Origin of the sequence: Promicromonospora sp. NPDC057138 (assembly GCF_042670845.1) — a bacterium.
In the GTDB taxonomy this organism is placed as follows: Bacteria; Actinomycetota; Actinomycetes; order Actinomycetales; family Cellulomonadaceae; genus Promicromonospora.
This window is the reverse complement of the sequence record NZ_JBHUUX010000016.1, coordinates 1-57,335: the sequence shown is the minus strand read 5'-3', so window position 1 is coordinate 57,335 and position 57,335 is coordinate 1. Positions and strand designations below refer to the sequence as shown.

Below are 57,335 nucleotides of genomic sequence, written 5' to 3'. Positions count from 1 at the left end.
GATCCTTCGGCACGATCGGCGGCTCACGGCGCCGACCCCCGTCGCGACGACCGCGGGAACCGCCCTCGTGGAAACCGCCCTGGACGACGCGGGCGATCAGCATGCCGGCGCGGCGAGGGGCGGTGTGACGGCTGGTGCAGACGGCGGTGTGAGCGATGCCTCATGGCTCGGACCTGTACCGCGCCAGCTACCTGGGTTCCGGGATCACGCGGCTGTCCATTCGCGGGAACGCGCTCGGGCTCTGAGCCTGTTGTCCGCCTCGGACCGCTCGTCGCCGACCGTCGTCGCCCTGAACGGTTCCGGCGGGATCGGCAAGTCCGCGTTGGCCATCGATCTTGCCCACAGCGTGAAGGACCGCTACCCAGACGGCCAGCTGTTCGCCGATCTTCGCGGCAACGTTCCAGGGCACGAGCCGCTCGACACAGGTCGGGTGGTCAGGCATTTCCTGCGCTCGCTCGGCTACCGCGAAGAGCCGCAGCAGGACACCGAATCCGACGCCGCCCACTTCCGCTCGGTCACGGCGGACCTGCGAGTCCTCATCGTCCTGGACGATGCCCGTGACGCCGCCCAGGTGCGCCCGCTCCTTCCCAACGGCCCTGGCTGCGCCGTCATTGTCACCAGCCGCCAGGCGCTTTCCTCGATGCAGGGAGCCGAGCACCTGGAGCTGCCCCTACTGGACCCTTCTGCTGCCCGCGCCCTGTTCCGGTCCGGCGTCGACCACCCGTTCGCACCGCAGGACGAGCAGGTCCTCGACGGTGTGCTGGACCGCTGCGGCGGACTGCCCCTGGCGCTGTGCATCGCGGCGGCCCGCTTCAACGCGGCCGAGCCCGGTTCATTGCCGGAAATCCTCGAGAGCCTGTCCGATGAGGCGCTCAGTCTCGTCGGCTTCGACGACGGGGAGAACTCCCTGGCCGCCTCGCTCACGGGAAGTCTCCAGGCACTCTCCGCCACTCCACTCGGCAGCGAGGCGGTGGAGCTGTTCACCTTGATGGCCCTGCATCCGGGGCCCTCCGTGTCTGTCGAGATCGCCGCCGCCTTGCTCGACAAACCCGTACCCGTCGTCCGGCACTTGGGCGAGCTGCTGCGACGCTACCGACTGGTCGAACAGCATCGCACCGGCCGTTTGACCATGCACGACCTCGTGCGGTCCTTCGCGATCGGAGAGGCAGCGAAGCTGGACCGAGCCGTGACCACCGAGGCCACGAGGCGGATGCGGCTGGCATACCTCGCCGCCGCGGCACAGGCCTACCAGCAGTTTCGGGACAATTTCCACAAGCCCGTGGGTCGTAACCGCTTGGACTTCGTCCCCGACCTTCCCGCCACTCCCGTCCACTTCGCATCACCCCGGGAGGCCGACGAGTGGGTCATCGATCATCTCTCCATCCTCGACGAGCTGGTGCGCACCACGGACGAGGCCGACAAGTGGTTCCCAGGGCTCCTCTTCATCCTCCTTCGTCCTCCGGTGAGCACTCGTGCGGGACTGATCTCTGAGCTGACGTTGATCGCGTTGTCTGCGGCGGCCTTGCTCGAGACCGCTGATGAACCATGGGCCGTGTACCTCTATAACGACCTTGCTGAACTACAGCTGGCCACCGGAGAGAACGCCGCAGCGATCGAAAGCCTCGACAAGGCTGAGGCCTCAGCCCGCGCGCACGGTCGCTTCGCCGAGGCTGTCGGAGTGCTGGCGACCCGGGTCAGGGCACTCCAAGGCCTGGGTGAACTGGATCAGGCGCTGGCCCTCGCCAATGAGGTGATCGATGAGGCCAAGCAGCGTGGCTTGATCGATGTAGCCGCACGTGCCGGAGCTTACCGGTCGTACGTCCTCGATCTCCTCGGGCAGCACGTTGCGGCGATCGACCAGAGCGCGCAGCTCGTGGCGTACGCCGAAAAAGAGACCGAAGGAGTCACGCCTATCCGCAGGTCGGCGTTCCTGATCAACCATGCCTTTCGGCTCGTGCACGGCGGACGAGCCGCCGAGGGACTGGCCATGGCGGAAGGAGCGCGCGCGATCTCGGTTGAGCACGGATTCGACAGCTCTTACAACTACGCCGAGATCCTCTGGGGAATGGCCGAGGCCCATCAAGTCTTGGGGCACGCCTCGACAGCGGAGAACCTCTGGCATGAGGCGGCGAGGCTTCTCCTCGCTAACGGGCGCATCCACCAGACGCAGTACGAGCAGATCCTCGCCGGCCAGAGGCCCCCGATAGACCCAGCTGGCTGACCGCAGCGAGTCGACCTGGTCCCCGCGCCCGAGCGTCGCTGCCGTTGTGCGCGTCGACCCTGGGTGCGACAGAGGGATGTCGAGCCGCTCGTCCGCGTGTGCGCCGCACTGGGGCTCGAGTTAGAGAACCTGGCTTTGCCTGGCCCGGCTACGGGAAGGGCCCGTTGTACGTCGACTACCGCGACTGGAGTGGCGGTTACCTGTGGATGAATGATCGAGGCCCGACCGGGCTACGCTCGCAGGCGTTCCGTTTCCCGGTACGACGTCCTCACGATCGGAAAAACGATGACCACACCCCTGCGCAGCGCCGCGTGGTATGCGGGTCAGGACCGCAACGCCTACATCCACCGGGCCTGGATGCGCCGCGGCACTCCCGCCTCGGCGTTCGAGGGCCGCCCGCAGATCGCCATCGCGAACACCGCTTCCGACCTGACCCCGTGCAACAAGCACCTGACCGAGGTCGCCGCGTCGGTGCGCGACGGCGTGTTCGAGGCGGGCGGCATCCCGCTGGAGCTGCCGGTGGTGTCGCTGGGGGAGACCCAGGTGCGCCCGACGGCGATGCTGTGGCGCAACATGGCGGCGATGGCGACGGAGGAGATGCTCCGCGCCAACCCCATCGACGGCGTCGTGCTGCTGGGCGGGTGCGACAAGACCATCCCGTCGCTGCTCATGGCCGCCGCCTCGGTCGACCTGCCGGCCGTCGTCGTGCCCGGCGGGCCGATGCTGACCGGGACCTTTCGCGGCACGCCGCTCGGGTGCGGGACCGACGTCTGGCGGCTGTCGGAGGAGGTCCGCGCGGGCACCCTGTCGCAGAGCGACTTCCTCACGTCGGAGTCGGCGACGATCCGCAGCAAGGGCCACTGCAACACGATGGGCACGGCCTCGACCATGGGCCTGCTGGCGGAGGCGCTCGGCACGGTCATCCCGGGCGTCGCGGGCACCCCCGCGCCGGACAGCCGGCTGCTGGAGGCGGCGCACGACACCGGGCGGCTCGCGGTCGAGCTCGTCGCGGCCGGCCGTCGTCCGAGCGACCTGCTGACCAGGGGTTCGTTCCACAACGCGATAGTCGCCCTGGCCGCGATCGGCGGGTCCACGAACGCCGTGGTGCACCTGCTGGCCATCGCCGGCCGGCTGGGGATCGACCTGACGCTGGAGGACTTCGACCGGATCGGTTCCCGGGTGCCGCTCCTGGTCGACCTGGCACCGGCCGGCCGGTTCCTCATGGACGACCTGTACCGGGCCGGCGGGTTCCTCGCCGTCCTGCGCGAGGTCCGCGACCTGCTGGACCCGACGGCGCTGACGGTGACCGGCCGGCCGCTCGTGGACCACCTCGACGACGCGGCGATCTGGGACCCGGAGGTCATCCGGACGCGGCAGGCGCCGCTCTTGGAGGAGGGCGGCATCGCCGTCCTGCGCGGCAACCTCGCCCCGCAGGGCGCCGTCATCAAGCCCGCCGCGGCGTCGCCCCACCTCATGCGGCACCGGGGGCGCGCCGTCGTGTTCGAGAGCATCGAGGACTTCCACGCCCGCGTGGACGACCCGGACCTGGCCGTCGACGCGGACTCGGTCATGGTGTTGCGCGGCTGCGGGCCCAAGGGGTATCCGGGCATGCCGGAGGTGTCCAACATGCCGCTGCCGAAGAAGCTCCTGGAGGCCGGCGTGCGCGACGTCGTTCGCATCTGCGACGGGCGGATGAGCGGGACCGCCTACGGCACGGTGGTGCTGCACGTGGCCCCGGAGGCCGCGGCCGGCGGCCCGCTCGCGCTGGTCCGCACCGGCGACTGGATCGAGCTGGACGTGCCGGACCGGCGGCTCACCCTCGACGTGCCCGACGACGAGCTGGCCGCCCGCGCACCCAGTGCCGAGGCGGCGGCCGCCTACGCCGCGCCCACCCGCGGCTGGGAGCGGCTGTACGTGGACCACGTCCTGCAGGCCGACACCGGCGCCGACCTCGACTTCCTCGTGGGATCGAGCGGCGACGAGGTGTCCCGAGAGTCCCACTGACCCGAGAGTGACGGGCGCCACTCGCCCGATTTCGCCCGTGGCTTGACGGGCCCCGCCCAGCGGTTAAGTTAGGTCAGGCAAACCTAAGTCGCCCCGGATCGTCCGGTCCGGGGCGACGTACTTGCCCCTTCCCGCACCCCTCTTCAGAGGAGCCTTCCGCATGCCCTCACGCCTGCCCGCAGAGACGCAGCCAGTGACCACCGCACCCGGGCAGGGGGCGAGCCACGACACGACCGCGCTGTTGCGCGGGGCTACCGCGAGTGCCTATGCGGACACGGTCCGCGAGGTCGCCGACGACGTGGCGGCCCGGCTGAAGTCCGTCACGCAGCCGTTCTCGGGCGCCAGCCGCTCCGAGCTGCAGGACCTGGTGGACGCCGTGGACCTGGACGGCCCGCCGTCGGGCACGCGGGAGGCGCTGCGCGAGGCGGGCGACCTGTACGCGAAGCACGCCATCTGGTTCCACGAGCCCACCTACACGGCGCACCTGAACTGCCCGGTCGCGCTGCCCGCGGTGGGCGCGGAGACCATGCTGGCCGCCATCAACACCTCGGTCGACACCTACGACCAGTCCACGGTCGCCACCCTCATGGAGCGCCGCCTGGTCGAGTGGACGGCGGGCCGCATCGGGTTCCCGGTCGACGTCGGAGTCGAGGGCGGGGACGGCGCCGACGGCGTCTTCACCTCCGGCGGCACCCAGTCCAACTTCCAGGCCCTGTTCCTGGCGCGCGAGAAGGCACGCCGCTCCGGCACCCGCCTGGAGTCCATGCGCATCCTCGCCACGGCAGTGAGCCACTTCAGCATCGCCAAGTCGGCCCTCCTGCTCGGCCTGCCCGACGACGCCGTGGTCGCCGTCGGCACGGACGCGGAGGGCCGGATGAGCCCCGACGCCCTGGCCAAGACGCTCGTCGACATCGAGCGCACCGGCGACACCGTGATCGCCGTCGTCGCCACTGCCGGCACCACCGACCGCGGCCGCATCGACCCGCTCGGCCCGGTCGCCGACCTGTGCGACGCCGTCGGCACCTGGCTGCACGTCGACGCCGCCTACGGCTGCGGGCTGCTGGTCAGCCCCACGCGCCGCCACCTGCTGGCCGGCATCGAGCGGGCCCGCAGCGTCACCGTCGACTTCCACAAGTCGTTCTTCCAGCCCGTGTCCTCCAGCGCGCTGATCGTGCGCGAGCGCGCCGACCTCGCGCCTGTGGCCTGGCACGCCGACTACCTCAACCCCGAGGAGAACGACGAGCCCAACCAGGTCGACAAGTCGCTGCAGACCACCCGCCGGTTCGACGCCCTCAAGCTCTGGGTCACCCTGCGCGCCCTGGGCCCGGACGGCATCGGCGCCCTGGTGGACGCCGTCTGCGACCTGGCCGCCGCCGTCCACCAGGACCTCGCGACCGACCGCGACTTCCGGCTCGTGGGCACCACCGACCTGTCCACCGTGCTGTTCCGCTACCAGCCCGACGGCCTCGACGCCGAGCGCGCCGACGCCCTGGTCCCGCAGGTGCGCCGCGTCCTGTTCGACTCCGGCCGCGCCCTGGTCGCCAAGACCGTCATCGACGGCCGCCCCTGCCTCAAGCTGACCCTGCTCAACCCGGACGCCACGCTCGCCGACATCCGCGGCGTGCTCGAGCTCGTCCGCTCCGCCGCCCACGGCCTGCTCGCGGGGGAGGCGCTCGCGGACACGGACGAGCCGCCGTGCCGCGACGTGCACCCGCGGCTGCCGCGCACCGAAGGAGAGGCCCGATGAAGACCTACGACCTGCTGGGCATCGGGATCGGCCCGTTCGGCCTGGGCCTGGCGGCCCTCGCCGAGCCCCTGGACGACGTCGACGCCGTGTTCCTGGACCAGCGCGACGGGTTCTCCTGGCACGCGGGGATGCTGATCGAGGGGACCACCCTCCAGGTCCCGTTCCTGGCGGACCTGGTGACGATGGCCGACCCGACGTCGCCGTACTCGTTCCTGGCCTGGCTCAAGGCGACCGGGCGGCTGTACCAGTTCTACATCCGCGAGTCGTTCTACCCGCTGCGCGCCGAGTACGACCAGTACTGCCGCTGGGTCGCCGAGCAGCTCCCGGCGCTGCGCTGGGGGCGGCGGGTGACGGGCGTCGTCCGGGTGCCGGACCCCACGGAAGCAGGCGGCTACGTCTTCGAGTTGACGGCGGAGGCCGCGCACGGCGTCGAAAAATACTGTGCCAAGCACCTCGTGCTCGGCACCGGTACCCAGCCGCGCCTCCCGGCGGCCCTGACCGGCCTGGCCGGCGCGGGTCCGGTGGTGCACACCAGCGAGTACCTGCCGAACCGGGCGGCGCTGGCGGCGTCGGGCAGCGTGACCGTGGTGGGCAGTGGGCAGTCCGCCGCCGAGGTCTACCGCGACCTGCTGGACGGCTGCGGCGCTGGGCCGGGGGAGCACCGGCTGAGCTGGGTGACCCGCTCGCCGCGGTTCTTCCCCATGGAGTACACGAAGCTGACGCTCGAGATGACGTCGCCCGAGTACACCGACCACTACGTCGCTCTGCCCCTCGGGCAGCGCGACGTCCTGGGCCGCGAGCAGCGCAACCTCTACAAGGGCATCAGCGGCGACCTGATCGACGACATCTACGACACCCTGTACCGCAAGTCCGCGCTCGGCGCCGAGGTGCCCACCGCGCTGCTGTCCGACACCGAGGTGGTCGCCTCCCGGTTCGACGCCGACGGCGCGGACGGGGCCGGCGAGTACGTCCTGACCCTGCGCCACGCCCAGCTCGGCACGACGGCGGAGCACCGCACCCGCGCCGTCGTCGCAGCCACGGGCTACGCCGGCGCCGTGCCCGGATTCCTGGCCCCGGGCCTGGTCGGCCTGGACGAGCGCGGCCGGTACGAGGTCACCCGCGACTACACCGTGGACTCCGACCGGCGGATCCACGTCGCGGGCGGCGAGGAGCACACCCACGGCGTGACCGCGCCGGACCTCGGGTTCGGGGCCTGGCGCAACTCCGTGATCCTCGCTAACGTCACGGGCCGCGAGCCGTACCCGATCGAGCGCCGGATCGCCTTCCAGCAGTTCGGCCTGCCCACATCGCTGGTCGAGCCTGTCGAGACCGGCCCGCAGGACAACGAGATGGAGGCCGCCCGGTGACCGCCCAGACAGCCCCGACAACCCCGACAACCCCGCACACCTTCGCCACGACCACCCGCCTCGGCGAGGTCACGTTCGAACCCGTGGTGCCGGCGCGCGACGCCGACCTGGTCCAGGGCTGGCTCTCCCACCCGGCCGCGTCCTACTGGCAGATGGGCGGGCTCGCCGTCGACGAGGTGCGCGAGTACCTCGCCGCCGTCCAGGGCGGCCCGCACGAGGACGCCTGGCTCGGCCGCCTCGACGGCGAACCCGTCTTCATGACCGAGACCTACGACCCGGCCCGCGTCCTCCTCGTCGGCGTGCACGACGCCCAGCCCGGCGACCTCGGCATGCACCTGCTCGTCGCCCCGCCCGCCACTCCGCGGCACGGCCTGACCGACGCCGTCATGACGGCGGTCATGCGGTTCTGCCTGTCCGACGGTGGGCCGGACGGCGCCGCCGGCCGCGGCGCGACCCGCGTCGTCGTCGAGCCCGACGTCGGCAACCGGAAGATCGCCGCCAAGAACGCCGCCGCGGGATTCCGCGTGCTGCGCGAGGTGGACCTCGGCCGCGGCGCGCACGCCAAGCGCGCCGCCCTGAGCATCGCCACCCGCGCCGACTTCGCGGCGTCCGCCCTGGGCGACGGCCCGCCGCCCGGCTCCAGCCTGACCGCCGGGCACCTGACCGCCGACCACATGGAGCACGCCCACCGGCACCTGGTCGCCAAGGCGCTCGCGGAGCTCGCGCACGAGCGCCTGTTCCAGCCGGAGCCCGACCCCGACGCCCCCACCGACCCGGACCCGACCGCGCCCGCCGCCTACCGCCTCGCCCTGGACGGCGTCACCTACCGGTTCGCCGCCCGCCGGTACGCCCTGGAGCACTGGGTGATCGATCCGGCGTCCGTCCGCCGCACGGCCGACGCCGGGCCGCGCGGCGACGTCGTCCTGCCCGTGGACGCGCTGGAGCTGATCGCGGAGCTGCAGCCCCTGCTGCAGGTGCCGGACGCGCTGCTGGCGACCTACCTCGAAGAGCTGTCGTCCACCCTGGCCAGCGCGGCCGCCAAGCGCGAGCGCGAGCGCGACGGGCACACGCCCGCCGTGAGCGGGCTGCTGGAGGCGATGCGGACGGCGTCCGGCACCCGCGCCGTCGCGGAGTCGTTCCAGCAGGTGGAGGCCGCGATGTCCGAGGGGCACCCGAGCTTCGTCGCGAACAACGGCCGCATCGGCTTCTCCCTGAGCGACTACCGCGCCTACGCGCCCGAGCGGGGCGGGCGCCTGCGGATGCTGTGGCTCGCCGCCCGCCGCGAGCACACCCACCTCGCGCTGTCCGCCGACCAGACCGAGCAGGCCCACTACGGCGCCGAGCTGTCCGACGCCGAGCGCGCGGCCTTCGCCGACCGCCTCGCCGCCCGCGGCCTCGACAGCGCGGACTACCTCTACCTCCCCGTGCACCCGTGGCAGTGGGAGCACCGCGTCGCCATCACCTTCGCCGCCGACGTCGCCCGCGGCGACCTCGTGCCGCTCGGCCCCGGCTCGGACGAGTACCAGCCGCAGCAGTCGATCCGCACCATGTTCAACCGCACCCGCCCCGAGCGGCACTACGTCAAGGCCGCGCTCGCGATCCAGAACATGGGGTTCTTGCGCGGGCTCTCACCCGCCTACATGCGGGTCACGCCGCAGATCAACGACTGGGTCGCCGACCTCGTCGACGGCGACGCGACCCTGCGCGCCGCCGGGTTCGGCGTCCTGCGCGAGGTGGCGTCGGTCGGCTACACGGGCGACGTCTACCACCGCACGCCGCAGCCGAACCCGCACCGCAAGATGCTCGCCGCCCTGTGGCGCGAGTCGCCCGTCCCGCGCCTGGGCGCGGGGGAGCGGCTGGTGACCATGGCGAGCCTGCTGCACCGTGACGCCGGCGGCACCTCGTTCGCGACCGCCCTGGTCCGCGAGTCCGGCATCGCGCCCGAGGAATGGCTGCGCGCCTACCTCGACGCCTACCTGTACCCCCTGGTGCACTGCCTCCTTGCCCATGAGCTGGCGTTCATGCCGCACGGCGAGAACCTCATCCTCGTGCTGCGCGACGGCGTGGTCCGGCGCGCCCTCATGAAGGACATCGGCGAGGAGGTCGCCATGCTCGGCGACCGCCCCCTGCCCGACCCGATCGAGCGCATCCGCGCCGTCGTCGACGACGAGGAGAAGGCGCTCGCGATCTTCACCGACGTGTTCGACGGCGTGCTGCGGCACCTGTCCGGCATCTTCGCGAAGGACGGCGTGCTGGGCGAGGACCGGTTCTGGGCGCTCGTGGCGCAGACCATCGACCGGCACGCCGCCGAGCACCCGGACGTCGCCTCCGGCGTCGACCTGCGGGTCGCGCGCTTCGCGCACTCGTGCCTCAACCGCCTGCAGCTGCGCAACACCCTGCAGATGGTGGACCTGACCAACCAGTCGGAGTCCCTGATCTACGCGGGCACTCTTCCCAACCCGGCGGGCAGACAAGCTGTCACACAGGCAGAGAGATGATGGACGACGTGGCCGCGCGCACCGAGAGCTTCGAGCTGTTTCGTGACGACCTCGGCATCCCGCACGTGCGGGCCGCCTCCGAGGCCGCCGTGGCGTACGGCCAGGGCTGGGTGACCGCCCAGGACCGGGGGCTGCAGATCGAGGCCGAGCGGCTGCGGGCCGAGGAGCGGTACGCCGACCTCGCCGGCGCGGCGGGCGCCGCCTGGGACGCCTTCGCCGCGCGGGAGCGCCTGGCGGCCACGGCCCAGCGCATCTACGAGGCCCTGGCAGAGCCGGAGCGCGCGTGGCTGGCCGCCTACGCCGACGGCGTCAGCGCCGGCCTGGCCGCCGGCGGGCGCGACGTGCCCGAGCTGGCCGGGCTGCCGCACCGCCCGTGGGAGCCGTGGACGCCGATCGGCCTCTTCCTCGCGGCCCACGTGCTGTTCAACGGGTTCCCGAGCGTCCTGTGGCGCGCGCACGTGGCCCGGCACCTGCATGTGCCAGGCGTGCCGCTGGAGCAGGTGCTCGCCCTGTTCGCGGCCGACGCCGGGGCGAGCTCCGGCTCGAACGCGTGGGCGGTGCACGGGTCGTTCACGGAGTCGGGCAGCCCGCTGGTCGCGGGGGACCCGCACCGCACCCTGGAGCTCCCGGGCCCGTACCAGCAGGTCCGGCTCGCGTGCACCGACCCGGCCGGCCCGTACGACGTGCTGGGGTTCGCCTTCCCGGGCGTGCCCGGGATCCTGCACTTCGGGCACGCGGTCCGGCCCGCGACCGGGCAGGACCCGGCGTCGTCCGTCGCGTGGGGCATCACCAACGCGTCGGCGCACCACGTCGAGGTCGTGTCGGACGGCGCGGACAGCGCCGGGCCCGGCGGCTGGCGCCTGCACTGGCCCGCGCGCGAGCTGTCCGACGTCGGCGTCGCCTCCTGGCGGGCCCTCCTGCACGCCCGCACCGCGCACGACGTCGCCGACGCGTTCGGCGGGTGGGTCGACCCCGTCAACCGGGTGCTCACCGCGGACAGCACGGGCGCCGTCCTCAGCCTGACCGCCGGCAAGGTCCCCGCCGTCGCCTCCGTCATGCCCGACCGCGCGCTGCCCGCCGCCAAGCCCGCGGACGAGTACGTCGACCTCCCTGCGCCGACGCCGGTGACCCAGGTGGCCGTCGACGCGAACGAGCGGCCCGTGACCCAGGCGCCTGCCGGGCTGGACGGCCGCCCCGGCGTCGGCCCGCGCGACGCCCGCCCGGGCCGCGAGGCGCACGACCTCGGCTGGTCCTACCCGCCGCACCGCGCGGAGCGGATCCGGCAGCTCCTCGCCGCGGCCTCCGCCCCGGAGTCGCCGGCGACCCAGGCCCGCATCCACGGCGACACCCGCGACCTGGGCGCGCCCGGCCTCGTCGCGCACCTCGCCGCCGACACGTCCGACGCCGCCGGCCGGCTGCGCGCCTGGGTCGCCGCGGGCGCCCACGTCGACGCCGCCTCCACCGACGCCGCCCTCTACATGCGCTGGCGCGACACCCTCGCGCGCCGCCTCGCCGCCCACCCCGTGCTCGCCGCCCTGCACGAGCCGCACGGGCAGGACCCGGCCCTCGCCCCGGTGCTCGGCGGGTCCTTCGACGTCCCGACGGCGGTCGGGGCGGGGCTCGCGCGCATCCTCGCGGCCGACTGGCTCGGCATCGACACCGCCGCGGAGGTGAGCGCTTCGTTGTCAAAGGCGAGCGCTGCGCTGGCGGAGGTGACGCGCGCCGGCGTCAGGCAGCGTGCCGGGCTGGATGGGCCGACCGAGGGCGAGCCACAGAACCGACCGCAGGGCGAGCCGACCTGGGGGGACCTGCATGTCCCCAACCCGCTGCTCCCCGTCCCGGCCGACATCAGCACTGCGGCCATCACTCCCGCGCCCATCTCGGGCAACAACGAGACCGTGCGCTGCACCGGCGGTTCCCCGGGCGTGTCGCCGACCGCCTACCGCGGGTCCGTGGCCCGCTACGTCTGGGACCTCGCCGACCGCGCCAACAGCCGGTGGGGCGTCCCCTTCGGTGCCGACGGCCGTCCCGGCAGCCCGCACTTCGACGACCAGCACGCCACCTGGGCCGACGCCCGCACGACACCCGTCGTCACCGACTGGGACCGCCTGTACCCCGCCGACACGACCGGCCGGCTGCTGGGCGGCGCGCGCGGCCAGGAGGTGTGGCGCCGCGACTTCGGCCCGGACGGCGTCATCACCGTGCACATGCTCGACCCGGATGCCGACGCCGACGTCCTGCACCGCTGGTTCACCCAGCCGCGGGCCGCCTTCTGGGGGATGGGCGAGCACACCCGCGACGAGGTGCGCGACACCTACGCGTTCGTGGAGTCCCTGCCGACCCACCACGCCTACCTCGTGCGCTGGGACGGCGAGCCCGTGGTCCTCGTGCAGGCCTACCACCCGGAGCACGACCCCGTCGCCACCGCCTACGACGCCCGCCCCGGCGATCTCGGCCTGCACTTCTTCCTCGGCAGCCGCGGGCCGACCGCCCGGCACGGGTCGCCCGAGGACCCCTGGACCGTGCTCGGCCCCGCCATGCGCGGCTTCCTCTTCGCCGGGCCCGGTACCGACCGGATCGTCGGGGAGCCCGACGCCCGCAACGAGAAGGCGCTGCGCCGCATGATCGCCATGGGCTTCACCGTGGGCGACGTCGTGCGGTTCGAGTCGCCGCAGGGACCCAAGGAGGCCCGCATCTCCTACCTGACGCGGGAGCGAGCGCTCGCGGATGCCGTGGTGGACCAGACCGCCGTCCGCTAACGTCGCGGCATGGTGACCGAACCGGCCCCCCGCACCCTGCTCGTCCGCCCGCCGTCGCCCCGCCTGGCGGACGGCGAGCTGACCCACCTCGAACGCGTCCCGGTCGACGCCGGCCTCGCCGCCGTGCAGTGGCGGCGCTACGTGGACGTGTTCCGCGACCGCGGCTGGGCCGTGCGCGAGGTGCCGGCCGCGCAGGGGCACCCGGACGGGGTCTTCGTCGAGGACGCGGTGGTGGTCTTCGACGGGCTCGCCGTCCTGACGCGTCCCGGTGCGCTGTCCCGGCGGGGCGAGGTGGCGTCGGTGCGACAGGTGGTCGAGGGTGTGGTGCACGAGATCGCCGAGATCACCGAGCCGGGCACGCTCGAGGGTGGCGACATCCTGAAGGTCGGCCGCACCGCGTACGTCGGGCGCACGGCGCGCACGAACGGCGACGGCGCGGCACAGCTCCGGGCCCTGCTCGAACCGCGCGGGTGGCGCGTCGTCGAGGTGCCCGTGACCAGGGCGCTGCACCTGAAGTCGGCGGTCACCGCGCTGCCCGACGGCACGATCATCGGGTACAGGCCCCTCGTCGACGACGTCACCCTCTTCGAGGAGTTCCTGCCGGTCCCGGAGGCGGAGGGCAACGCGGTGGTCGTGCTGGACGAGACCACGGTGCTGCTGTCGGACGCCGCGCCCGCCACGGCGGAGCTGCTCCGCGGCCGCGGGCTCACGGTGCTCACCACGCCGGTCACGGAGTTCGAGAAGCTCGAGGGCTGCGTGACCTGCCTGTCGGTGCGGGTGCGCTGAAGCCGGAGGCTAGGTGCTTACCGAAACTAACAACTTGCACCCGGCGCGATAATGGTCTCGATGCCTCCCACCGACGAAAGTTCGAATCGATCTGATCCTTCTCCCGAGCGCAGCACATTCGCCTCGATCCGGCGCCTGTACCCCTACGTCCGCAGCGCCCTGCCGCGCCTGATCGGCGGCCTGGTCGCGTCGCTCGGCGCCAGCATCATGGCGCTCGCCATCCCACGCGTCCTGCAATGGGTCACCGACGGCCCGCTCGCCACCGGCGCGCGCGAGCACGACTGGACGGGCCTGATCTGGTCCGTCGTCCTCGTCGCCGTGCTCGGCGCGGGGGAGGCCGGCCTGATCCTGCTGCGCCGCACCCTCGTGATGTTCCCCGGCACGCGCGTCGAGGCCGTCATGCGCATGGCCCTGTTCCGGCACCTGCAGGACCTGCCGGTCGCGTTCCACGACCGCTGGCCCGGCGGTCAGCTGCTGAGCCGCATCATGGGCGACCTCGGCCTGCTGCGGCGCTGGCTCGTGTTCGGCATCCTGCAGCTCGTGGTCAGCTTCGTGACCATCGTCCTGGGGGTCGCCCTGCTCGTGGTGACGGGCGGCTGGCTCGGGATCATCTTCCTGTGCGGCTCGATCCCCGTGACGATCCTGGCATTCCGGTTCTCCCGCAAGTACCGCAAGATCTCGCGGCTTTCCCAGGACCAGTCGGGCGACCTCGCCACCACCGTCGAGGAGTCGGTGCACGGCATCCGCGTGCTGAAGGCGTTCGGCCGGGGCCCGGACGCGCTGGACCAGTTCACGGACCAGGCCGCCGAGCTCCGCGAGACAGAGATCCGCAAGGCCACCACGGACGCCGGCCTGACGACCGCCCTGCGCGTCATCCCCGAGGTCACGAACGGTGTGGCGCTGGTGGTGGGTGCCTACCTGGTCGCCCAGGGCGACATGACGCTCGGCGCCCTGGTCGCGTTCTTCGCCACGACCGCGGTCATCAACGGCCCGGTCGTGGACCTCGGCATGACCCTGTCGATGACGCTCAACGCGCGCACCGCCGTCGACCGGTTCTTCGAGGTCATGGACACGGTCAACCCGCTGACCGACCCGGACACCGGTGCGGCCGCCGCCCCGGCACTCGACGGGCAGTCGGGCGGCCACGTCGCCTTCCGCAACGTCACCTTCCAGCACGACGACGCCGCGCGCCCCGTGCTCGACCGCGTCGACCTGGAGCTGCCGCCCGGCACCACAACGGCGCTGGTCGGCCTGACCGGGTCCGGCAAGTCGACACTCGCGATGCTCCCGCCGCGGCTCTTCGACGTGACCGAGGGCGTGGTCGAGGTGGACAGCGTCGACGTCCGCCGGATGACGCGTGCCCAGGTGCGCGAGCGGGTCGCCGTCGCCTTCGAGGACCCGACGCTGTTCTCCGCGTCCGTGCGGGACAACGTGCTGCTCGGCGTCCCCGACGAGGTCCCGGAGGCCGAGCGCGAGGCCCTGCTGCACGAGGCCCTCGAGGTCGCCCAGGCGCAGTTCGTGGCCGACCTGCCGGACGGCGTCGACACCCGCATCGGCGAGGAGGGCATGTCGCTGTCCGGCGGGCAGCGGCAGCGCCTCGCGCTGGCCCGCGCCATCGCGGCCCGGCCGCGCGTGCTCGTGCTCGACGACCCGCTGTCCGCGCTCGACATCACCACCGAGGAGGCCGTCACGGCCCGGCTGCGGGACGTGCTCGTGGCCACGACCAGCCTCATCATCGCGCACCGGCCGTCCACGGTGGCCCTCGCCGACCGGGTGGCGGTGCTCCAGGGCGGGCGGATCACCGCCGTCGGGACGCACCAGGAGCTGCTCGCGCGCGACCCGCACTACCGGTACATCATCTCGAGCCTCGAGGGGGACTACGAGGCGCACAGTCCCGACCAGCGAAGCTCCGACCAGCGAAGCTCCGACCCGCAGAGCCAGGAGGCGCTTTCATGACGGTCACCACTGAGCCCAGCACCGGACCCGCCGACCGCCGTCGGCCCACCGATGCCGCAGCGGACGACGTGACGAGCCTCGGCAAGGATGCCTCGCGCAGCGTCCGGCGCCGGTCGATGCAGCTCCTGGGCGACCTGCTGCGCCCGCACAAGCACGCCCTGGTGTGGGCGGCGGTGCTCGTCGTGGCCTCCACGCTCGGCCAGGTGGCCGGGCCGCTGCTCGTCGGCGTGACCATCGACGAGGCGGTCCCGGCCCTGCGCGACGGTTCGGTGACGCCGCTGGTCCTGCTGGGCGCGGGGTACCTCGCGGCGGCCGTGCTCGGCGGCGTCGCCGCGGGAGCCTACGTGCGGGCCGCCGCGCGCATCGCCCAGGCCGTGCTGCTCGACCTGCGGCGCCGCGTGTTCCGCCAGACCCAGCGGCTGTCGCTGGAGTTCCACGAGTCGTACACGTCAGGCCGGATCATCTCCCGGCAGACGTCCGACCTGGAGGCGCTGCGCGAGCTGCTCGACGGCGGCCTGACCGGCGTCGTCTCCTCGCTGCTGCTGATGGTGTTCACCTTCGGCTTCCTGTTCTTCGTGGACTGGCGGTCCGGGCTGGTGCTCGCCGTGGCGTTCGTCCCGGCGTGGCTGCTCACCCGCTGGTTCCAGCGCATGTCGCAGCGGTTCTACCGGGAGCAGCGGACGGCGTCGGCCCGGCTGATCGTGAAGTTCGTCGAGACCATGACGGGCATGCGCGCGGTGCAGGCGTTCCGCCGGGAGCCCACCACCGAGGCCGAGTACCGCAAGCTCGGCGAGGACTACCGCGACGCCAACCTGCAGATCTTCGGCGTCAACGGCCGGTTCCAGCCGGGCCTGATCCTGATCGGCAACATGACGGTCGTCGCGGCCCTCGCGATCGGCGGCTGGCGCGTGCTCGACGGGACGCTCGAGGTGGGTGTGCTCGCGGCCGTGCTGCTGTACTGCAAGCGGTTCTTCCAGCCCGTGCAGCAGCTCGGCATGTTCTACAACTCCTTCCAGTCCGCGACGGCGGCGCTGGAGAAGGTGTCGGGCCTGCTCTCGGAGGAGCCGACGGTGACCGAGCCCGCCAACCCGACGCCGCTGCCCCTGGCGGACGGGCGGGCGCGCGGCGAGCTGCGGCTCGACCACGTGCGCTTCCAGTACGGCGACGGCCCAGTGGTGCTGCCCGACCTGGACCTCACCATCCCGGCCGGCCAGACCGTGGCTGTCGTGGGCACCACCGGCGCCGGCAAGTCGACGGTGGCCAAGCTCGTGACCCGGTTCTACGACGCGTCGGAGGGCGCCGTGCGCCTGGACGGCGTCGACGTGCGGGACCTGGCCTCGACCGACCTGAGGCGCGCCGTCGTCATGGTCACGCAGGAGGCCTACCTGTTCAGCGGGTCCGTGCGCGAGAACATCGCGCTCGGCCGCCCCGGCGCCAGCCAGGCGGAGATCGAGGCGGCGGCGCGCGCCGTGGGCGCGCACGAGTTCGTCCTCGACATGCCCGACGGCTACGACACCGACGTGAACAAGCGCGGCGGGCGGGTCTCGGCCGGGCAGCGGCAGCTGCTGTCGTTCGCCCGGGCGTTCCTCGCCGATCCCGCCGTCCTGGTGCTCGACGAGGCGACGTCCTCGCTCGACATGCCCGGCGAGCGGCTCGTGCAGCGCGGCCTGCAGACGCTGCTCTCGGACCGGACGGCGATCATCATCGCCCACAGGTTGTCCACGGTGGCGATCGCGGACCGGGTGCTCGTCATGGAGCACGGGCGCATCGTCGAGGACGGCACGCCCGCCGACCTGATCGCGGGCGACGGGCGGTACGCCCGGCTGCACGCGGCGTGGCAGGACTCGCTGGTCTAACGCCCGTAGCCGACCAGGCCCGCGGCGATCGCGGACAGGGCCCGGTCGAGCTCGTCGTCGGTCACGCCGCCGAAGCCGACGACGAGCCCGGCCAGGCTGGCGCTGCGGCAGTACTCGGCCAGGAGCGGGAGGTCGAAGCCGGCGGCCTGGGCGGCGGCCCGGGCCGCGAGGGCGGCGTCCGGGTCGGTGAGCCAGGTCGAGTACATCCCCGCGAGCGGCCCGGCGAGCTCGGCGTGCGGCTCCAGGGCGGCCGCGACGCGCGGCGCCCGGTCCGCGTAGACCCGCCGTGCGGTGCGCACGACCTTGTCGGCCCAGCCGTCGCGCAGCAGGGTCAGCAGCGCGCGCTGGGTGGGCCACGGTGGGGTGTCGTGGGTGATCGTGCGGCGTCGGACAAGACGCTCGTGCACCTCCGGCGGCGCGACCAGCCAGCCGAGCCGCAGGCTCGGGCTGACCGACTTCGAGGCGGTCCCGAGGTACGCGACGCGCGACCGGTCGAGGACCGCGAGGGCGGGCACGGGGGCGACGTCGTACCGGAACTCGGAGTCGTAGTCGTCCTCCACGACCACGGTCGACGCCGCGCGGGCCGCCGCGAGCAGCGCCAGCCGGTCCGCGGCCGGCATGACCCGGCCCAGCGGATGCTGGTGGGCCGGCGTGACGAAGGCGGCGGCGCAGCCGGACAGGTCCGTGACGGGCGCGAAGGCCGGATGGTCGACGACGGCGCGGCCGGACGCCCGGACCGTCTCGACCGCGGCGCGGTAGCCGGGGTCCTCGACGAGGACGTCGCCGGGGCCGAGCGCGCCCAGGAGCTGCCGGACCCCGTCAGTGGTGCCGGCCGTCACGAGGATCTCGTCGGGCCCCACGGTCAGGCCCCGGGTACGGGCGAGCCGCTCGGCGAGCGCTTCGCGCAGCTCAGGCAGCCCGCGCGGGTCGGGATAGCCGCGGGGCGGCCGGGCCGCGGACACCTCCCGCCAGGCGCGCCGCCAGCCCGCGAGGTGGCGCGGGTCGATCCAGGGCGTGCCGGCGTCCAGGCGGACGTACCGCGGCTCGCGCGTCGCGAGCCGCGGCGGGGGAGCCCGCACCGGGAGCGCCTCACCCGACGCCACGAAGGTGCCCGACCCGCGTCGCGTCTCGACCCAGGCCTCGGCCAGGAGCTGGTCATAGGCCTGCTCGACGACGGCGCGCGCCACGCCGAGGTCGGCCGCCAGCGCGCGGCTGGACGGCAGGCGGTCGCCCGTGGTGAGGGTCCCGTCGGTCACCAGCCCGCGGACGGCGGCCGCGAGCTGGGCGGGAAGCGGCTCGGGGCGGGAGCGGTCGAGGCGGACGGGGAGCATGGTGTCCTCTATGTCCTCTCCGGGGCTGGGCTGGTGGCGCCGCGACAAGTGGCCTGTTTGAGTAGTGGCGAACTGGCTCGTGTTTGTATGCCACATCCGGTTCAGGCTAGCGGCATGACGACGGAGCAGCTCTCACCCACCGCCCGCACCACCCCGACCCGCGGCCGGAACCGCCAGGTCGATGACCGACAGCGGCTCATGGCGCTGCTCTCCGACGCGCTCGTGGCGCACCTGGGCGTCGTCGCGGGGGCGCACCCCGTGGTGCTGCCCACGGCCTTCGGCGTCGACGAGTCCGGGCCGGACGACGGCGGCACGCTCTACCTGCACGGATCGGTCGCCGCGGGCTGGCTCGGGCCCGCCCTGGAGCAGGACGTCTGCGTGACGGTGACGGAGCTGGACGGCCTGGTCCTGGCGCGGACCGGCTTCCACCACTCGATGAACTACCGCTCGGCGGTGGTGATCGGACGGCCGCGGCTGGTCAGCGACGCGGAGGAGCGGTGCCGGGCGCTCGACCTGGTCGTGGACCATATGCTGCCCGGGCGGTCCGCGACGCTCCGGCCGGCCACGCGCAAGGAGCTCGCCGCGACGGTCGTGATCGCGCTGCCCCTGGCCGAGGCCTCGATGAAGCAGCGCGCGGGAGGCGCCACGCTCGAGCCGGGCGACCTCGAGCTCACCGGCTGGGCGGGCCAGGTGCCGGTGCGCCGGGTGGCTTCCGAGCCCGTCACCGAGGACTACGTGTCCGAGCCGGTGCCCGAGATCGTGCTTCGGCGAGCGGCGGAGCTCGGGCGGGGGTGAACGCGCGGGGCCAGAGCCAGGGAAGCACGGCAGCGGGTGACATCGGCGATGCTCTCGAGCTCGCGTCAGGTCGCTCCGTCGCGCACCTGAGCACCGAAGAACGTGACGCACTGGTCGGCCCGGTCGATGGCTGAGGAGATCGGATCCTCGAACGACTCGCCACACTGAACAAGATTCCCGATTCAGGACGCTAGAAGGGTGGTTGGTCGGGGAAGCGTCGTAGTCGCTGTTCGGTGGGCGGTTGCTCGCTGGCTGGGTCTGCTGTCGAGTGTTGGTTGAGGGGTGGTTGTCCGAGGCGGATTCGGGTGTCCTTGGTCAGGCTGGTGGCGTCGTTGGTGACCTGTCCGGTCTGGGTGGCCGGACGGGTGTAGGTGTGTCCGGTGGGTGCGGTCCAGGTGGTGATGCCGGTGTCAGGGTCGCGGACGGGAGTCCAGCCGTGATGGGTTTTCGCAAGGTGATGTGCCCGGCAAAGTGGCTGCAGGTTGGTGGCGCGGGTCTGTCCGGGAGTGCCTGGTGGCAGCGTCGTGGGGTCGAGCTGGTGGTCGTAGGGGACGATGTGGTCGAGGTCGGCCCAGCGACCGGGGCGTTCGCACTGCAGGAAGCCGCAGGTGTGGTCGCGGGCGATGACGGCCTGACGCAGGACCTTGCCGGGTTGGTAGGTCGTGGTGGAGTAGTCGGTCAGGATCCCGGTGACGGGGTCGGTGAGCAGGCGTTGCCAGGTTGCGTCGGCCGCGATCTGGGCCGCGATGTCGGCGGGGATAGGCCCGTACCCGTCTAGCTGGCCGGGGGTGTCGTCAAGGCCGAGAAGCGCGCCGGCAGAGATCGTGATGCGGATCTGGGGCCTGACCGGGACGACCCGGATGCTGGTCCCGCCGCAGGTGCAGCCGCCGCACGTGCATCCCGTGGCGGGCACGGTCGTCCGCGGCACGGAGGGCTCGTCGGGGCCCACCGCGCCAGATTCGGCCGCGCCAGAGCCGTTCGCGCCAGACTCGCCAGACTCGGCCGTCGCTGGCCCGTTTCTCGCGGATCCCTTTCTCGTCGACCCCCTTCTCGTCGACCCGTCTCTCGCAGACTCGTCGGTCGCGCGTCCGTCGATCACGGGTCCGGAATCCGGCGTGGCCATGGTGACGTCCTGGACGGTGTGGCTCTCGACCGGGCTACCGGAGACACCGGCGGGCGTGCCCGCGTTCGTGGCGGTGGTCTCGTCCGTGTTCCCTGTGCCCGTGCCCGTGGTCCCCGCTCCTGTGCGCGTGGTGGTGCCGGTCGTGGCGGTGCCCTCGCCTGTAGGGGCGCATTCGGGGGTGGGTGGGACGATGAGGCGGCCGGTGGTGATCGCGACCAGGGCATCGGCGCGGGCCTGGGCGAGGGTCCGGGTCGCGCCCGGGGACCGGCGCAGTGTGTGCGCGGCCTGCTCGATCGCGTCCCACACCGCGGCGGCGTCGGTAGCGGGCAGGTTCGCGCTGAGCCATGCCATGGCGTTGTCGGCCGGGTCCAGGAAGACCGCACGCCGGGCGCGAGCGTGCTTGACCACCTCGATGGTGCCCTTGAGCCCGTTCGCGAACTCGTTCATCTTGTCCCGCAACCACCTGCGGGTGTGCTCCGGCGCCTGCGGCAGGTACAGGGCGATCGCTTCGGCTCGTTCCTCGGTGGTCAACGGGTTGCCGGACCGCAGCAGGATGTCGGCCTTCGCGACATCGATCAGGCCGTGCTGGAGGGCGGTCAGGACCGGGGTGTGCTCGGCCAGGCCCGCACCGCGGGCCATGTGCTTGTTCGCCTCGCCCTGTGGTACCCGCAACCGTGCGCTGATCTCAGCGGCGGCGGCGCTGTGCTCCTCGGTCCAGCCCCGCCGACGCCCGATCTCGCCCAGCACGCGCGACTGCATCGCCGTCGCCCACGAGACCACGTCCTGCCACCGCGCCGCCACGTCCAACAACCCAGCATCACTCGTGTCCGCGACTTCGACACCCGCCAGCACATCAACCAGGCCACCGCCCACCGGCAGCTCGCTCACGTCCGGCAGGGCGACGTCCGGCAGAGCGACGGCATCGACCGCGTCGATCGCACCCGCGGCGACAGGCACAGTGACAGGCGTGGAGACCTCCTGAACCACACCCCTGACGGCGGGCTCACCAGCACCTGCACCAGGACCGGGGAGCGGGGCCACGCCATCAGCAGCGTCGGCCGTGTCAGCGTCAGCGCGAGCGGCAGTCCCTGTGGTGTCAGGTGACGCGGCAGTGGTGACCGGCGTCGCCACGACACGGGCGAGGGGAGCATGACCGGGCCAGGTCACCACAGCCGTCGGAAGCTCGCCCGCCTCACCGACCGGCGAACAGCCCCAGCTCAGCGTCGGCATGCACGCGTCTGCCACCACAGCGGGCGGCGGCACGGCAGACACGGTGGCCAGGGCGTGCCTCAGCGAACGTTCCACCACAGTGGCCACGCCCTGCTCACCGACGCTTCCGGCCATCAACTCCACCGCCTTCCACACATCAGCCGACTGAACGATCATCTACGCCTCGAATATATGTTCGATCCGAGCGCTCCGCATCCCCAGATCCAAACCTGTGGACAACCCCCGAGCCCTGTCCTGCGAAGGCGACAACGCAAGCCCGCCCGGCACCAGGGGTCCCAACACGATCGACCCTATCCAGCCTCACCGACACTCCCGCCAGGCACTCCCGACGGCCACTGCTAACCTCCTTCCGTGACTCCGATCCGCTCCATCCTCCCGCCCCCGGTCGCCTGACCGGAGCGGCACCTCGACCGGCCCATGTGGGCCGGCGATGAGGCGTGCTCCAGACGATTCCCCATCCCTTGGAGCAAGCCGGCACCTGCGGGAACCGGCCAGGAGCACACATGTCATCCACTCGAATCGGGCTGTTCTTCATCTGCCTCTCCGGAGTTCTCTGGGGCACCGGCGGCCTGGCCCTGGAGATCCTCCGCGGCCACTCATCGATGTCCGTCCTCACGGTGAGCGCGTACCGCATGCTCATCGCCGCCGTCGTGCTGGTGGCGGCTTCGCTGGTCCTGCGTCGAGGGCCGCAGGTCGCGGCTCTGGTCCGGGCTCATCCGGTGCGCGCCGTCGTCGTCGGGCTGGGCACTGCCGCCTACCAGGCGCTCTACTTCGGATCCGTGGCGACCGCAGGTGTCACCGTCGCCACGGTCGTCAGTCTCGGTCTGGCGCCCGTGCTGCTCGCGGTCGTGGACCTCGTTCGTGCCCGACGGCGGACGGCGGCCCGGCCGCGCAGCACCGTCCGCCTGTCGCTGGTCGTGACCGCAGCCCTCTCCGGCCTCGTGCTGGTGAGCGTGGCATCGGGGATGAACGCCGTCGGTGAGCGGCCGGTGCTCGGTCTGCTGCTGGCCGTCGCCTCAGGTTCGGTCTATGCGGCGACGACGTCGCTGGGCAGCACGCTGTCGACGTCGGGCGTCGTCGACCCGCTGGCCCTGACGACGGTGGCGACGACGGCAGGCGCGGCCGGACTCGTCCCCGTGGCTCTGGCGGGCGGAGGGCCGTTCGTGACCACCGACCCGGCCGCTGTCGGCACCCTGGCCTACCTCGGTGTGTTCACGATGGCCCTCGCGTACGGCCTCTTCTACACGGGGCTGCGGACCACGCGCAGCGGTGCGGCAGTGGTCGCGACGCTGCTCGAACCGGTGACAGCAGCCGTCGCCGCAGCGGTCGTGCTGGGGGAGCGGCTCGGGCCGACGGGGATCGTCGGCTCAGTGCTGATCCTGGCCGCCGTGGCAGGCCTGGAGGAGTAGGCCTAGCCGGCGTACGACCGGCGTCCGCCCTGGAGAGGCCTCGGCTGTACCGGGGCGGACGCGCCGTAGTCGACGGCGGCGACCTGGCCGGTGTTGTACTGGTCGGCGATGTACTGGCTGAACTGGCCCGAGTCGGCGGTGTGCGAGTTGTCCAGGTAGTCGTACGCGGTGGGCCCGCCCGCCCAACCCTGCCCGGCATAACCCTGCCCGCCCTGAGCGGGGACGGGAGCGGCGGCCGGCGCGGCCGCGTGCGCACCAACCGGAGCTGCGGACGCCGCAGGTGCGGTCGTGTAGGCGCCGGAGTCGTAGCCCTGCGCCCGGCTCGACCCGTAGTCCAGCTCCGACCCGGCCGCGTACTGGGCGCCCGCGTACTCGGGCTCCTGGGCGGGCCGGTAGGCCGGGTAGGCGCCCGTGTTCACCTGCTGCGCCGCAGGCTCCCACCGGTCGGTCTGCGGGTTCGGCGCGTCGAAGGCGGGGGCAGTGGCGAAATGCTGAGCGGCCACGCTCTGCGCGGCGTACTTCTGTGCCGCCTCCTGCGCCGCGAACTCCTGCGCGGCAGCCTGCTGCGCCGCGTACTTCTGCGCCGCGAACAGGGCGGACGCGCCGGCGTCGGGCTGCACGCCGTTCAGCTCGCCGTGGATCCGGCCGGCGAGGTTCGCGGCGATCGCGAAGCGCAGCGGTGCGAGGGAGTCCACCGACATCGTGCCGGTCACGGCGGGCGGGGGGAGGAACGCGAAGACCTCGTCGTCGCCGAGCCGCAGGCCCTGCTGGAGCGCGGCGTTCAGGGTCTCCTCGAGGAGGTACTCGGCGCGTCCGTCGCTGCCCTCCAGGTCGGCGAACATGGCGTCCATGGTGTTCCAGCGACGTTCGAGCGTGCCCTCCACGGTATCGAGGAACCACCAGCCGTCGAGGGACTCGAGAAACATGTCGCCGAAGCAGGACGCGAAGCGCGGGGTCTTGTCACCGGTCCCGATCCACGACCAGGACGACAGCGCGAAATCGTAGGCGTCAGGTGCGAATTCTCGGATCAGGTGCACCTTGCGCATGCTGCCATGCTCGCACTCCGAGCAAAAGAGGCGTGCTGGACACATAACGATTCGGCTCGGGTGAAATGGTCAAGTGTTTTCCTGCCGGAAACATGTGGCGGCCGCTCGCGCGCCGTCGCTACGGTCTCGCCATGGAGAGCTCCGAGGGCAGCAGTGTCGAAAGCAGCAGCGTCGAGACCGGCGACGGGCAGTACGCGACCGACCAGGCCGTGGTCGACGGGCGTGTCCAGGAGTACTACTCCGGGCGGACCGGCTGGGACGAGCACGCCCGGCTCACCACCCGCACCGCGCAGGGTCCGCTGGAGCACACCCGGACCCAGGAGCTGATCCGCCAGCGGCTCGTGCCCGGCGCGCGGGTGCTCGACGTCGGGGGCGCCACCGGCGTGCACGCCGCTCCTCTGGCGGCCGACGGCTACGACGTCGTGCTCGTGGACCCGGTGGCGAGCCAGGTCGCGCGCGCCGCCGAGCACGGCACGTTCGAGGCGCGCGTCGGCGACGCCCGGGACCTGTCGGCGCTGGGGCTGGACCTGGGCGACGACCAGTTCGACGCGGTGCTCCTCCTCGGCCCGCTCTACCACCTCGCGTCCCGCGAGGACCGGGTGCGCGCCCTGCGCGAGGCCGTGCGCGTGACCCGCCCGGGCGGCACGGTCGCCGCCGCGGCGATCACGCGGCTCGCGGCGCTGGTCGGCGGGGGCTACGAGCTGTTCGGACCACCCGCCTGGCAGGCGGTCCTGGAGCACGGCGAGGCTCCGGCGGACATCGCGTTCCCGGCGGCCCACTTCCACGACGCCGCCGAGCTCGCCACGGAGCTGTCCGACGCAGGCCTGTCCGACGTCGTCGTGCACGGGGTCGAGGGCCCGGCCGGCGGCGCGCTCGAACGGGTGCCCCTCGACGCCCCCGAGGCACCCGAGCTGATCGACGCCGCGCTCACGCTCGCCCGGGCGCTGTCGACCACCCGCGGGGTGCCGGACATGAGCCAGCACATCCTCGCGATCGGTACGGTCGCACCATGAGTTCCAGCACGAGCCCCAGGACCAGCCCGATCCCCAGGACCGACCCGCCCAGCGCCGCCGACGAGGTGACGATGCTGCGGTCGTACATCGACTTCTACCGCGCCACGATCCGCCGCCAGTGCGACGGCCTGACGGTGGAGCAGCTCCGGACGCCGCACCCGCCGTCGACCATGACGCTCGCCGGCATGCTGAAGCACCTCACGTACGTCGAGGACATCTGGCTCAACGTGCGGCTGGCCGGCAACGAGCCGGCCCCGCCGTGGGACACCGTGGACTGGGCGGCCGACGACGACTGGGACTGGCACAGCGCCCTGGCCGAGACTCCCGAGCAGCTCACCAGCCGGTTCGACGACGCCGTCGCCGCCTCCGAGCGGATCCTCGACCAGGTGCTGGGCGAGACGCCGGCGCCGGGCGCGGGCGTCCTGGACCGGACCGCCGCGCGCGGCGGGCACCACGGGCGGATGTCCCTGCGCTGGATCCTGGTGCACATGGTGGAGGAGTACTCGCGGCACGCGGGCCACGCCGACCTGCTGCGTGAGGCCCTGGACGGCGCCACCGACCTCTGAGCCCGGGCAGCCCGCGGGCAGCCTGCTGTCAGAACAGGAACCATGCGAAGTCGGCGGCCTCGAGCACGATCCAGAACCGGACGAACCTGCCGACCAGGCCGGTGCTCAGGAACAGCCACATCCGCACCCGCAGCACGCCTGCGACCACCGACATCACCATGAACGGCGGGATGCCGGCGAACGCCGAGGCGAGCAGCACCGCGCCCGTGTAGACGGGGCGGCCGTCGGTGCGGTCGCGCCAGCGGGTCATCGCGGCCTCGACCTTGGGGGAGTCCAGCTTGCGGCGCAGCCAGGGCAGGCGGGTGGTCCCGGCGCCGGCCCAGTACCAGAGCAGCTTGCCGGTCATCTGCCCGGCGGCGGCCACGGCCGCCAGGACGACGCTCGGGTACGTCGGGTCGGTGGCGGCGACCGCCAGGTACGCCTCCAGTGCCATGAACGCGGCGACGGCGGCGCCGGCGGAGTAGAGAAAGGTGGTCACCAGGAGCATCGGGGCGGCCCGACTCAGCTCATGGGGCAGGTCGCCGGGCTCGGGCGGGTAGCCGTGGTCACACCGGGACGTTAGCGCCTGCGACGACCAGCTGCCGAATCAGCGCCTCGGCGGGCGGCGCGGGCGGGCCCACGGTGAGGGCCATGACCCGGCGGATCGCCCCCGGCAGGGGAGCGGTCGCGATCCCGGGGTGCCGGTGCGCGCGGAGGGTGAGCCCGGGCAGGAGGCTCACGCCCGCGCGCGCGGCGACCAGGGCCTGCACCGCCACGTAGTCGTCGGTCTCGAAGGCGATGCGCGGGGCGAAGCCCACGGCGGCGCAGCGCGCGACCATGTCGGCGCGGCATCGTTCGCAGCCGGCGATCCACTCCGCGTCGTCGAACGCCTTCAGGTCGGGCACGTACCCGGGCACGGGCGCGGCGTCCAGGTCGGCCGCCGTCACCAGGTGAACCGGGTCGTCCAGGATCTGCGTCGACTCGAAGCGCGACAGGTCCTCCATGGACCGGGCGTGACGCACGTCGACGTGCTCGAACACGAGCGCGACGTCGACGGCCCCGGACTGCAGGGCGGCGACGGCGTCCGGCGGCTCGTGCTCGACCAGGCCCACCGACAGGCCGGGGTGCTCCTGCACGAGCCGCGCGACGGCGTCGGGCACGAGGGTGGCGAGGGCGGAGGGGAAGGCGGCGAGGCGGGCGCGGCCGGCGCGCAGGCCGGCGAGCGCGTCGAGCTCGCGCCGCGCGCCCTCGACCCGGCCGAGGATCTCCTCGGCGCGGCTCGCGAGCAGGCGCCCGGCTTCGGTGAGGCGGACGCCGCGGCCGTGCCGCTGGAGCAGCGGGATCCCGGCGTCGGCCTCCAGGCGGGACAGGTGGTGGCTCACCGACGGCTGCGCGTAGTGCAGCTCCTTCGCCGCTGCCGTGACGGAGCCGGTACGGGCTACCGCCGCGAGGACGCGCAGCCGGGTGAGGTCGAGCTCTGCGGTCATGCCTCCAGGCTAACGCAGAAAGATAGGTGCTATCGATCGAAAGTCTCCGGAACAGGTATTGGACCTATGGGTCGCGTCGGGGTCACGCTGGGTCCATGACGATCGCGACCGCTGTTGCGCCCCCGACCATCGCCGACGTCCTCGCGGCGCAGGCACGCCTGGACGGCGTCGTGGTCCGCACGCCCGTGGGCCAGTACGCCGAGCTCGACCGGGTCACCGACGCCGAGGTCGCCGTCAAGCACGAGAACCTGCAGCGCACCGGGGCCTTCAAGGCCCGCGGAGCGAGCAACCTGCTGCTCTCGATGTCCGACGCCGAGCGCGCCGGCGGCGTCGTCGCCTACTCCACGGGCAACCACGCGCAGGGCGTCGCCTACGCCGCCCGCCTGACCGGCACCGCGTGCACCATCGTCATGCCCGACGACCCCAACCCCGTCAAGCTGCGGGCCGTGCTGGACCTGGGCGCCGACGTCCTGCTGCACGGCGCCACCTTCGACGACGCCCGCGCCCAGGCCACCGCGCTCGCCCACGACTTGGGCGCCCGCCTCGTGGGCGCGGCGAACGAGCCCGACATCATCGCGGGCGTCGGCACCCTGTACCTCGAGCTGTTCCAGCAGGCGCCCGGCCTCGACGTGCTCGTCGTGCCCGTCGGCGGCGGGTCCGGCGCCGCCGCGGCAGGCCTCGTCGCGGCAGCCGTCGCCCCGTACACCGAGGTGATCGGCGTCCAGTCCGCCGCCTCGCCCGCGGCGCACGACTCCTGGCACACCGGGGACCTCGTCGAGCGCCCCAACACCACGCGCGCCGAGGGGCTCGCCGTCGGCTGCGGGTTCGAGGTCACCCAGGCGCTCATGCGCGAGCACCTGACGGACTTCGTGCTCGTCACCGACGACCAGATCGCCGCCGCCCAGCGCCTCTACCTCACCGGTGCCCACACCGTCGCCGAGGGCGCCGGCGCCGCGGCGCTCGCCGCCGTCCTGGCCGATCCCGGACGGTTCGCCGGGCGCCGCGTCGGCGTCGTCTGCACGGGCGGGAACGCCAGCGCGGACGAGCTCCGGCGAGCGCTCACGCTGGGCTGACGCTCGGCTGACGCTGCGCGCGGGCCCCGGCGCCGGACTACGCTCGGCGGCATGGCCCGCTACTTCGACGTCCACCCGGTCGACCCCCAGCCGCGCACCATTGGGCAGGTGGTCGCCATGCTGCGCGACGACGCCCTGGTCGCCTACCCGACGGACTCCTCCTACGCGCTGGGCTGCCGCATGGAGTACCACGACGGTGTCGACCGCATCCGGGCCATCCGCAAGCTCGACGACAAGCACCACTTCACGCTCGTCTGCTCCGACTTCGCGCAGCTCGGGCAGCTCGTGAAGCTGGACAACTCGGCGTTCCGGGCCATCAAGTCGGCCACGCCCGGCCCGTACACGTTCATCCTCCCGGCTACGGCCGAGGTGCCCCGCCGGCTCGCGCACCCCAAGAAGAAGACCGTGGGCGTGCGCATCCCCGACTCCGCCGTCGCACAGGCGCTGCTGCGCGAGCTCGGGGAGCCGCTGCTCTCCTCCACGCTGATCCTGCCCGGCCAGGCCGAGCCGATGACGGACGGCTGGACCATCAAGGAGGAGCTCGACCACGTGCTCGACGCGGTCGTCGACGGCGGGGACGCCGGGACCGAGCCCACCACCGTCGTCGACTGGTCCGACGGGTTCCCCGACGTCGTCCGCGTGGGCGCGGGCGACCCGTCGCGCTTCGAGTGACCGGCTTCGCATAGCCTGTGCCCCATGACGGACCTCACCGGGCTCGAGCAGGCCCGCACGAAGATGACCGACGCGGGCGTGGCGCCCGCCGCCATCGAGACGTTCACGCGGTTCTACCACCTGCTCCAGGCGGGTGAGACCGGGCTGATCCGCGAGGACGACATCGAGCCGCTCGTCGACATCCCCAACCGCGCCGACCTGACGATCAGCGACGCCGACGCCTCCGCCGCCCTCGCGCAGACCGCGATGCTCAAGCTCAACGGCGGGCTGGGCACCTCGATGGGCATGGACCAGGCGAAGTCGCTGCTGCCGGTCCGGGTGGCGCCCGGCGCGCCCGACGGCGATCCGGCCGGCGGCGAGGCCGAGCTGCTCACCTTCCTCGACATCATCGTCGGCCAGGTCCGGGCCGCGCGGCAGGCCACCGGGGCCCGCCTCCCGCTGCTGTTCATGAACTCGTTCCGCACCCGCGACGACACCCTCGCCGCCCTGGAGCGCTACCCCGACATCGCGGTGGACGGCCTGCCCGTCGACTTCCTCCAGAACCGCGAGCCCAAGCTGCTCGCCGCCGACCTCACGCCCGTCACCTGGGAGAAGGACCCCGACCTCGAGTGGTGCCCGCCCGGGCACGGCGACCTCTACCCGGCGCTGCACGCGTCCGGCGTCGTCGTCGCGCTCCTGGAGGCCGGGTTCCGGTACATGTGCGTCTCCAACTCCGACAACCTCGGCGCCACCCCCGACGCCACCATCGCCGGCTGGTTCGCGGCGTCGGGCGCCCCGTACGCCGCAGAGCTCTGCCGCAAGACGCCCGCCGACGTCAAGGGCGGCCAGCTCGTCATCCGCAAGGCCGACGGCCGCATCGTCCAGCGCGAGACCGCGCAGACCCACCCCGACGACGTCGCCGCCTCCCTGGACGCCACCCGCCACCCGTTCTTCCACACCAACAACCTCTGGTTCAACCTCGAGGCGCTCGCCGCCGAGCTGGACCGGACCGGCGGTGTCCTCGAGCTGCCCCTGATCCGCAACGACAAGACCGTGGACCCGGCCGACTCCGCGTCGCCGAAGGTGGTCCAGATCGAGTCCGCGATGGGCGCGGCGGTCGCCGTCTTCGAGGGCGCGACGGCGATCGAGGTCGAGCGGTCCCGGTTCCTGCCGGTCAAGACGACGAACGACCTGCTCGTCCTGCGCTCGGACGTCTACGCGCTCACGCCCGGCTACCTGCTCGAGGCGCAGGCGCCGGCCCCGCTGGTGGACCTGGACAAGGAGTACTACAAGCTCATCGACGGCTTCAGCGAGCGGTTCGCGGCGGGCGCGCCGTCGCTGCGCGACGCCGACTCCCTGACGGTCCGCGGCGACTGGACCTTCGGGTCCGGCGTACGGGCCGAGGGCAAGGCGTCGCTCGTGGGCGACGGCGGCACGGTACGGGACGGCGCGACGGTAGGCCCCGAGGGCTTCTGACTCAGCGCGAGCCGGCTCTGCCGCCCCACGCGTCAGATCAGCCCGTGCCGAACCGCGTACATCGCGGCCGAGGTGCGTGAGCGGACGTCGAGCTTGATCAGGATGTTGCTGACGTGCCGGTGAACTGTCCGCTCGCTCAGGAAGAGCTGAGCGGCAATCTCGGCGTTCGTCTCGCCCGCGGCGATCAGCCGCAGCACCTCGGTCTCCCGTGGGCTCAGCACGGCAAGGTGCACGTTCTGAGCCGACATGAGCCAGCGGACCCGGGCGGCGTCCGGCCGTGCCCCGAGCCGCTCGAACGTCGCCAGCGCCGCCCGGAGCTCCATCAGAGCGCCCTCCTCGTCACCGAGTGCCCGGCACCCCTCCGCGATCCGTACGCCGACCTGGGCGGTCTCGTAAGGGGCGTCGAGCTCCCTCCATCGATCTGACGCCTCCCGCAAGCGGGCCAGCGCATCGGCGGGCCGATTCTCGCTCAGCCCGACAGCGCCTCGGGCGGCATCCAGGATGGCCCGCATGGCGGTCGTCGGGTAGGTCTGAGCGATCTTCTCCAGCTCGGTGAGGAAGTCCTTGGCCTCATCGAGCTGACCAGCGGCGAGGCAGATCTCGACCGCCGCCGGGAGAAGCACGAGCCGGTCGCCCGCCAGCTCCCGCTCGGCCAGGACCCGGCGAAGGCCCGCGCCGGCCGCCTGCGCATCGCCCTGGCCGAGCCGGTAGAGCGCGAGGCCGGGCTGGGCCACGCGCCCGAAGGCCGTCGCCTGCTCGAAGGCCTCCTCGACGCCTGGCCGCCCTTGGAGCCGGCGCAGCTCCCCGAGCTCGTACCAGGCATGACCGACCACCAGCCGCCCGTCCACGGCCAGGTCACGACAGGTCTGCTCGAGCTCGGCCTCGGCCCGTGACCACTCCCCACGCAGTCGCATCAGCAGCGCGCGATAGATCCGGCAGTTCCCGAAGTACGCGCCACCCAGCTGGGGCAGCGTTCCGAGCCAGTGGTCCAGGGCGACCGACCACTCCGTCGCCCGCGCGATCTCCTGCACCTCGTAGCACGAGCCGATCGCGGCGCAGTACATGACGCTTGTCGTACGCGGCGAGGTCGCCCGGGTCAGGATGCGGACCATCGCCTGATCGAGGAGCGCCAGGCCGATCTCGAGCGATCCCAGCTTGAGGGTGGCCCGGCCACGCATCGTGGTGGCGACAGTGATCAGGTCGACGTCGCCGCGGCCGAGGCCCAGCTCCGTCGCCCGATGCAGCAGACCCTCCGCGGTCGCGAAGTCACCCTTCGCCATGCACCCGTAGGCCCGCGGGATCAGGAGGTAGCCGTACTCGCCCGACCCCTGCTCTTCCGCCAGCGTCCGGGCTCGCTCGACCCAGCCTGCTGCGGCGGCATACTCGCCCCGCGCAAAGATGTGAGCACTCCAGAGCCAGTACGTCGCGCGCGTGGCCCCGTGGATCTCGCCGGCTTCGGCCCGAAGCTCGAAGCAGCGGGTCAGGACCGCGACGGCCTCGTCGATCTGCCCGACGACCTGGGCGGACTCGGCCCAGGCTTCCAGGTCATCGACAGCCAAGGGCGTGGCCCGGTCCGCGGCCGCGTACTCCTCGCAGGCCCGGAACCACCGCGACGCGTGCTGATGCTCGCGAGCGGTACCAAGGTGGCCGACGGCGTCGTTCATCGCACTCTCCCTCTGCCGATTCTCCCAGCCGGTGGCATTGGGTAGGAATACCCAGCATCGGCCGCCCGAGGATGGCCCGCTCTGCGGAAGCGACGCAGCGGGGAGGCGGGCATCGTCGACCTCAAGCCCCGAATCCAGCGGGGCACCGAACCCGGGAGGACGCCATGAACGCTCCGTTCATCTTCATCGGCACCTACAAGATCAAGCCTGGAAAGAGGGAGCAGTTCAAGAAGCACTTCGAGTGGTTCAGCTCGGACGTCGTCGAGCCTCAGGAGCCGCGACTGCACTCCTTCTACGGCTACACGGCGCCGGACTCCGACGACGTCACTATCGTCCAGGTGCATCCGGACGCCGACTCGATGGCGACCCACATGAAGGTGGGGGTGGAGCACTTCGCCACCGCCTACGCCGAGTATCTCGAGCCGGACAGCACCATGCAGATCTACGGAAACCTCACCGAGGACCTGATCCAGACGATCTCCGCCGTCGCACAGACCAGCGGGGATGCCTCGAGCGTGACGATCCGGGAGCCGTTCACCGGATTCGACCGGCTACCCCGCACGTGAGCCCGGGGGCACGGGAACGTCCACCACCCGTGCCTCGCCGACCGCGGGGGAGAGGACGCCGGCGGAGGCAGCGGCGACGTCGGCGGTCAGGGTTTCGAGCTCGTGCCGCGGCACGAGTAGACGAAGATGCGCGACGGCGTCGTAGGCGGGTGGTTCCATGACGGACCCGTGGGACTGGGCCCAGTCACGCAGCAGGTTGTCGATGCGGCCGGCGTCGGTGTGGGTGACCGCCACCTCGACCTCGAGGAGCAGCTCGCGGCGGAGCAGCGCCCCCGAGGCCGCCGCCTCGTCCAGCGCCGCCGACACGGCCCCCGAGTACGCCCGGACGAGCCCGCCGGCCCCGAGCTTCACGCCCCCGAAGTAGCGGGTGACCACGGCGACCAGGTCCGTGACGCCCCGGCGCCGGAGGACCTCGAGCATCGGTACTCCGGCGGTGCCGCTGGGCTCGCCGTCGTCGGAGGAGCGGGCCTGGTCGGCGTGGGTGCCGAGCACCATCGCCACGCAGTGGTGGCGGGCGTCCCACAGCTCCTTGCGGAGGCGCGCGATGACGGCGTCGGCCTCCGCGACGCTGCGGGCGGGAGCGAGGTGGGCGAGGAACCGGGACTTCTTGATGACGACCTCGTGGTCGACGGGGCGCGCGATGGTAATGGGCAGGCCGACGGCCCGGGGGAGGTCCACCGGAAGAGCGTACGGGCGTTTTCCGGCGTGTCCCTCTTGATTAATAGTGTGCCAAGCGTAGATTGCCACCATGACCAGTACCGATGCCACGTCACCACAGGCACGGAGCGGGGAGCTCGCCCGGTATCCGAGGCCTCCGGTGAGCCTCGAGGAGGCGGAGTGGGTGTGGCTCGAGCTGTCCACGGAGGCGATGCGGCCGGGCGCGAAGCCGGAGATGGTGCGCCTGGCGGTGATCACGGGGATGGTGCGGGCGACGGGCGCGCGGTACGGGGACCTGCTGCGCGTGCGCGTCGAGGACATCGACCTGGGGCCTGCGCGCGCCCGGACGTCGGAGGGCAGCGTGCTGGTGCGGCACGGCAAGCACCGCACGCCGCGGCGGCACCTGCTGGCGGCCGACGTCGTCGTGCTGCTGAAGCACTGGATGGTGGTGCGCGAGGAGCTCGCGTCGGAGCTGGAGGGCTCGGTGCCGCGGGCGCTTCTGCTCACGGTGCACCACACGCACGACAACGGGACCACCGTCGCGTCCGGCCTGCCGATCACGCGGCAGGGGCTGGTGCTGTCGTGGCGCCGGTTCGCGCACCGGACCAACGCGCGCTACGGCGCCCTGCGCCCGCCGCTGCCCACCCGCTTCGAACAGGTCCGCCGAGCGTGGCTGGACGCGTCAGAAGAGGGCTGACGCCGTCAGGTGGTGGCTATGCCGAGCAGCGGTGAATGGGGGGTTGAGGAGGGGAGCTCCTTGAAGCCGTAGCGGTCGTAGAACAGGCGGGCCGCGGTGTTCTCCGCCGCGTAGCCGAGGTGCACGCCCGGCACGGCACGCTCCGCGAGCGCCGTGCGGAGGGTGTCGATGAGGCGGGCGCCGAGGCCGCGGCGCTGTAGCTCGGGGAGCAGGTCGATGTGCAGGTGGGCGGGGTGGGTGGTGAGCTCGTCGTGGCGTAGGCCGCGGACCATGCGCTGGGGGTCGGTGCCGTCGTACAGGAGCTGGGCCTCGGTGTAGTCGGGGTTCCGGCCGGTGGCGGGGCCGACGGCGGGGTGGCGGGCGACGAAGCCGGGTGTCCATGCGCGGGCCCACCAGTCGGCGAAGGCCTGGGTGTCGGCGACGGAGATGATGTACCCGGATGCGCGGCCGTGGTGCTCGACGACCCAGGCGAGGTCGGGGGAGTGGTCGACGTAGGGCAGCGCGTAGACGTCGGGCATGAGCAAGTCGTCGGAGTAGATGCCGCGTGCGTCGCCGCCGGCCGCGGCGGTGCGGACGCAGATCTCGGCGACGTCAGCGCGGTCGGTGGTGCGGTAGGGGCGGATGAATGGATCGGTCACCTGGGACACGGTAGCGCGCCCCGGTAACCGGCCAGCACGTGACCCCGAGTTTGCCGCGAGAACATGCCGGTAACCCGATCGTCACGAGATCGCAATGTGCAATCGTCACGCAAGTTCGTTACGGTCGATTTGTCATGCAGAACCTCGAAGAGGAACTCAAGCACATCCATCCGACCGAAACCACGGTGGCGTTGAGGGAGCCCACCGTCGCCGACGGAGCAGCGATGTGGCGCCTCGCGCGCGACAGCAAGACGCTGGACCTGAATTCGTCCTATGCGTATCTCCTCTGGGCACGTGACTTCGCCCGGACCTCCGTGATCGTGACCGTGGACGGCGAGCCCGCGGGGTTCGTCACCGGGTACGTCCGGCCCGACCAGCCGACCACGCTGATGGTCTGGCAGGTGGCCGTGGACCACGCCTACCGCGGGCAGCGCCTGGCGTCCCGGATGCTGGCGCACCTTGCCGGGCAGCACCCGGGGTGCACTCACGTGGAGACCACCATCACCTCGGACAACACGGCGTCGATCGCCCTGTTCATGTCCTTCGCGTCGGCCCAGGGTGCGCCCGTCGACGTGCGGACCGTCTTCCCGACGGAAGCGTTCCCGGACGGCCACGACGCGGAGCTCGTGTTCCGCATCGGGCCACTTTCCTGACCTCGTCCAGGTCGATCCCCAGAAAACCCCACATCTCAACCGATCTACCACAGCCGAGTCCGGTCACCGGGGCCGGACCGTGGAAGGAGCCATGCGCCCGAATACCGCTGTGCCTGTTGGCACGTCCTCGACCAGTACCGCTTCGACGAGCGTCTTCGACGAGCTCGAGTCCCAGGTCCGCAGCTACTGCCGGAGCTGGCCCACGACGTTCACGACCGCCGCGGGCAGCACGCTGCACACCGAGGACGGGCGAAGTTACCTCGACTTCTTCGCGGGGGCGGGTGCCCTGAACTACGGGCACAACCACCCGGTGCTGCTCGAGGCGCTGATCGACTACCTGCGGAGCGGCGGGGTCGTGCACTCGCTGGACATGCACACCGCGACCAAGCGGGAGTTCCTGACGACGTTCCGGGACCGGATCCTGGCGCCGCGCGGCCTGGACTACAAGGTGATGTTCCCGGGGCCGACGGGGACGAACTCGGTGGAGAGCGCGCTCAAGCTGGCCCGCAAGGTGACCGGCCGTCAGCACATCCTGTCGTTCACCAACGCGTTTCACGGGATGACGCTGGGCGCGCTGTCGGTGACCGGCAACTCGATGAAGCGCAACGGCGCGGGCCTGCCGCTGACCAACAGCTCGAAGATCCCGTACGACGACTACTTCTCGGGCGCCACGGAGGATTTCCTGTGGCTCGAGCGGGTGCTGAGCGACAGCGGGTCCGGCGTCGACAAACCGGCCGCGATCATCGTGGAGTCGGTGCAGGGCGAGGGCGGTCTCAGCGCCGCGCGGCCGGAGTGGCTACGCGCCCTGTCCGAGCTGTGCCGTGCGCACGGGATCCTGCTGATCCTCGACGACGTCCAGGCCGGCTGCGGCCGCACCGGTGACTTCTTCAGCTTCGAGGAGGCGGGGATCAACCCCGACATCGTCTGCCTGTCGAAGTCGATCTCCGGGTTCGGGCTGTCGATGTCGCTGACGCTGATCCGGCCCGACCTGGACCAGTGGGAGCCGGGCGAGCACAACGGCACGTTCCGCGGCCAGAACACCTCGTTCGTCACGGCGACCGCCGCGCTCAACGAGTTCTGGTCCGACGACGCGTTCGCCGCCGACGTGCGGGCGCGCGGCGTCGAGCTGCGCGACGGCCTGACCAGGATCGCCGACGGATACCAGGGCGCGGTCGTCAAGGGCCGCGGCTTCCTGACCGGCATCAAGTTCCAGGACGACTCGGCGGCGGCCAGGATCGCGGCGGCGTCGTACGAGCGCGGCCTGCTGGTCGAGACGTCCGGGCCCGAGGATGAGGTCCTCAAGACCATGCCCGCCCTGACGATCACGTCGGACGAGCTGCGCTCCGGCCTGGACATCATCGCAGCGGCCGCCGCCGAGGTGCTGGGCGCGCCGGCCATCTCGGACACGGCACAGGACAGCCCAGCACAGGACGGGAACCGATCCCGAGGAGAGGACGACAAGTGATAGTGACACGACTGGCCGACCTGGACGGCACCGACCGCGACGTGCGGTCCACGACCTGGCGCAGCCGCAGGCTGGTGCTCGCCAAGGAGGGCGTCGGGTTCTCGTTCCACGAGACCACCATGTACGCCGGCACCGAGACCGAGATGTGGTACGCCAACCACATCGAGGCCGTGTACTGCGTGGGCGGCACCGGCGAGCTCGAGAACCGCGAGACCGGCGAGGTCCACGAGATCACCGACGGCACGATGTACCTGCTGGACGGCAACGAGAAGCACACCATGCGCCCGACGACCGACCTACGGCTGATCTGTACCTTCAACCCGCCGGTCACGGGCCGCGAGGTGCACGACGCCGACGGCGTGTACCCGCTGATCACCGAAGAAGAGACGACGCGAGAAAGGATCACAGAGAACAGCACCGAGGAGGTCGCCGTATGACGACGAGCACCACCAGCAGGGACCTGTACCCGACCCGCGTCGAGGGCGACGCGTCCGAGATCCCGCGCCAGGACGAGGTGGTCTGGGGCAGCGCGGCCGACGGCCCGCTCGTCCAGGAGCTCCTGGACGGGTTCGACCGGACCGGGTACCTCGTGTTCGAGGACCTCGTCACGCCCGCCGAGGTCGCGGAGTTCCGGGCGGAGCTGGAGCGGCTCTCCACCGACCCCGCGGTCCGCGCGGACGAGCGCACCATCATCGAGGGCACCTCCCAGCAGGTGCGGACCATCTTCGAGGTGCACAGGACCAGCGACGTGTTCGCCCGCATCGCGCGCGACCCGCGCGTGGTCGGCCGGGCCCGCCAGATCCTCGGCTCGGACGTGTACATCCACCAGAGCCGGGTCAACCTGAAGCCCGGCTTCGGCGGAGGTGACTTCGCGTGGCACTCGGACTTCGAGACGTGGCACGCCGAGGATGGCCTGCCCCGGATGCGGACCGTCAGCATCTCCATCTCGCTGACCGACAACTACTCGTTCAACGGCCCGCTGATGATCATGCCCGGGACGCACAAGACCTACGTGTCCTGCACCGGGCGGACGCCGAACGACAACTACAAGTCCTCCCTGGTGATGCAGAACGCCGGCACCCCCGACGAGGGCATCCTGACCCGGATGGCCGACGAGCACGGCATCGACGTCCTCGCCGGCACGGCGGGCAGCGCGATCATGTTCGACTGCAACTGCATCCACGGCTCGAACGGCAACATCTCGCCGTACCCGAGGTCGAACATCTTCCTGGTCTACAACAGCGTCGAGAACGCCGCCGTCGAGCCGTTCGCGGCCGAGCAGGCGCGCCCCGAGTTCCTCGGCGCGCGGGACTTCACCCCGATCGCCGACTGATCGCAGGTGTCGGACGCTCAGGTCACCACGGTGACCCGAGCGTCCGACACCTGCGGGCCGGCACGCTCAGTCGGGGATCGCGCCCGACGCCGACTCCAGGTGGGCGCGGACGAACCAGTGGAACTGCTCCAGGTCGTGCAGGTGCCCGATGAGCAGGTCGTTCGTGACGATGTCCAGGTCGGCCGTCTCGTCGGCAGCCTTGCGGTGGAAACTGATGATGGAGTCGTACACGCCGTCCAGCTCGGCCAGGTGCTCGATCGCCGACGCACGGCCGAGCTTGTAGTCCTCCCCGGTGCGGGCAGCCACCAGCGCGCCCGGCGTACCGACGGGGACGCCGCCCAGCGTGGCGATCCGCTCAGCGATCTCGTCGACCATCGCGCGGACCGCCTCGACCTGCGGGTCGAGCATCTCGTGCACGCCGATGAAGTGCGGCCCCACCACGTTCCAGTGCACGTGCTTGAGGGTGAGGTGCAGGTCGTTCAGCGCGTGCAGCCGCTGCTGGAGAATCTCCGCGACCTCGGCCCCCTGCTCGGGAGTGAGGGACGGGACGGTGTAGCGGGGCAGCTTCGGGGACATGCGCGGGATCCTCTCTTCCGGTCGGATCAGCTCCGCCCATCGTCACGCGCCGAGCCGCCGGTCGCCAGCGCGAGGAGCGCGATCCCCAGCGCCGCGAGCGCCGCGAGCAGGACGGCGCCGGGCACGGTGGCGCCGGTGACGAGCATGGTGAGGCCGCCGAGGAGGCCGGTGCCGCCGAGGACGGTGAGGTCGCGGCGCCAGCCGACGAGCAGGGCGACGATCTCGGCGCGGCCGCGGGGTGGGAGGTGTGCTGCCCACCAGGTGATGCGGGTCAGGAGGTAGGCGAGGAGGGCGGTGGGGAGCGACCAGGGGTCGAAGGGTTCGGAGGTGAAGCCCCACAGGAGGATGCCGGACAGGACGACGATGCCGCCGGCTGTGGTGGGGGTGGGTCGCGCGACGAGGAGGCCGGTGCACACCAGGACGATCGTCCAGACCATCGAGTCGGAGATGCCCGGGCTGCGGCCGGCGGCGGTGAGCAGCAGTGCGGGGGTGAGCAGGAGGAGCGCGAGGCGGAGTACCCAGCCGCGCAGGGTGGGGCCGGTCTCGGCGGTGACCTCGGGCAGGGGGCGGGCGGCGGGGTCGGCGAGGTGGAGGCGGAAGCGGCGGATCCACTCGGTGATGAGGTAGCGGGTCATGGGGTGGCCGTCCGCGGGGGCGTGGTGGGGGCGGCGGTGCCGGGTACTCGGCCGGGGATGTGCCGCTGTGCGGCGCGGGCGAGTGTCTCGAACCGGACGGCGGCCTGGTCGCGTTCGGATCCGGCCCAGCGCACGACGGGTACGCCTTCGCGGTCGAGGGTGGCGAGGCGGTCCTCGCGTTCCAGGCGGGTGATGCGCCAGGCGATCCAGAGGTGGTGCTCGATGACGGGGTGCAGGTCGGGCAGGGTGTCGATCACGATGACGGGGTGGCCCTTGGTACGCCAGGTGCGGACGAGGTGCAGGGGTGCGTCGTCGAGCACGGTGGTGAACAGGTAGACGACGGCGTCGGCGGGGACCTGGGGTGGGCGGACGCGGTGCTCGGTGGCGCGGTCCTTGGGGTGGGCGAGGGCGAGGCCGTGCACGACGCGGCGTAGGTGGCGGCGTCCGGACGCGGGCGGGAGGGGGCGGCGTCGTCGGGCGAGGTCTTCCAGGCCGACGCGGTCGCCGGCCTCGACGAGGGCCTGGGCGACGGAGGCGGCGGCGTGCCGGGCGAGGTCGAGCGACGTCGGCTCGTCGACGCGGAGGGTGCCGTAGCCGCGCCAGGTCCGCAGGTCGGGCCCTACTTCGTCGCGGGAGTCGACGACGAGGACGGCTGTCGCCTCGGCGCTGGACCAGGTGCGCCGCACGTACAGGGTGTCGAGCTCGGGGGAGCGGCGGGCGGTGGTGCGCCAGTCGATGCGGCGCAGCCGGTCGCCGGGTGTGAAGGGGTGGATGTCGCGCAGCTCGGAGCCGTCGCCGAGGCGGCGCGAGGAGTGCGGGCCGGTCAGTCCGCGTAGCCGCTGGGGCAGTGGCAGGCGGCCGAGCGGGACGGCGCCGGGCAGGACGAGGCGGCGCAGGCCGCCGACCGCCGTCGGCTCCTCCTCCCAGGTGCCGTGCCGGGAGCCGCGCACGTCGATCGCGAAGGTCTCCTGCGGGCCGGTGCGCACCGAGGAGAGGCGCAGGGGAAGGCGCCGCTCGGCGGCGTCGTCGGTGTCGTCCCCGGAGCCGGCGTCGGTGTGGACCCCCGGGCGGGCGTGGGCCGCGAGCGCGAGGTGGGTGTCGCGGTGTCCGGTGGCGGCGATGCGGAGGTGGATGACGTCGGCGGTGTCGGGGGTGGTGGTGAGGTGGAGGGTGCCGGTGAGCTCGCCGGGGGTGGTGGTGCCGGGGGGTTCGTGCAGGGTGGCGGTCAGGGGTGCGGTGGGCCGGGTGGCCGCGGCCCAGGTGGCGGCCAGCAGGCTGGGGATGCCGATGAGGGCGATGTCGGCGCGGCCGGCGAGGACGGCGGCGGTGAGCAGGAGGACGCCGGTGACGATGGCGGCGGTGTGGGCGGAGGTGGGGCGCCAGCCGTGGTGGCCGTCCGCTGGTGTGCCCTGGGAGGTGCGTCCGCGGGCGACGATGATGCCGCCGACCGTCATCGGGCGCGGACCGTGGCGGGAGTGGGGACGGAGTGCAGGAGGTCGGCGACGATGTTCTCGGGCCGGGTGGCCGACGCCCAGGCGGTGGGGGTGAGGGTGATGCGGTGGGCGAGGACGGGGATGGCTATGCGCTTGACGTCCTCGGGCAGCACGTAGTCGCGTCCGTCGAGGACGGCGATGGCGCGGGCGAGCAGGACGAGGTTCTGCGACCCGCGGGGGGAGGCGCCGACCTCGAGGGAGTGGTGGCCGCGGGTGGCGGCGGTGAGGTCGACGCAGTAGCGCACGACGTCGGGGTCGACGGCGACGGCCTCGGTGCCGGCCTGCATGGCGCGGACGGTGGCGGGGTCGACGACCTGGCGCACGGGGGCGGCTTCCTGCCGGCGGGCCAGGCGGCGGGTGAGGACCTCGGCCTCCTGCGTGGGGTCGGGGTAGCCGACGGCGAGGCGGACCATGAACCGGTCCAGCTGCGCCTCGGGCAGGGGGTAGGTGCCCTCGTACTCGACGGGGTTGGACGTCGCCAGGACGTGGAACGGGTTCGGCAGGGGGCGGCTGGTGCCCTCGATGGAGACCTGGCGTTCGGCCATCGCCTCCAGGAGTGCGGACTGGGTCTTGGGGGCGGTGCGGTTGATCTCGTCGGCGAGGAAGAGGCCCGTGAAGACGGGTCCGGGGCGGAACTCGAAGCTGCGGGTGGCGGGGTCGAACACCGACGAGCCGGTGATGTCCGCGGGCAGCAGGTCGGGGGTGCACTGCAGGCGGGCGAAGTCGAGCCCGAGCGCGGTGGCCAGGGAGCGGGCCGCGAGGGTCTTGCCGAGGCCTGGCACGTCCTCGAACAGGACGTGCCCGCCGGCGAGGATCGTGGCCAGCGCGGTCTGCAGCGCGTCCCGCATGCCGACGACGGCGGTGCCGACCTCCGCGAGGACCTGGTCGCCGAGTGCGGCGACGTCGGCGACGGGGAGTGTGTTCTTCGGGTCAGGCACGGTTCTCCTCGGTGGTGGGCGTGGGTGCGCTGGGCGTGCGACTGCTGGCTGTACTGGGGCTCGCGGTGCTGGGCGCGGCCCCCAGGCGTTCGATCACGTCGAGCCAGGACTGGACGGTGCGCGCAGTGGGCGGCCGGCCGGACGTGAGCTGGCGCAGGACGGCGGCGCCGAGCAGCCGTTCGGCGTCGGGCCGGGCGGCCGGGTCGGCAGGGTCGACGCCGTGCGCGCGGAGCCGGTCGGCGGCCAGCGCCCGCACGCGCCGCACGACCCGCTCGGTGACGAAGCCGTCGCGGCCGAACACGGACCAGCCGAGGTCGGACACGTCGTGCCGTCCGCCGGCCCGGGCCTCGACGACCGTGCCGGGCCACTCGGGGTCGCCGGCGGGGTGCTCGGTCGCGGACCACAGGACGCTGATCGTGCTGGCCAGCGCCACCGCAGCGAGGGCGTGCGCCACGTCGACGACGCTCCAGAGCACGAGCCCGGCCGCGACCAGGACGGCGAGGACCGTGACGGTGACGACCCGCCGCCAGTTCCAGGACCTCATGCCGGGGGCGCCGTCTCGACGTCGTGCACGTCCAGGCTGCGCGCGATGTCCGCGAGCGCCTCGCGGGCCTGGGTGACGGCTGCGCGGTCGATGGGCCGGTCGGTGAAGCGGGCGCGCTGGTAGAGGGTGCGCAGGCGGGCGACGGGGGCGGGTGGTGCGGGGGTGGCGGCCAGGACGGTGCCGGCGAACTCGGTGGGGGTCTGGGCGGGGTCGCGGCGGGTGCCGGCGCGTTCGGCGGCTTCTTCGAGGGCGACCCAGGCGGCGACGACGGCGTCGCGGGGGCGGGTGTGCCCGTCGAGGTGGGCGAGGGCGCGGGTGACGGCGTCCTGGATCTCGGGCAGGTCGACGTCGTCGCCGAGGGAGTCGGCGGCGGCGGTGCCGGTGAGGCTGTCGGGCCTGGCGCGGGTCTTCTCGCGGCGGACGGCCAGGAGCTGGCGGACGGCGAACCCGACGAGGGTCGCGACGAGGAGTGCGAGGAAGGCGGCGGCGATCAGGCCGAGCCAGCGGGTGTCGGTGGGGGGCTGTTCGGGGGCTGGCGGGGACATGCTGGGGCTGGGGTTGGCGCTCGGCATGTTCTGGTGGGGCATGGAGAGCTCCGGGAGGGCCAGCTGGGGTGTGCTGAGGCGCCAGGGGGTGGCGGTGGCGGCGCCGAGCACGACGACGGCGACGAGCAGGCAGACGACGGCCAGGCGGGTGGTGGCCCTCATGCGGACGGCTCGCTGCCAGCGGTGAGGTGGTGGGCGTGGACGCCCGCGACGGCGGCCGCGACGAAGGACGCGGGGTCGGCGTCGAGGTTGCGGCCCATGGTGCGCAGCCCGGCGGGGGAGGTGCGGAGCGTGTCGACGAGCGTGGTGTCGGCGGGGACGTCGACGAGCGTGTGCCGGGGGGCGTCCGCGGTGAGCGTCAGTGCCTGTTCGCGGATGCGCCCGGTCAGCGGTGCGCCCCAGGCGGGCAGGTGCTCGACGTCGGTGGTGGGGACCGGGACGGGGACGTCGGCGGGTGCGAGCGCGACGCGGGTGTACGCGGTCAGGGAGTGGTGGGAGACGCCGAGGTGGCGGTCGCGGGGGTCGGCCCCGGACACGCGCAGGGACGCGACCGGCCGGCCGTGCAGGGTGGCGGCGGCGTTGACGGCCTCGCCTGCGGCGACGCCCGAGTAGCCCCAGCGGGTGCCGGTCCCGAGGTTGCCGGGTCCCTGGGCGACGACGGCGACGTCGCACCCGGCGACGTGGCGGGCCGCGAGCAGGCCGGTGTGCACGGTGACGGCCTCCAGGTCGCCGCCGAAGGCCTGGCCGACGGTGATGCAGGTGGCCAGCCAGCCGGCGTCGCGCAGGGCGGCGACGGTGCGGGAGAACGCGGCGGGCAGCGCGCCGCCGTCGGTCATGACGTAGGCGACCTTCAGGGCGTCGGGGGTGCCCGCCCGGGCGGCGGCGGCGTGCCGCAGGCCCGCGACGACCGCGGGCAGCGCCGAGTGCAGGTCCGCGACGACGACGGGCATGCCGTCGAGGCTGTCGGCGTCGGCCAGCGTGGTGTGGTGGGGCGACTCCTGCTCATCGACGCCGAGCACCATGGTCTGCAGGGGCGTGTACCGGGCCTTGACGAGGTGGCCGGGCCCGGCCGCGGGGTCGGGCGGCAGCCGCGTCCCGGGCGACGCGGGCCCCACGACGAGCGCGTACCCGCCGGTGCCCAGGCCCCGCGCCAGGGCGGACACGTTCAGCAGCAGGGCGTCGCCCGGCACGGGCTCCCCGACCAGGTCGGTGTACGCCAGGGCGCGCACGGTCACCGGCCCCGCCGCGCGGCCGGGCAGCGGCCGGTCCAGGGTCACCTCGAGCTCGAGGGCACCCCGCCACGACTTGCCTGTGGAAATCACGGTCCCGATCCGCCACGTCATCACACGGTGGAGGCTACCGGCCGATACCGTTGTCCTGATGCCCACCGACCCGTCCCCCAGCCAGTCCTCCACCATGTCCTCATCTGTGCCCTCGTCCGAGCCATCGGCGACGGCGCCCGGGCTGAACCCCGCCGAGCGGCTCCTGAACCTCGTCATCGCGCTCGTGAACACGAACGCCGCGATGACCAAGCAGCAGGTGCGCACCGCGGTGGCCGGGTACTCGGACGCGCCCAGCGACGAGGCGTTCGAGCGGATGTTCGAGCGGGACAAGGACATGCTGCGCGCCCTGGGCATCCCCGTGGTGACGGTCGGGACCGGTGGGCACACCGACGAGCTCGGGTACCGGATCGACCAGGACGCCTACGCCCTGCCGCCCATCGACCTCACCCCGGCCGAGCTGGGCGTGCTGTCCCTGGCCGCCCAGTTCTGGCAGGACAAGACGCTGCAGACCGACATCAACCGCGCCATGGTCAAGCTCCGGGCCGCCGGCGCAGGCGACCCGTCGGCCGACGCCCTGGCCGGCCTCGCGCCGTCCGTCCGCGCCGTCGGCGACGCCTACGGGCCCCTCATGGAGGCGATCGAGGCCCGCCGGTCCGTCACGTTCAGCTACCGCGCCGCGTACAACGGCGCGGTCCTGACCCGGCACGTCCAGCCCTGGCGCATCGCGGCGCGCGACGGCGGCTGGTACCTCATGTGCTTCGACCGCGACCGGCAGGCGCCCCGCGTGTTCCGCATGTCCCGCATCGAGTCCCGCGTCCGCATCACCGGCCCGACGGGCGCCTACGAGATCCCGGACTTCGAGACCGACGTCATGCTCGGCAAGTCGCACGGCGAGGTCCGGCAGGCCGTGGTCGCCGTCCGCCCCGAACGCGCCGGAGCCCTGCGCGCCCGCGCCAAACCGGTGGCCGACGGCGACCGCGAGGCCTACAGCGAGCGCCTGCCCGACCCGGCCGGCGCCGGTGCGGGGGACCGTGCTGGTGATCATGCGGGGTGGGACATCCTCGAGGTGCCCTACCGGTCCCTGAGCGGCATGGCGTCCGAGGCCGCCGGGTACGGGCCGGCGCTGGTCGTGCTCGAACCCCAGGCGGTCCGGGACGAGACGGTGCGGCGGCTCACGGCCGCGGCAGCTCTCGGCTCCGGGTCTCCGGCCGGCTCGGGGGCGCCCCGTGGCTGAGCGCGCGGACGACCGGCTCCTGCGCCTGCTCGGCATCGTCGCCTACCTCGACGGCGCCGGGCCCGTGCCCGTGGCCGACCTCGCCAAGCGGTTCGGGACCACGCCCGCGCAGATCCAGAAGGACGTCGACGCGCTCTGGGTCTCGGGCACCCCCGGGTACTGGCCCGACGACCTCATCGACTTCGACGCCGCGTCGATCGACCGCGGCGTCGTGCACCTCACCGAGGCGCGCGGCATGACCCGGCCCCTGCGGCTCGGCACCCGGGAGGCCGTGGCCCTGGTCGCGGCGCTGCGCGCCATGAAGGCCACCGACGCCGTCCAGGCCGACCCCGCGCGGTCCGCCGTCGTCGAGTCCGCCCTGGGCAAGCTCACCGACGCCACCGGGGAGGCCGCGAGCGCCGTCGACGTGCGGCTCGCGCCGGGCGGGGACCGGCAGGTGGTGGCGGCGATCTCGTCGGCGCTGGTGGCGCGGCACCGGTTGCGGATCCGGTACGTGACGTCGTCGGACGTGGTCAGCGAGCGGGACGTGGACCCGGTGCGGCTGCACACGCAGGACGAGTTCGCCTACCTGGCCGCCTGGTGCTACCGGGCGGCGGCGCCGCGGACGTTCCGCGTGGACCGCATCCTGGAGGCCGTCGAGACGGACATCCCGGTGCAGGAGCACCCGGGCGTGGGGGAGCCGTCGGCCGAGATAGATTTCGCCGCCCTGTTCGCGGGCGGTTCCTCGCCGCTGGCGACCATCCGGTTCGCGCCGCGCGCGCGGTGGTTCGCGGAGGAGGTCCCGGTCGAGTCGGTGCGCAACCTGCCCGACGGCGACTTCGAGGTCACGCTGCGCGTCACCAACCCGGGCTGGCTGCGCAGCACGCTGATCCAGCTCGCACCGTACGTGCGGTCGGTCTCGCCGAGGTCGCTGGCCGACGACGTCGCCGGGACGGCCGCCGAGGCCCTGGCGGTCTACGGCGAGGACGCCGCCGCCCAAGACGCCGCCCAGGACCCCTCTGTCCAGGACTCTGCGGCCCGAGACGAAGCCACATCGCGGATTCGGCACTAGGCTGAGCGACCATGTGGTTCTGGGTGTGGACCCTGCTGATCGTAGGCAGCCTCGTCGGAGCGTTCTTTCTGGCCCGTTATCTCTGGCGGGCGGCAAAGGGCCTGATGGAGGAGCTGGGCCGGGCCTCTCGCCGGATCGGTGAGTCGAGCGACCGGATACAGGAGCTGTCGGACCGGGCGCGCGAGGTGGCGCGCACGCAGCACGCCGGGCCGAGCCTGTTCGACGACGTGACCATCCACTATCAGCGCGTCAACGCGCAGCGGGTGGCCCGTGCGGGGCGCAAGGAGGCGCGCCGGGCGAGGCACGTGGTGACGTGGCAGAAGTGGAAGCACTTCAACGACTGATCTCGGCCGAAGCGGATTCGTGCCTGGCTCGGCGTCGTTCTGGCGGACGCCGCTACCTTGCGTCCACCGGAGGGCTACCTTTGTGCCCCTCGGGTCCGCGTAGGATCGGTCATATCCGCACCACGCGTATCAGCATCGCACCGTAAGGAGTCACCATGACAGGCGCCCTGCAGCCCTGGCACTGGATTGTTCTGATCGCCATTGTCCTGCTTCTCTTCGGGTCCTCCCGCCTGCCGGGTCTGGCCAAGAGCGTCGGCCAGTCGATGAAGATCTTCAAGAAGGAGGTCAACGAGCTGCGCGAGGACAAGAGCGGCAACGCTGCCGACAACGCGCCGGGCGGGTCGACCACCTCGAGCCCGAGCTCGACGGCGGGACCGGGCGCGGGCTCTGGCACCGACTCGGTACCGGGCTTGATCTCCAACAAGGACCGCGACATCCCCAAGGCCTGACCGGTGGCACGAACGAGGCGGTCGCCCGACGGCCGTATGCCTCTGCTCGAGCATCTGCTGGAGCTGCGCAAGAGATTCGTCCTGATAGCGGTCGGCCTGGTGGTCGGCGCCATCGTCGGATGGCTGCTCTATGACCCGCTGCTGGTCCTGCTCCAGCGCCCGCTCGTGGTGGCGGAGGAGCTGCGGGGCAACGAGATGACCCTGAACTTCGCCGGGCCGATGGCGGCGCTGGACCTGAAGATCAAGTCGTCCCTGTTCCTCGCGGTGTTCGTCACCTGCCCGTGGTGGCTGTACCAGGTGTGGGCGTTCATCACGCCCGGCCTGAACAAGAACGAGAAGAAGTACGCGTACGGGTTCGTCGGCGCCGCGTTCCCGCTGTTCCTCGGCGGGGCGTACATGGCGTGGCTCGTGTTCCCGCACGCGATCCAGATCCTGTCCGGGTTCCTGCCGGACGACGCCACCGCGTTCACCAACGCCCAGGAGTACCTGTCGCTGGTGATGCGGCTCCTGATCGCGTTCGGGCTCGCGTTCCTTTCCCCGGTGCTGCTGGTCGGCCTGAACTTCGCCGGCCTGATGTCGGGCAAGGCGCTGCTGGGCGGCTGGCGGTGGGCCATCCTCGTCGCGTTCACCTTCGCCGCGATCATCACGCCGACGCCGGACGCCGTGACGATGATCCTCGTCGCGCTGCCCATCTGCGTGCTGTACTTCGGCGCCGTCGGGGTGTCACTCCTGCACGACAGGCGCGCCGAGCGGCGGCTCGAGGCCGCCGAGCTCTGACGCCCGGTTCGTGTGTGGCGACCTGGGTGTCACACACGGACCGTAGGCTGTGCCCATGAGCGACCTGAGCCCCGCCGAGCGGTACACGGCCTTCCGGTCCCAGAGCCGTTCAGCGGCCGAGCATCCCGAGCTGACCCGCTTCCGGGAGGTCATCGGGTTCGAGCTCGACGACTTCCAGGTGCAGGCCTGCGAGGCCCTCGAACAGGGACGTGCAGTACTCGTGGCGGCCCCGACCGGCGCGGGCAAGACCGTCGTGGGCGAGTTCGCCGTCCACCTGGCCCTGGCCTCGGGCCGCAAGGCGTTCTACACGACGCCCATCAAGGCCCTGTCCAACCAGAAGTACGCCGACCTCGTGCGCCGCCACGGGATCGACAACGTCGGCCTGCTCACCGGCGACACCACGATCAACGGCGAGGCGCCCGTGGTGGTCATGACCACCGAGGTGCTGCGCAACATGCTGTACGCCGGGTCCTCGACCCTGGACGGCCTGGCCTACGTCGTGATGGACGAGGTGCACTACCTCGCCGACCGGTTCCGCGGCCCCGTCTGGGAAGAGGTCATCATCCACCTCTCCGACGACGTGCAGCTCGTCTCCCTGAGCGCGACCGTGTCCAACGCCGAGGAGTTCGGCGACTGGCTGGAGATGGTGCGCGGCGACACCGCCGTCGTCGTCTCCGAGCGCCGGCCCGTGCCCCTGTGGCAGCACGTGCTCATGTCGTCGCCTGAGCCGCGCGGCAAGCCGCGCCTCCTGGACCTGTACGCCGGGCACGTCGACCCGACCGACCCCGGCACCAGCCCGCCCATCAACCCGGACCTGTCCGCCGCCTTCCGGTCCGGGCGCGGCGGCAACCGCCCCGGCGAGCACGGCGGCCGAGGCCGCGGCGGAGCCCGCGGGCGCGGCGACCGCGGATACCGCGGCCCCAACGGGCGAAGGGGCGGCGACAACGGGGGCGGAGGCATCGGACCGAACCGGCGCACCCCGCCGCGGTTCATCGTCATCGACGCGCTCAACGCGGACGCGCTGCTGCCCGCCATCTACTTCGTGTTCTCCCGCGCCGGCTGCGAGGCCGCCGTCGACCAGTGCCTCAAGGCCGGGCTGCGGCTGACCAGCCCGCAGGAGGAGGCGACCATCCGTTCCGTCGTGGAGGAACGCACCGCCGCCATCCCGCCCGAGGATCTCGACGTGCTCGGCTACTGGTCCTGGTCGCAGGCCCTGGCACGCGGCATCGCCGCCCACCACGCCGGCATGCTGCCCGTGTTCAAGGAGACCGTCGAGGACCTGTTCTCGCGCGGCCTCGTCAAGATCGTGTTCGCCACCGAGACCCTCGCGCTCGGCATCAACATGCCCGCCCGCTCCGTCGTCCTGGACAAGCTCGTCAAGTGGGACGGCACCAGCCACGTCCCCGTCACCCCGGGCGAGTTCACGCAGCTCACCGGGCGCGCCGGGCGCCGCGGCATCGACATCGAGGGCCACGCCGTCGTCGTCGACCACCCCGCCCTGGACCCCGTCGCGCTAGCCGGCCTCGCGTCCAAGCGCCTGTACCCGCTCAAGTCCAGCTTCCGGCCCACCTACAACATGGCGGTCAACCTCGTGGCCCAGGTCGGCCGCGACCGCGCCCGCGAGGTCCTGGAGACCTCGTTCGCGCAGTTCCAGGCCGACCGCGGCGTCGTCGGCCTCGCCAAGCAGGCCCAGGCCCACGCCGAGGCCCTCGACGGGTACGCCAAGGCCATGACCTGCGACGTCGGCGACTTCGCCGAGTACATGGAGCTGCGCCGCGCCATCAAGGACCGCGAGAAGGACCTGTCCCGCGCGGCCTCCGGCGCCCGCCGCGCCGAGGTCGTCGCCTCCCTGGAGCAGCTGCGCCGCGGCGACATCGTCGAGGTGCCGTCCGGGCGGCGGCGCGGGTACGTCCTCGTGCTCGACCCGGGCGAGCCCGGCGGGTTCGACGGACCCCGCCCCACCGTCCTGACCCAGGAACGCCAGGTCAAGAAGCTCACCCTGGCCGACGCCCCCGACGGCCTGGAGACCGTCACCACCGTCAAGATCCCCAAGGCGTTCAACCCCCGCAAGCCCGACGCGCGCCGCGACCTCGTCTCCTCGATGCGCAACGCGCTCGGCGCCCTGGCCGACGACGTGCCCTCCGCCCACTCGGCCGCCCACTCCACCAGCAGCCCGGCCAGCAGGGCCGCGCGCGGCGGCAAGGCCCTCGGACGCCGCACGGACGCCGCCACCGACTCCGAGTTCGCCCGCCTGCGCAGGGCTCTGAAGGCCCACCCCTGCCACGCCTGCCCCGAGCGCGACGACCACGCCCGCTGGGCCGAACGCTGGAACAAGCTCAAGCGCGAGCACGACCAGCTCGTGCGCCGCGTCGAGGGCCGCACCGGGTCCATCGCCCGCACCTTCGACCGCACGCTCGACGTGCTGCTCACCCTCGGCTACCTCCAGCGCGCGGGCGCCGGGAACGGCCAGGCGGGCGGCGGCCAGGGCGCCGACCGGGGGAGCGCCGGCCGGATCCGCGTCACCGACGACGGCCGCTGGCTGCGCCGCCTGTACGCCGAGAACGACCTGCTGCTGGCCGAGTGCCTGCGCCGCGGGGTCTGGGACGGACTCGACCCGGCCGGCCTGGCCGCCGTCGTCTCCACCGTCGTCTACCAGGGGCGACGCGACGACGCCCCCGACCCCTACATCCCCGGCGGGCCGACCGGGCGCCTCGCCGGCGTCCTGGACGACACCCAGCGGGTCTGGTCCGAGGTCGACGACCTCGAGGAGGCGCACGGCATCGAGGCCACCGGACCGCTCGACCTGGGCCTGGTCGGCGCGATGCACCGGTGGGCGTCCGGCAAGGGCCTGGACACCGTGCTGCGCGGCTCCGACCTCGCCGCCGGCGACTTCGTGCGCTGGTGCAAGCAGGTGGTCGACGTCCTCGACCAGCTCGGCGGTGCCGCGCCGTCGGACAAGCTGCGCACGACCGCACGCAAGGCGCAGGACGCTGTCATGCGCGGCGTCGTGGCGTACTCGAGCCTGTGAGTCCGGGTCAGCGGGTGACTGTCGGGCGATCGCCCCGTCATTCGCCCGCTGACCAGTCGCTCCCCGCCGCTGACCAGGGCACCGACCGCACGGATCGCATACAGTTCCGACCGTGAGCCAGCCTGTCCGATCCATCCTGTACCGCAACGGCGTCATCCACTCCGCGGCCGACCCCTTCGCCCAGGCGATCCTCGTCGACGACGGCGTCGTGGCCTGGCTCGGCGCCGACGACACCGCCGCCGGGCTCGCCGCCCGCGCCGACCGGGTGATCGACCTGGACGGCGCGCTCGTGACCCCCGGGTTCGTCGACGCGCACGCCCATGTGCTGGAGACCGGTCTGTCGACCGACTCCGTGGACCTCACCCCCGCCGGCGGCGTGCACTCCCTCGCGGACGCGCTGGCCGCCCTGCACGTCGGCGCCCGCCGCCTGGCGGACACCGACCCGTCCGGCGACGAGGTGCTGCTCGCGTTCGGCTGGGACGAGCAGGCCTGGCCCGAGCAGCGCGCCTTCACCCGGGCCGAGCTCGACGCCGCCTGCGGCGGCCGCCCCGTGTACGCGGCACGCGTCGACGTGCACTCCGCGGTGGTCTCCACCGCGATGGCCGCCCGCGCCGGCATCGAGCACGACCCCACCTGGACCGGCATGGGCGTGTCCGGCTCCGGCTGGTCCGACGCGCCCGCCGACACCGGCCTCGTCACCGCGGACCTGCACCACACCGTGCGCGACGTCGCCCACGCGCTCTCGCCCGAACGCCGCACCCGCCTGTACCGCGAGACCCTCGCCGCATGGGCCGCCCGCGGCATCGTGTCCGTGCACGAGATGAGCGGCGAGCACCTCGACACCCGCGCCGGCCTGGCCGAGCTGCACGCCATGACCGCCCGCTCCACGACCCCCGGGGCCCGGTCCGACGCCCGATCCGACGACGGCGTCCCCGCCCTGCCGCACCTCGTCGCCTACCGCGGCGAGCTCTGCCGCACCCCCGACGACGCCCGCGCGCTGCTCGCCGAGCTGCCGTTCCTCACCGGGATCGGCGGCGACCTCAACGTCGACGGCTCCATCGGCTCCCGGACCGCCGCCCTGCGCAGCCCGTACTCCGACCTGCCCGTCGACCCGTCCTCCGGGACGTTCACCGGCGCCCTGACCAACCCCGACGGCACCCCGTGGACCGGCAACCTGTACCTGACGGCCGAGCAGATCGCCCACCACCTCGCCGCTGTCCAGAGTGCCCGCGGCGAGGGCTCGGGCGTGCAGGCCGCGTTCCACGTCATCGGCGACCGTGCCATGGACGAGATGGTGCTCGGGCTCCAGGTCGCCGCCCAGCTCACCGGCGAGAGCGCCGTGCGCGCAGCGCACCACCGCATCGAGCACGGGCTGTTCGTGGACGCGACCACGCTCGCCGCGCTCCTGGTGCAGGGCGTGGGCCTGTCGGTGCAGCCCGCGTTCGATTCCGCGTTCGGCGGCAGCAAGGGCGTCTACGCCTCCCGCCTCGGCGCCATGCGCGCCGGCTCCCTGATGCCGTTCGCCGACCTCGCGCAGGCCGGCGTGCCGCTCGCGTTCGGCTCCGACACCCCGGTCACGCCCGTCGACCCCTGGCAGGGCGTGCGCGCGGCCACCGCCCACGAGGACCCCGACCAGCGCATCTCCGCGGGCGCCGCCTTCCGCGCCCACACCCGCGGCGGCTGGCGCCTGGCCGGTCTGGACCACACCGGCGCCGGGCAGCTCCGCGTCGGCGCGCCCGCGCACCTGGCCGTCTGGCGGGCCGAACGGCTCGGCGTGCAGGCGGCGCCCGGCCGCCTCAGCTCCTGGAGCGAGGAGGCCCGCGCGGGCACCCCCCTGCTCCCGGACCTCTCCCCGGACGCGCCCGAGCCGGAGTGCCTGCACACCCTCCGCGACGGCACCATCCTCCACGACACGTTCTGACCAACGGAATTGGTTGTGAGCGTGACCGTTGCGCCTATCCGCCCGTTTTAAGGGTGTGACCCAGCTGCGCCGTCGTATCCATTCTGGATGTGGGCCTGCCGGGAGCGGTGCACTGTTGCGGGTCAGCGGGCGATCGAGATCGCGAAGGGAGCGAATCCGCTGGACCGAATCACGTGCGGTACGAACAGGATCGCGGCCTCCGTGGCGCGGGCGGTCTGGATCCCGCCGAGATCAGTGATCCACTCCTTGCGCCAGCCGAGGTCGATGAGCAGTTCACGGACGGTCTGCTTGGCCTGCGGGTCCTCGCCGGAGAGGAAGGCATCGGGCGCCTGGGTGAGCGTGGCCGGCGCGGTCATCACCGGGAAGAGCATGGTGTTGAGTGTCTTGACGACGTGCGTTTCGGGGAGCGCTTCCTGGAGTTGCTCGGCGAGGCTTGAGCCGGGGTAGATCAGGTCGGCGGGCAGTCCGTCCGGTCCGTCGACGGTGGCGTTGGAGACGTCGACGAGGATCTTGTCGCGCAGTTCCTCGCGCAGGGCGACGAGCGTCTCCAGCGAGCCGGCGCCCGGGGTGGCGTTGATGACGATCCGGGCTGTGCGGGCAGCGGCGGCGGCGGCGCCCGGCGCGCGGTCCGCCACGGTCACCTCATGCCCTGCCCTGGTGAGGGCTGTGGCCAGGTTGCCGCCGACGCGGCCGTTTCCGAGAAGTGCGATCGTGGTCATGATGTTCTGCTCCTTCCGTGGGTGCGGCTTGTGGTGCGCGGGGTCAGCGGGAGAGCGTGGCGACGGCCTCGGCGTGGACGCCGGGCGTGGCGGCCAGGAAGCTCTCGCTCTGCGGGGTCCAGGGGCGGCCCTCGGCGTCGGAGATCTGTCCGCCGGCCTCGGTGACGAGCAGTGCCCCGGGCAGGAGGTCCGCGCGGGCGCCGGCGAACTGCCAGAAGGCGTCGATCCGGCCGGCGGCCACGTTCGTCAGGTGCAGGGTTGCGGGTACGGCGGTGCGGACGACGAGCGCGTCGAAGAGCATCGCGGTGATCGAGGAGCCGACGCGCCGTACGACCTTCTCGTCCTCGTCCGGCCGGGCCTGGCTGGTGGCCACGATGCTCAGGCCGAGGTCCGCGGTCGGGGCGACGTGCAGCGGCCGGCCGTCGAGGTGGGCGCCCGCGCCGGCGAGCGCGGTGTAGGTCTCGCCGGTCAACGGAAGGTGGACCACGGTGAGCACCGGCTGGTTGTCCCGCACGAGAGTGGCGGTCACCGCCCAGTCCGGCAGCGCGTGCAGGTGGTTGACGTTGCCCTCGGCCGGATCCACGACCCACCACTCGCCAGACGGCAGCGCCCCGCTGTCCAGCTCGTCCTCCACCCAGCCGGCGTCCGGGCGCAGGCTCGTGAGGCGGGGGCGCAGGATGTCGAGGGCCGTGTCGTCGTTGACGGCGAGCGCCCGCATCAGGTCCTCGCGGGTCTGGTAGCGGACCACCTCGCCGAAACGCTCACGCAGCGCCGAACCGGCCGCGCGCACGGCGATCGCGGTCTGGGCGAGCAGGTCGGCGTCGGAGGCGGCGACGTCAGTGGTCTGAAGCGTTTCGGACATGGTGGTACTCCCTTGTGAGTGGGGGGTGATGAGGCCGGTCGGGCGAAGCTGTGTGTTCCGTCCTGCGCGTTCGTCTCAACGGTAGGCAGCCCGGCCATTAACTTCAAATGCATGTTAAGCACGGCTAGGATTACTCACATGCAATTGGATTTGAATCTGCTCGCCGCGCTCGACGCGCTGCTGGAGGAGGGAAGTGTGGCCGGGGCGGCGGCGCGCCTGCATGTCACCGCCCCCGCGATGAGCCGGAGTCTGGGCCGAATCCGGCGCACGACCGGGGATCAGATCCTGGTGCGCACCGGGCGCACGATGACCCCGACGCCGTATGCGATCGCCGTCCGGGAACAGGTGCACGAGCTGCTGCACCAGGTCCAGGGGGTGCTGGCACCGAGCCGTGAACTCGATCTGGCAACGCTGGAGCGCACTTTCACACTCCGCTGGCACGATTCCCTGGTCGCCTTGAGCGGCCCCGCACTGCTCGCGGCCGTGCGCGGACAGGCGCCGGGCGTGCGCTTGCGCTTCGTCGCGGAATCGAGCATCGACACCCCCGAATTGCGGCGCGGCGAGGTCGACCTGGAGGCGAACGCCAACCGCCCGAGCGCACCGGACATCCGTGCCGAGAACGTGGGCGAGACCCGCCTCGTCATCGTCGTGAGGCGCGGGCACCCCCTCACCCGCGTCGGGACCGTCACCGCAGAGCGGTACGCCGCCGCTGAGCACGTGACCGTCTCGCGACGTGGAAACCTCAGCAATGCCCTCGACGACGCCCTCGCGCGGCTCGGCCTCACCCGCCGCGTGGTGGCGACCGCGCCCACGGAAGCGGCCGCGCTGGAGTTCGCGCGCGGCTCCGATCTCCTGATCAGCGTCCCCGAGGCCACCACGCGGTCCGCGGTCGCCGAACTCGGCCTGGTCGTGCTCCCCCTCCCGCTCGAACTGCCGTCGGCACCGATATACCTGTCGTGGCATCAGCGCTACGACACCGACCACGCCCACGCCTGGCTGCGCGGGCTGGCGCGAACCGCGCTAGCCATGTGCGGAGCGTCGTAACGGTCACGCCCACAGCCAAGCGGACGGGGCGCGACGGTAGGCTGCGAGCGTGCGCCTGCCTGAGCCATCTCGGCTGCTGTCCTTGTTCCTCGCGGTGGCCGGTGGCCTCGTCCTCTGGAGCGCATTTCCCGACGCCGGAGCGTGGCCCTCCGCGTTCGTCGCAGTCGCCGTCCTGTACTGGGCACTCGGCCGCGACAACGCCTGGTGGAACCTGCTGACCGGGTTCCTGTTCGGCATGACGTTCTTCCTGCCGCACCTGTGGTGGGCGCACGAGTCGACCGCGACCGCCCCCTGGATCGCCATGTCGACCGTGGAGGCGCTGTTCCTCGGCGCGTTCGGCATCATGTGGACCTGGGTGCGCCGGGCCCCGTTCCTGCGCCGGCGCGGCTGGCGGCTCGCCGCCGCGTTCGCCGTGCTCTACGTCGCCGTCGAGCAGTGGCGCGCCGAGGTCCCGTTCGGCGGGTTCCCGTGGGGCCGCCTCGCCTGGACGATGGTCGACGCCCCGACCGGCCGGGCCGCCTGGCTCGGCGGCACCGTCGCGGTGAGCCTGCTCGTCGCCTTCGCTGGCGCGCTGCTCGCCCTGGCGGTGGCCGGCCTGGTCCGCGCCGTCCGACGGCGCGCCCCGCGCGAGGCCGGCCGCGCCGTGGGAGCCCTCGCGCTGGGAGTCGCGGTCGCCGTCGTACCGCTGGTGCTGCCGTTGCCCACCTCCGCGAGCGCCGGGCCCGTCGAGACCCCGGAGGGGAACGAGGTGTACGACGCCGGGAGCGACCTGGCGGAGGACGGCGACCTGTGGGCCGGCGCGGTCCAGGGCAACGTGGGGGAGCCGGGGCTGGGGGCGTTCGCGAACCGGGCGGAGGTGCTGAACAACCACCTGGAGGGGACGTACACGCTGGCCGAGGACTACGCGGGCGAGCTGGACGTGGTGCTGTGGCCGGAGAACGGCAGCGACCTGGACCCGCAGACGACGCCGGACGTCGCGCGGGGCCTGGACGCGGCGTCCACCGCGGTGGGGGCGCCGATCCTGGTCGGGGCGCAGGAGTTCCCGGAGAGCGGTGGGCGGTACAACGTGTTGCTGCTGTGGCAGGCGGGCAACGGTGTGGTCGCGCGGTATGCGAAGCAGCATCCGGCGCCGTTCGGTGAGTACATCCCGATGCGGTCGTTCCTGCGGCTGCTGTCGGACCAGGTGGACCGGGTGACGACGGACATGATCGCCGGCGTCAACCCGCCGTACGTGGACGTGCCGAGCCGGCTGGGTGGGGGCGACTACCGGATGGGCACGATCATCTGCTTCGAGGTGGCGTACGACGAGATCATCCGGGACGCGGTGCTGCGTGGGGCGCAGGTGCTGGTGATCCCGACGAACAACGCGTCGTTCGGGTTCACGGCGGAGTCGACGCAGCAGCTCGCGATGTCGCGGATGCAGGCGATGACGACGGGGCGGGCCGCCGTGCAGATCTCGACGGTCGGGGTGTCGGGCGTGATCGCGCCGGACGGCACGGTGGTGCGGCGGACGGGTCTGTTCACGGACGACGAGTTCGTGGCGAACCTGCCGCTGCGGTCCTCGATCACGCCGGCCGTGGCGGCGGGGTACTGGCCGGGCTGGGTGGTCGGCGCTCTCGCGGTCGTGCTGCTGGTGGCGGGCGTCGTGGGCGGGATCGCTGACCGGCGGGGACGCGCGAGCGCGGCGTAGGACCACGCAGAACGACCGTCGGGGGGGGGGGCCCGCGGCCGCCCCCCCCCGGGGTGAAATATAAGTGTGTGGGGGGGGGGGGGGCGGGGCCCCCGCCCCCCCCCCCGACCACCTGATCGGTATTCCCGTGAAATCTGTGCGACTCCGCCGTGTGCT

The 57,335-nt window shown here is 72.7% G+C and carries 48 protein-coding genes (1 of these 48 running past the window's edge); 31 read left to right on the top strand and 17 right to left on the bottom strand.

Annotated features, from left to right (window positions below):
- The 9 genes from ACFT2C_RS11950 to ACFT2C_RS11910 all read left to right on the top strand — a co-directional run.
- On the top strand, positions 1–2,221 hold the 3' portion of the coding sequence (locus tag ACFT2C_RS11950; protein WP_377207275.1) for a BTAD domain-containing putative transcriptional regulator. Its footprint begins 587 nt before the window's first position; only the last 2,221 of its 2,808 coding nucleotides appear in the window; its start codon lies beyond the left edge, outside the window; the stop codon is at positions 2,219–2,221.
- Between the two features lie 285 nt (positions 2,222–2,506).
- A complete protein-coding gene (locus ACFT2C_RS11945) occupies positions 2,507–4,225 on the top strand; it encodes an IlvD/Edd family dehydratase (protein ID WP_377207274.1) in 1,719 nt (572 codons plus the stop codon).
- 160 nt (positions 4,226–4,385) lie between these two features.
- Positions 4,386–5,972, top strand: coding sequence for a pyridoxal phosphate-dependent decarboxylase family protein (locus ACFT2C_RS11940; RefSeq protein WP_377207273.1), 1,587 nt, complete (start codon positions 4,386–4,388; stop codon positions 5,970–5,972).
- Entirely contained in the window at positions 5,969–7,339 is a 1,371-nt protein-coding gene (locus ACFT2C_RS11935) for a lysine N(6)-hydroxylase/L-ornithine N(5)-oxygenase family protein (RefSeq protein ID WP_377207272.1), read from the top strand. The genes ACFT2C_RS11940 and ACFT2C_RS11935 overlap by 4 nt, the downstream gene beginning before the upstream one ends.
- The gene (locus ACFT2C_RS11930; protein WP_377207271.1) at positions 7,336–9,837 is read left to right on the top strand and encodes a GNAT family N-acetyltransferase; all 2,502 of its coding nucleotides are present in this window, start codon (positions 7,336–7,338) and stop codon (positions 9,835–9,837) included. Before ACFT2C_RS11935 ends, ACFT2C_RS11930 begins: the two co-directional genes overlap by 4 nt.
- Positions 9,834–12,596 (top strand): GNAT family N-acetyltransferase, encoded by a 2,763-nt coding sequence (locus ACFT2C_RS11925; protein WP_377207270.1) that lies wholly within the window; start codon positions 9,834–9,836, stop codon positions 12,594–12,596. Before ACFT2C_RS11930 ends, ACFT2C_RS11925 begins: the two co-directional genes overlap by 4 nt.
- A gap of 9 nt (positions 12,597–12,605) precedes the next feature.
- Entirely contained in the window at positions 12,606–13,382 is a 777-nt protein-coding gene (gene ddaH / locus ACFT2C_RS11920) for a dimethylargininase (RefSeq protein WP_377207269.1), read from the top strand.
- Between the two features lie 60 nt (positions 13,383–13,442).
- Positions 13,443–15,338: an ABC transporter ATP-binding protein gene (locus ACFT2C_RS11915; RefSeq protein ID WP_377207268.1), complete on the top strand. Its 1,896-nt coding sequence runs from the start codon at positions 13,443–13,445 to the stop codon at positions 15,336–15,338.
- A complete protein-coding gene (locus ACFT2C_RS11910; RefSeq protein ID WP_377207267.1) occupies positions 15,335–17,194 on the top strand; it encodes an ABC transporter ATP-binding protein in 1,860 nt (619 codons plus the stop codon). The genes ACFT2C_RS11915 and ACFT2C_RS11910 overlap by 4 nt, the downstream gene beginning before the upstream one ends.
- On the opposite strand, the gene ACFT2C_RS11905 is transcribed toward ACFT2C_RS11910, so the two are convergent.
- The gene (locus tag ACFT2C_RS11905; RefSeq protein WP_377207266.1) at positions 17,191–18,525 is read right to left on the bottom strand and encodes a PLP-dependent aminotransferase family protein; all 1,335 of its coding nucleotides are present in this window, start codon (positions 18,523–18,525) and stop codon (positions 17,191–17,193) included. The two genes, ACFT2C_RS11910 and ACFT2C_RS11905, sit on opposite strands and share 4 nt — an antisense overlap.
- A gap of 114 nt (positions 18,526–18,639) precedes the next feature.
- Between ACFT2C_RS11905 and ACFT2C_RS11900 the strand changes: the two genes are divergently transcribed.
- Complete coding sequence (locus tag ACFT2C_RS11900; RefSeq protein WP_377207265.1) at positions 18,640–19,320, top strand: pyridoxamine 5'-phosphate oxidase family protein; 681 nt, start codon at positions 18,640–18,642, stop codon at positions 19,318–19,320.
- 190 nt (positions 19,321–19,510) lie between these two features.
- On the opposite strand, the gene ACFT2C_RS11895 is transcribed toward ACFT2C_RS11900, so the two are convergent.
- Positions 19,511–21,400 carry an HNH endonuclease gene (locus ACFT2C_RS11895; protein ID WP_377207264.1) on the bottom strand — a complete coding sequence of 630 codons (1,890 nt, stop codon included), beginning with the start codon at positions 21,398–21,400 and terminating at the stop codon, positions 19,511–19,513.
- A 776-nt stretch (positions 21,401–22,176) separates the two neighbouring features.
- Between ACFT2C_RS11895 and ACFT2C_RS11890 the strand changes: the two genes are divergently transcribed.
- Complete coding sequence (locus tag ACFT2C_RS11890) at positions 22,177–23,082, top strand: DMT family transporter (RefSeq protein ID WP_377207263.1); 906 nt, start codon at positions 22,177–22,179, stop codon at positions 23,080–23,082.
- Positions 23,083–23,084: 2 nt separating this feature from the next.
- Here ACFT2C_RS11890 and ACFT2C_RS11885 read toward each other — a convergent pair whose 3' ends face one another.
- Positions 23,085–24,128, bottom strand: coding sequence for a hypothetical protein (locus ACFT2C_RS11885; protein WP_377207262.1), 1,044 nt, complete (start codon positions 24,126–24,128; stop codon positions 23,085–23,087).
- Positions 24,129–24,259: 131 nt separating this feature from the next.
- On the opposite strand from ACFT2C_RS11885, the gene ACFT2C_RS11880 reads away from it, so the two are divergent.
- Positions 24,260–25,141, top strand: coding sequence for a class I SAM-dependent methyltransferase (locus tag ACFT2C_RS11880; protein WP_377207261.1), 882 nt, complete (start codon positions 24,260–24,262; stop codon positions 25,139–25,141).
- On the top strand, positions 25,138–25,707 hold the full coding sequence (locus tag ACFT2C_RS11875) for a DinB family protein (RefSeq protein WP_377207260.1): 570 nt from the start codon (positions 25,138–25,140) through the stop codon (positions 25,705–25,707). The genes ACFT2C_RS11880 and ACFT2C_RS11875 overlap by 4 nt, the downstream gene beginning before the upstream one ends.
- 28 nt (positions 25,708–25,735) lie before the next feature.
- On the opposite strand, the gene ACFT2C_RS11870 is transcribed toward ACFT2C_RS11875, so the two are convergent.
- Positions 25,736–26,185: a hypothetical protein gene (locus tag ACFT2C_RS11870; protein WP_377207259.1), complete on the bottom strand. Its 450-nt coding sequence runs from the start codon at positions 26,183–26,185 to the stop codon at positions 25,736–25,738.
- A gap of 67 nt (positions 26,186–26,252) precedes the next feature.
- On the bottom strand, positions 26,253–27,173 hold the full coding sequence (locus ACFT2C_RS11865; RefSeq protein ID WP_377207258.1) for a LysR family transcriptional regulator: 921 nt from the start codon (positions 27,171–27,173) through the stop codon (positions 26,253–26,255).
- 95 nt (positions 27,174–27,268) lie between these two features.
- On the opposite strand from ACFT2C_RS11865, the gene ACFT2C_RS11860 reads away from it, so the two are divergent.
- The 3 genes from ACFT2C_RS11860 to ACFT2C_RS11850 are packed head-to-tail and all read left to right on the top strand — an operon-like array spanning position 27,269 to position 30,373.
- Positions 27,269–28,246, top strand: a complete 978-nt coding sequence (locus ACFT2C_RS11860) for a threonine/serine dehydratase (RefSeq protein WP_377207257.1) — start codon at positions 27,269–27,271, stop codon at positions 28,244–28,246.
- A 51-nt stretch (positions 28,247–28,297) separates the two neighbouring features.
- Positions 28,298–28,918: an L-threonylcarbamoyladenylate synthase gene (locus ACFT2C_RS11855; protein ID WP_377207256.1), complete on the top strand. Its 621-nt coding sequence runs from the start codon at positions 28,298–28,300 to the stop codon at positions 28,916–28,918.
- 24 nt (positions 28,919–28,942) lie between these two features.
- The gene (locus ACFT2C_RS11850) at positions 28,943–30,373 is read left to right on the top strand and encodes a UTP--glucose-1-phosphate uridylyltransferase (RefSeq protein ID WP_377207255.1); all 1,431 of its coding nucleotides are present in this window, start codon (positions 28,943–28,945) and stop codon (positions 30,371–30,373) included.
- 32 nt (positions 30,374–30,405) lie between these two features.
- On the opposite strand, the gene ACFT2C_RS11845 is transcribed toward ACFT2C_RS11850, so the two are convergent.
- Positions 30,406–32,037: a LuxR C-terminal-related transcriptional regulator gene (locus ACFT2C_RS11845; protein WP_377207254.1), complete on the bottom strand. Its 1,632-nt coding sequence runs from the start codon at positions 32,035–32,037 to the stop codon at positions 30,406–30,408.
- 164 nt (positions 32,038–32,201) lie between these two features.
- Between ACFT2C_RS11845 and ACFT2C_RS11840 the strand changes: the two genes are divergently transcribed.
- A complete protein-coding gene (locus tag ACFT2C_RS11840) occupies positions 32,202–32,603 on the top strand; it encodes a putative quinol monooxygenase (protein WP_377207253.1) in 402 nt (133 codons plus the stop codon).
- Here ACFT2C_RS11840 and ACFT2C_RS11835 read toward each other — a convergent pair.
- The gene (locus tag ACFT2C_RS11835) at positions 32,589–33,281 is read right to left on the bottom strand and encodes an IMPACT family protein (RefSeq protein WP_377207252.1); all 693 of its coding nucleotides are present in this window, start codon (positions 33,279–33,281) and stop codon (positions 32,589–32,591) included. The genes ACFT2C_RS11840 and ACFT2C_RS11835 overlap by 15 nt on opposite strands.
- Before the next feature lie 70 nt (positions 33,282–33,351).
- Here ACFT2C_RS11835 and ACFT2C_RS11830 point away from each other — a divergent pair, with 70 nt between their 5' ends.
- Positions 33,352–33,957, top strand: a complete 606-nt coding sequence (locus ACFT2C_RS11830; RefSeq protein WP_377207251.1) for a tyrosine-type recombinase/integrase — start codon at positions 33,352–33,354, stop codon at positions 33,955–33,957.
- 5 nt (positions 33,958–33,962) lie between these two features.
- Here ACFT2C_RS11830 and ACFT2C_RS11825 read toward each other — a convergent pair whose 3' ends face one another.
- Positions 33,963–34,595, bottom strand: coding sequence for a GNAT family N-acetyltransferase (locus tag ACFT2C_RS11825; RefSeq protein WP_377207250.1), 633 nt, complete (start codon positions 34,593–34,595; stop codon positions 33,963–33,965).
- Between the two features lie 134 nt (positions 34,596–34,729).
- Here ACFT2C_RS11825 and ectA point away from each other — a divergent pair, with 134 nt between their 5' ends.
- The 4 genes from ectA (at position 34,730) to thpD (ending at position 38,046) form a co-directional block, all read left to right on the top strand.
- Positions 34,730–35,248 (top strand): diaminobutyrate acetyltransferase, encoded by a 519-nt coding sequence (gene ectA / locus ACFT2C_RS11820; RefSeq protein WP_377207249.1) that lies wholly within the window; start codon positions 34,730–34,732, stop codon positions 35,246–35,248.
- Between the two features lie 91 nt (positions 35,249–35,339).
- Positions 35,340–36,713, top strand: a complete 1,374-nt coding sequence (gene ectB, locus ACFT2C_RS11815) for a diaminobutyrate--2-oxoglutarate transaminase (RefSeq protein WP_377207248.1) — start codon at positions 35,340–35,342, stop codon at positions 36,711–36,713.
- Positions 36,710–37,150: an ectoine synthase gene (locus tag ACFT2C_RS11810; RefSeq protein WP_377207247.1), complete on the top strand. Its 441-nt coding sequence runs from the start codon at positions 36,710–36,712 to the stop codon at positions 37,148–37,150. The genes ectB and ACFT2C_RS11810 overlap by 4 nt, the downstream gene beginning before the upstream one ends.
- A complete protein-coding gene (gene thpD / locus ACFT2C_RS11805) occupies positions 37,147–38,046 on the top strand; it encodes an ectoine hydroxylase (RefSeq protein WP_377207246.1) in 900 nt (299 codons plus the stop codon). The genes ACFT2C_RS11810 and thpD overlap by 4 nt, the downstream gene beginning before the upstream one ends.
- 66 nt (positions 38,047–38,112) lie before the next feature.
- Here the strand turns inward: thpD and ACFT2C_RS11800 are convergent, their stop codons facing one another.
- Genes ACFT2C_RS11800 through ACFT2C_RS11770 form a run of 7 tightly spaced genes read right to left on the bottom strand, consistent with a single transcriptional unit; the run spans position 38,113 to position 44,123 of the window.
- Positions 38,113–38,622: a Dps family protein gene (locus ACFT2C_RS11800; protein ID WP_377207245.1), complete on the bottom strand. Its 510-nt coding sequence runs from the start codon at positions 38,620–38,622 to the stop codon at positions 38,113–38,115.
- Between the two features lie 26 nt (positions 38,623–38,648).
- Positions 38,649–39,257, bottom strand: coding sequence for a hypothetical protein (locus ACFT2C_RS11795; protein WP_377207244.1), 609 nt, complete (start codon positions 39,255–39,257; stop codon positions 38,649–38,651).
- Positions 39,254–40,711, bottom strand: coding sequence for a DUF58 domain-containing protein (locus ACFT2C_RS11790; RefSeq protein WP_377207243.1), 1,458 nt, complete (start codon positions 40,709–40,711; stop codon positions 39,254–39,256). The genes ACFT2C_RS11795 and ACFT2C_RS11790 overlap by 4 nt, the downstream gene beginning before the upstream one ends.
- On the bottom strand, positions 40,708–41,688 hold the full coding sequence (locus tag ACFT2C_RS11785; RefSeq protein WP_377207242.1) for an AAA family ATPase: 981 nt from the start codon (positions 41,686–41,688) through the stop codon (positions 40,708–40,710). The genes ACFT2C_RS11790 and ACFT2C_RS11785 overlap by 4 nt, the downstream gene beginning before the upstream one ends.
- Positions 41,681–42,232, bottom strand: a complete 552-nt coding sequence (locus ACFT2C_RS11780) for a hypothetical protein (protein WP_377207241.1) — start codon at positions 42,230–42,232, stop codon at positions 41,681–41,683. Before ACFT2C_RS11780 ends, ACFT2C_RS11785 begins: the two co-directional genes overlap by 8 nt.
- Complete coding sequence (locus ACFT2C_RS11775) at positions 42,229–42,939, bottom strand: DUF4129 domain-containing protein (protein WP_377207240.1); 711 nt, start codon at positions 42,937–42,939, stop codon at positions 42,229–42,231. The genes ACFT2C_RS11780 and ACFT2C_RS11775 overlap by 4 nt, the downstream gene beginning before the upstream one ends.
- Entirely contained in the window at positions 42,936–44,123 is a 1,188-nt protein-coding gene (locus ACFT2C_RS11770) for a DUF3866 family protein (RefSeq protein ID WP_377207239.1), read from the bottom strand. Before ACFT2C_RS11770 ends, ACFT2C_RS11775 begins: the two co-directional genes overlap by 4 nt.
- A 34-nt stretch (positions 44,124–44,157) precedes the next feature.
- Between ACFT2C_RS11770 and ACFT2C_RS11765 the strand changes: the two genes are divergently transcribed.
- From ACFT2C_RS11765 to ACFT2C_RS11735, 7 genes are all read left to right on the top strand, one after another.
- A complete protein-coding gene (locus tag ACFT2C_RS11765) occupies positions 44,158–45,294 on the top strand; it encodes a helix-turn-helix transcriptional regulator (RefSeq protein ID WP_377207238.1) in 1,137 nt (378 codons plus the stop codon).
- Positions 45,287–46,345, top strand: coding sequence for a helix-turn-helix transcriptional regulator (locus ACFT2C_RS11760; RefSeq protein ID WP_377207237.1), 1,059 nt, complete (start codon positions 45,287–45,289; stop codon positions 46,343–46,345). The genes ACFT2C_RS11765 and ACFT2C_RS11760 overlap by 8 nt, the downstream gene beginning before the upstream one ends.
- Positions 46,346–46,356: 11 nt before the next feature.
- Positions 46,357–46,689 carry a hypothetical protein gene (locus tag ACFT2C_RS11755; protein WP_377207236.1) on the top strand — a complete coding sequence of 111 codons (333 nt, stop codon included), beginning with the start codon at positions 46,357–46,359 and terminating at the stop codon, positions 46,687–46,689.
- 155 nt (positions 46,690–46,844) lie between these two features.
- Complete coding sequence (gene tatA / locus ACFT2C_RS11750; RefSeq protein ID WP_377207235.1) at positions 46,845–47,138, top strand: Sec-independent protein translocase subunit TatA; 294 nt, start codon at positions 46,845–46,847, stop codon at positions 47,136–47,138.
- Positions 47,139–47,141: 3 nt separating this feature from the next.
- Positions 47,142–47,915: a twin-arginine translocase subunit TatC gene (gene tatC / locus ACFT2C_RS11745; protein ID WP_377207234.1), complete on the top strand. Its 774-nt coding sequence runs from the start codon at positions 47,142–47,144 to the stop codon at positions 47,913–47,915.
- A 55-nt stretch (positions 47,916–47,970) separates the two neighbouring features.
- The gene (locus tag ACFT2C_RS11740; protein WP_377207233.1) at positions 47,971–50,943 is read left to right on the top strand and encodes a DEAD/DEAH box helicase; all 2,973 of its coding nucleotides are present in this window, start codon (positions 47,971–47,973) and stop codon (positions 50,941–50,943) included.
- Between the two features lie 112 nt (positions 50,944–51,055).
- Positions 51,056–52,864 (top strand): amidohydrolase, encoded by a 1,809-nt coding sequence (locus tag ACFT2C_RS11735; protein WP_377207232.1) that lies wholly within the window; start codon positions 51,056–51,058, stop codon positions 52,862–52,864.
- 122 nt (positions 52,865–52,986) lie between these two features.
- Here ACFT2C_RS11735 and ACFT2C_RS11730 read toward each other — a convergent pair whose 3' ends face one another.
- Both ACFT2C_RS11730 and ACFT2C_RS11725 read right to left on the bottom strand, forming a co-directional pair.
- On the bottom strand, positions 52,987–53,583 hold the full coding sequence (locus ACFT2C_RS11730; RefSeq protein ID WP_377207231.1) for an NADPH-dependent F420 reductase: 597 nt from the start codon (positions 53,581–53,583) through the stop codon (positions 52,987–52,989).
- Positions 53,584–53,626: 43 nt separating this feature from the next.
- On the bottom strand, positions 53,627–54,445 hold the full coding sequence (locus ACFT2C_RS11725) for an inositol monophosphatase family protein (RefSeq protein WP_377207230.1): 819 nt from the start codon (positions 54,443–54,445) through the stop codon (positions 53,627–53,629).
- A gap of 138 nt (positions 54,446–54,583) precedes the next feature.
- Here ACFT2C_RS11725 and ACFT2C_RS11720 point away from each other — a divergent pair, with 138 nt between their 5' ends.
- Both ACFT2C_RS11720 and lnt read left to right on the top strand, forming a co-directional pair.
- On the top strand, positions 54,584–55,489 hold the full coding sequence (locus tag ACFT2C_RS11720) for a LysR family transcriptional regulator (RefSeq protein WP_377207229.1): 906 nt from the start codon (positions 54,584–54,586) through the stop codon (positions 55,487–55,489).
- A gap of 49 nt (positions 55,490–55,538) precedes the next feature.
- Positions 55,539–57,179: an apolipoprotein N-acyltransferase gene (gene lnt / locus ACFT2C_RS11715; RefSeq protein WP_377207228.1), complete on the top strand. Its 1,641-nt coding sequence runs from the start codon at positions 55,539–55,541 to the stop codon at positions 57,177–57,179.
- The last annotated feature ends 156 nt before the right edge of the window (positions 57,180–57,335 follow it).

Bases quoted from the DNA above. Each gene is read 5' to 3' on its own strand.
- ACFT2C_RS11945 (WP_377207274.1), top strand. From the start codon at position 2,507: ATGACCACACCCCTGCGCAGCGCCGCGTGGTATGCGGGTCAGGACCGC.
- ACFT2C_RS11940 (WP_377207273.1), top strand. From the start codon at position 4,386: ATGCCCTCACGCCTGCCCGCAGAGACGCAGCCAGTGACCACCGCACCC.
- ACFT2C_RS11935 (WP_377207272.1), top strand. From the start codon at position 5,969: ATGAAGACCTACGACCTGCTGGGCATCGGGATCGGCCCGTTCGGCCTG.
- ACFT2C_RS11925 (WP_377207270.1), top strand. From the start codon at position 9,834: ATGATGGACGACGTGGCCGCGCGCACCGAGAGCTTCGAGCTGTTTCGT.
- ddaH (WP_377207269.1), top strand. From the start codon at position 12,606: ATGGTGACCGAACCGGCCCCCCGCACCCTGCTCGTCCGCCCGCCGTCG.
- ACFT2C_RS11915 (WP_377207268.1), top strand. From the start codon at position 13,443: ATGCCTCCCACCGACGAAAGTTCGAATCGATCTGATCCTTCTCCCGAG.
- ACFT2C_RS11910 (WP_377207267.1), top strand. From the start codon at position 15,335: ATGACGGTCACCACTGAGCCCAGCACCGGACCCGCCGACCGCCGTCGG.
- ACFT2C_RS11905 (WP_377207266.1), bottom strand. From the start codon at position 18,525: ATGCTCCCCGTCCGCCTCGACCGCTCCCGCCCCGAGCCGCTTCCCGCC.
- ACFT2C_RS11900 (WP_377207265.1), top strand. From the start codon at position 18,640: ATGACGACGGAGCAGCTCTCACCCACCGCCCGCACCACCCCGACCCGC.
- ACFT2C_RS11890 (WP_377207263.1), top strand. From the start codon at position 22,177: ATGTCATCCACTCGAATCGGGCTGTTCTTCATCTGCCTCTCCGGAGTT.
- ACFT2C_RS11885 (WP_377207262.1), bottom strand. From the start codon at position 24,128: ATGCGCAAGGTGCACCTGATCCGAGAATTCGCACCTGACGCCTACGAT.
- ACFT2C_RS11880 (WP_377207261.1), top strand. From the start codon at position 24,260: ATGGAGAGCTCCGAGGGCAGCAGTGTCGAAAGCAGCAGCGTCGAGACC.
- ACFT2C_RS11875 (WP_377207260.1), top strand. From the start codon at position 25,138: ATGAGTTCCAGCACGAGCCCCAGGACCAGCCCGATCCCCAGGACCGAC.
- ACFT2C_RS11865 (WP_377207258.1), bottom strand. From the start codon at position 27,173: ATGACCGCAGAGCTCGACCTCACCCGGCTGCGCGTCCTCGCGGCGGTA.
- ACFT2C_RS11860 (WP_377207257.1), top strand. From the start codon at position 27,269: ATGACGATCGCGACCGCTGTTGCGCCCCCGACCATCGCCGACGTCCTC.
- ACFT2C_RS11855 (WP_377207256.1), top strand. From the start codon at position 28,298: ATGGCCCGCTACTTCGACGTCCACCCGGTCGACCCCCAGCCGCGCACC.
- ACFT2C_RS11850 (WP_377207255.1), top strand. From the start codon at position 28,943: ATGACGGACCTCACCGGGCTCGAGCAGGCCCGCACGAAGATGACCGAC.
- ACFT2C_RS11845 (WP_377207254.1), bottom strand. From the start codon at position 32,037: ATGAACGACGCCGTCGGCCACCTTGGTACCGCTCGCGAGCATCAGCAC.
- ACFT2C_RS11840 (WP_377207253.1), top strand. From the start codon at position 32,202: ATGAACGCTCCGTTCATCTTCATCGGCACCTACAAGATCAAGCCTGGA.
- ACFT2C_RS11830 (WP_377207251.1), top strand. From the start codon at position 33,352: ATGACCAGTACCGATGCCACGTCACCACAGGCACGGAGCGGGGAGCTC.
- ectA (WP_377207249.1), top strand. From the start codon at position 34,730: ATGCAGAACCTCGAAGAGGAACTCAAGCACATCCATCCGACCGAAACC.
- ectB (WP_377207248.1), top strand. From the start codon at position 35,340: ATGCGCCCGAATACCGCTGTGCCTGTTGGCACGTCCTCGACCAGTACC.
- thpD (WP_377207246.1), top strand. From the start codon at position 37,147: ATGACGACGAGCACCACCAGCAGGGACCTGTACCCGACCCGCGTCGAG.
- ACFT2C_RS11800 (WP_377207245.1), bottom strand. From the start codon at position 38,622: ATGTCCCCGAAGCTGCCCCGCTACACCGTCCCGTCCCTCACTCCCGAG.
- ACFT2C_RS11795 (WP_377207244.1), bottom strand. From the start codon at position 39,257: ATGACCCGCTACCTCATCACCGAGTGGATCCGCCGCTTCCGCCTCCAC.
- ACFT2C_RS11790 (WP_377207243.1), bottom strand. From the start codon at position 40,711: ATGACGGTCGGCGGCATCATCGTCGCCCGCGGACGCACCTCCCAGGGC.
- ACFT2C_RS11780 (WP_377207241.1), bottom strand. From the start codon at position 42,232: ATGAGGTCCTGGAACTGGCGGCGGGTCGTCACCGTCACGGTCCTCGCC.
- ACFT2C_RS11775 (WP_377207240.1), bottom strand. From the start codon at position 42,939: ATGAGGGCCACCACCCGCCTGGCCGTCGTCTGCCTGCTCGTCGCCGTC.
- ACFT2C_RS11765 (WP_377207238.1), top strand. From the start codon at position 44,158: ATGCCCACCGACCCGTCCCCCAGCCAGTCCTCCACCATGTCCTCATCT.
- ACFT2C_RS11755 (WP_377207236.1), top strand. From the start codon at position 46,357: ATGTGGTTCTGGGTGTGGACCCTGCTGATCGTAGGCAGCCTCGTCGGA.
- tatA (WP_377207235.1), top strand. From the start codon at position 46,845: ATGACAGGCGCCCTGCAGCCCTGGCACTGGATTGTTCTGATCGCCATT.
- ACFT2C_RS11740 (WP_377207233.1), top strand. From the start codon at position 47,971: ATGAGCGACCTGAGCCCCGCCGAGCGGTACACGGCCTTCCGGTCCCAG.
- ACFT2C_RS11730 (WP_377207231.1), bottom strand. From the start codon at position 53,583: ATGACCACGATCGCACTTCTCGGAAACGGCCGCGTCGGCGGCAACCTG.
- ACFT2C_RS11725 (WP_377207230.1), bottom strand. From the start codon at position 54,445: ATGTCCGAAACGCTTCAGACCACTGACGTCGCCGCCTCCGACGCCGAC.
- ACFT2C_RS11720 (WP_377207229.1), top strand. From the start codon at position 54,584: ATGCAATTGGATTTGAATCTGCTCGCCGCGCTCGACGCGCTGCTGGAG.